The organism is Pseudomonas sp. R3-52-08, from assembly GCF_003851745.1.
Lineage (GTDB): Bacteria > Pseudomonadota > Gammaproteobacteria > Pseudomonadales > Pseudomonadaceae > Aquipseudomonas.
In genome coordinates, this window is sequence record NZ_CP027730.1 from 747,324 (window position 1) to 803,982 (window position 56,659).

General features: G+C 60.1%; 48 protein-coding genes, 2 tRNA genes and 3 rRNA genes (2 of these 53 only partly in view). 26 read left to right on the forward strand and 27 right to left on the reverse strand.

The features are described from left to right. A protein-coding gene (gene cpaB, locus C4J91_RS03195; protein ID WP_124361122.1) for a Flp pilus assembly protein CpaB crosses the window boundary here: on the reverse strand, positions 1–326 show its 5' portion. 604 nt of this gene lie to the left of the window's left edge; 326 of the gene's 930 nt are visible here — the first part of the coding sequence; it begins with the start codon at positions 324–326; the stop codon falls past the left edge of the window. 325 nt (positions 327–651) lie between these two features. Here cpaB and C4J91_RS03200 point away from each other — a divergent pair, with 325 nt between their 5' ends. After that, on the forward strand, positions 652–843 hold the full coding sequence (locus C4J91_RS03200) for a Flp family type IVb pilin (protein WP_124361123.1): 192 nt from the start codon (positions 652–654) through the stop codon (positions 841–843). A 31-nt stretch (positions 844–874) separates the two neighbouring features. Further along, a complete protein-coding gene (locus C4J91_RS03205; protein WP_124361124.1) occupies positions 875–1,288 on the forward strand; it encodes a response regulator in 414 nt (137 codons plus the stop codon). Positions 1,289–1,347: 59 nt separating this feature from the next. On the opposite strand, the gene C4J91_RS03210 is transcribed toward C4J91_RS03205, so the two are convergent. The 4 genes from C4J91_RS03210 to C4J91_RS03225 all read right to left on the reverse strand — a co-directional run bounded on the left by C4J91_RS03210 (position 1,348) and on the right by C4J91_RS03225 (position 7,466). Then, a complete protein-coding gene (locus C4J91_RS03210; RefSeq protein ID WP_124361125.1) occupies positions 1,348–3,030 on the reverse strand; it encodes a ShlB/FhaC/HecB family hemolysin secretion/activation protein in 1,683 nt (560 codons plus the stop codon). Positions 3,031–3,217: 187 nt separating this feature from the next. Further along, entirely contained in the window at positions 3,218–4,963 is a 1,746-nt protein-coding gene (locus C4J91_RS03215; RefSeq protein ID WP_124361126.1) for a collagen-like triple helix repeat-containing protein, read from the reverse strand. A gap of 299 nt (positions 4,964–5,262) precedes the next feature. Next, the gene (locus C4J91_RS03220) at positions 5,263–6,111 is read right to left on the reverse strand and encodes a MaoC family dehydratase (RefSeq protein ID WP_124361127.1); all 849 of its coding nucleotides are present in this window, start codon (positions 6,109–6,111) and stop codon (positions 5,263–5,265) included. 2 nt (positions 6,112–6,113) lie between these two features. Next, positions 6,114–7,466 carry a 3-oxoacyl-ACP reductase gene (locus C4J91_RS03225; RefSeq protein WP_124361128.1) on the reverse strand — a complete coding sequence of 451 codons (1,353 nt, stop codon included), beginning with the start codon at positions 7,464–7,466 and terminating at the stop codon, positions 6,114–6,116. A 105-nt stretch (positions 7,467–7,571) separates the two neighbouring features. Between C4J91_RS03225 and C4J91_RS03230 the strand changes: the two genes are divergently transcribed. Together C4J91_RS03230 and C4J91_RS03235 are read left to right on the forward strand one after the other, a co-directional pair. Continuing rightward, the gene (locus C4J91_RS03230; RefSeq protein WP_124361129.1) at positions 7,572–8,849 is read left to right on the forward strand and encodes an acetyl-CoA C-acetyltransferase; all 1,278 of its coding nucleotides are present in this window, start codon (positions 7,572–7,574) and stop codon (positions 8,847–8,849) included. A gap of 135 nt (positions 8,850–8,984) precedes the next feature. After that, entirely contained in the window at positions 8,985–9,881 is an 897-nt protein-coding gene (locus C4J91_RS03235) for a PA4780 family RIO1-like protein kinase (RefSeq protein WP_124361130.1), read from the forward strand. A 443-nt stretch (positions 9,882–10,324) separates the two neighbouring features. On the opposite strand, the gene cueR is transcribed toward C4J91_RS03235, so the two are convergent. From cueR to C4J91_RS03255, 3 genes are all read right to left on the reverse strand, one after another. After that, positions 10,325–10,726 (reverse strand): Cu(I)-responsive transcriptional regulator, encoded by a 402-nt coding sequence (gene cueR / locus C4J91_RS03240; protein WP_124361131.1) that lies wholly within the window; start codon positions 10,724–10,726, stop codon positions 10,325–10,327. Then, a complete protein-coding gene (locus C4J91_RS03245; protein WP_124361132.1) occupies positions 10,723–12,915 on the reverse strand; it encodes a cation-translocating P-type ATPase in 2,193 nt (730 codons plus the stop codon). The genes cueR and C4J91_RS03245 overlap by 4 nt, the downstream gene beginning before the upstream one ends. Before the next feature lie 202 nt (positions 12,916–13,117). Next, positions 13,118–13,489 carry a hypothetical protein gene (locus C4J91_RS03255; RefSeq protein WP_124361134.1) on the reverse strand — a complete coding sequence of 124 codons (372 nt, stop codon included), beginning with the start codon at positions 13,487–13,489 and terminating at the stop codon, positions 13,118–13,120. A gap of 147 nt (positions 13,490–13,636) precedes the next feature. On the opposite strand from C4J91_RS03255, the gene C4J91_RS03260 reads away from it, so the two are divergent. Then, entirely contained in the window at positions 13,637–13,828 is a 192-nt protein-coding gene (locus tag C4J91_RS03260; RefSeq protein WP_124361135.1) for a heavy-metal-associated domain-containing protein, read from the forward strand. Positions 13,829–13,913: 85 nt separating this feature from the next. Further along, positions 13,914–15,107 (forward strand): multidrug effflux MFS transporter, encoded by a 1,194-nt coding sequence (locus tag C4J91_RS03265; RefSeq protein ID WP_124361136.1) that lies wholly within the window; start codon positions 13,914–13,916, stop codon positions 15,105–15,107. A 13-nt stretch (positions 15,108–15,120) separates the two neighbouring features. Here C4J91_RS03265 and C4J91_RS27485 read toward each other — a convergent pair whose 3' ends face one another. From C4J91_RS27485 to C4J91_RS03275, 3 genes are all read right to left on the reverse strand, one after another. After that, positions 15,121–15,294, reverse strand: coding sequence for a hypothetical protein (locus tag C4J91_RS27485; RefSeq protein ID WP_164484509.1), 174 nt, complete (start codon positions 15,292–15,294; stop codon positions 15,121–15,123). A 144-nt stretch (positions 15,295–15,438) separates the two neighbouring features. Continuing rightward, entirely contained in the window at positions 15,439–16,452 is a 1,014-nt protein-coding gene (locus C4J91_RS03270; protein ID WP_124361137.1) for a zinc-binding alcohol dehydrogenase family protein, read from the reverse strand. A 26-nt stretch (positions 16,453–16,478) separates the two neighbouring features. Further along, positions 16,479–16,772 carry a putative quinol monooxygenase gene (locus C4J91_RS03275; RefSeq protein ID WP_124361138.1) on the reverse strand — a complete coding sequence of 98 codons (294 nt, stop codon included), beginning with the start codon at positions 16,770–16,772 and terminating at the stop codon, positions 16,479–16,481. Positions 16,773–16,890: 118 nt separating this feature from the next. On the opposite strand from C4J91_RS03275, the gene C4J91_RS03280 reads away from it, so the two are divergent. From C4J91_RS03280 to C4J91_RS03290, 3 genes are all read left to right on the forward strand, one after another. Continuing rightward, positions 16,891–17,817, forward strand: a complete 927-nt coding sequence (locus C4J91_RS03280; protein WP_124361139.1) for a LysR family transcriptional regulator — start codon at positions 16,891–16,893, stop codon at positions 17,815–17,817. Between the two features lie 137 nt (positions 17,818–17,954). Beyond that, a complete protein-coding gene (locus tag C4J91_RS03285) occupies positions 17,955–18,641 on the forward strand; it encodes a helix-turn-helix transcriptional regulator (protein ID WP_124361140.1) in 687 nt (228 codons plus the stop codon). A 99-nt stretch (positions 18,642–18,740) separates the two neighbouring features. Beyond that, positions 18,741–20,111 carry an MFS transporter gene (locus C4J91_RS03290; protein ID WP_124361141.1) on the forward strand — a complete coding sequence of 457 codons (1,371 nt, stop codon included), beginning with the start codon at positions 18,741–18,743 and terminating at the stop codon, positions 20,109–20,111. Between the two features lie 128 nt (positions 20,112–20,239). On the opposite strand, the gene C4J91_RS03295 is transcribed toward C4J91_RS03290, so the two are convergent. Continuing rightward, on the reverse strand, positions 20,240–21,193 hold the full coding sequence (locus C4J91_RS03295) for an adenosine deaminase (RefSeq protein WP_043051475.1): 954 nt from the start codon (positions 21,191–21,193) through the stop codon (positions 20,240–20,242). Between the two features lie 194 nt (positions 21,194–21,387). Between C4J91_RS03295 and C4J91_RS03300 the strand changes: the two genes are divergently transcribed. Beyond that, positions 21,388–22,479 (forward strand): calcium:proton antiporter, encoded by a 1,092-nt coding sequence (locus C4J91_RS03300; RefSeq protein WP_124361142.1) that lies wholly within the window; start codon positions 21,388–21,390, stop codon positions 22,477–22,479. A gap of 146 nt (positions 22,480–22,625) precedes the next feature. Here C4J91_RS03300 and C4J91_RS03305 read toward each other — a convergent pair whose 3' ends face one another. From C4J91_RS03305 to C4J91_RS03335, 7 genes are all read right to left on the reverse strand, one after another. Beyond that, positions 22,626–23,774 carry a DDE-type integrase/transposase/recombinase gene (locus tag C4J91_RS03305; RefSeq protein WP_124361143.1) on the reverse strand — a complete coding sequence of 383 codons (1,149 nt, stop codon included), beginning with the start codon at positions 23,772–23,774 and terminating at the stop codon, positions 22,626–22,628. 121 nt (positions 23,775–23,895) lie between these two features. Next, positions 23,896–25,254 carry an 8-oxoguanine deaminase gene (locus C4J91_RS03310; protein ID WP_124361144.1) on the reverse strand — a complete coding sequence of 453 codons (1,359 nt, stop codon included), beginning with the start codon at positions 25,252–25,254 and terminating at the stop codon, positions 23,896–23,898. Between the two features lie 211 nt (positions 25,255–25,465). Beyond that, positions 25,466–26,152 carry an SDR family oxidoreductase gene (locus C4J91_RS03315; RefSeq protein WP_124361145.1) on the reverse strand — a complete coding sequence of 229 codons (687 nt, stop codon included), beginning with the start codon at positions 26,150–26,152 and terminating at the stop codon, positions 25,466–25,468. A 58-nt stretch (positions 26,153–26,210) separates the two neighbouring features. Beyond that, the gene (locus C4J91_RS03320) at positions 26,211–26,792 is read right to left on the reverse strand and encodes a YigZ family protein (RefSeq protein WP_124361146.1); all 582 of its coding nucleotides are present in this window, start codon (positions 26,790–26,792) and stop codon (positions 26,211–26,213) included. Positions 26,793–26,804: 12 nt separating this feature from the next. After that, positions 26,805–27,464 (reverse strand): TetR/AcrR family transcriptional regulator, encoded by a 660-nt coding sequence (locus C4J91_RS03325; RefSeq protein ID WP_124361147.1) that lies wholly within the window; start codon positions 27,462–27,464, stop codon positions 26,805–26,807. Positions 27,465–27,551: 87 nt separating this feature from the next. Continuing rightward, the gene (locus C4J91_RS03330) at positions 27,552–28,946 is read right to left on the reverse strand and encodes a uracil-xanthine permease family protein (protein ID WP_124361148.1); all 1,395 of its coding nucleotides are present in this window, start codon (positions 28,944–28,946) and stop codon (positions 27,552–27,554) included. 87 nt (positions 28,947–29,033) lie between these two features. Then, complete coding sequence (locus C4J91_RS03335; protein WP_124361149.1) at positions 29,034–29,951, reverse strand: LysR family transcriptional regulator; 918 nt, start codon at positions 29,949–29,951, stop codon at positions 29,034–29,036. Between the two features lie 126 nt (positions 29,952–30,077). Between C4J91_RS03335 and C4J91_RS03340 the strand changes: the two genes are divergently transcribed. The 10 genes from C4J91_RS03340 to C4J91_RS03390 all read left to right on the forward strand — a co-directional run bounded on the left by C4J91_RS03340 (position 30,078) and on the right by C4J91_RS03390 (position 42,489). After that, positions 30,078–31,427, forward strand: coding sequence for an aspartate aminotransferase family protein (locus tag C4J91_RS03340; RefSeq protein WP_124361150.1), 1,350 nt, complete (start codon positions 30,078–30,080; stop codon positions 31,425–31,427). A gap of 39 nt (positions 31,428–31,466) precedes the next feature. Next, on the forward strand, positions 31,467–32,960 hold the full coding sequence (locus C4J91_RS03345) for a CoA-acylating methylmalonate-semialdehyde dehydrogenase (protein WP_124361151.1): 1,494 nt from the start codon (positions 31,467–31,469) through the stop codon (positions 32,958–32,960). Between the two features lie 572 nt (positions 32,961–33,532). Continuing rightward, positions 33,533–35,069: ribosomal RNA gene (locus C4J91_RS03355) — 16S ribosomal RNA — on the forward strand. 82 nt (positions 35,070–35,151) lie between these two features. Next, positions 35,152–35,228: transfer RNA gene (locus C4J91_RS03360), tRNA-Ile, on the forward strand. Positions 35,229–35,258: 30 nt separating this feature from the next. Next, a tRNA-Ala gene (locus tag C4J91_RS03365) sits at positions 35,259–35,334 on the forward strand. 249 nt (positions 35,335–35,583) lie between these two features. Then, positions 35,584–38,475, forward strand: a 23S ribosomal RNA gene (locus C4J91_RS03370). 171 nt (positions 38,476–38,646) lie between these two features. Further along, positions 38,647–38,762: ribosomal RNA gene (rrf, locus tag C4J91_RS03375) — 5S ribosomal RNA — on the forward strand. The 16S, 23S and 5S rRNA genes sit together here with 2 tRNA genes alongside, the layout of an rRNA operon. A gap of 161 nt (positions 38,763–38,923) precedes the next feature. Further along, positions 38,924–39,583, forward strand: coding sequence for a paraquat-inducible protein A (locus C4J91_RS03380; protein ID WP_124361152.1), 660 nt, complete (start codon positions 38,924–38,926; stop codon positions 39,581–39,583). Continuing rightward, positions 39,570–40,193: a paraquat-inducible protein A gene (locus C4J91_RS03385; protein WP_124361153.1), complete on the forward strand. Its 624-nt coding sequence runs from the start codon at positions 39,570–39,572 to the stop codon at positions 40,191–40,193. The genes C4J91_RS03380 and C4J91_RS03385 overlap by 14 nt, the downstream gene beginning before the upstream one ends. Beyond that, positions 40,186–42,489, forward strand: coding sequence for a PqiB family protein (locus C4J91_RS03390; RefSeq protein ID WP_124361154.1), 2,304 nt, complete (start codon positions 40,186–40,188; stop codon positions 42,487–42,489). The genes C4J91_RS03385 and C4J91_RS03390 overlap by 8 nt, the downstream gene beginning before the upstream one ends. Before the next feature lie 175 nt (positions 42,490–42,664). On the opposite strand, the gene mksF is transcribed toward C4J91_RS03390, so the two are convergent. The 3 genes from mksF to mksB are packed head-to-tail and all read right to left on the reverse strand — an operon-like array spanning position 42,665 to position 47,476. Beyond that, a complete protein-coding gene (gene mksF / locus C4J91_RS03395; RefSeq protein ID WP_124361155.1) occupies positions 42,665–45,505 on the reverse strand; it encodes an Mks condensin complex protein MksF in 2,841 nt (946 codons plus the stop codon). Next, positions 45,502–46,209, reverse strand: coding sequence for an Mks condensin complex protein MksE (gene mksE, locus C4J91_RS03400; protein ID WP_124361156.1), 708 nt, complete (start codon positions 46,207–46,209; stop codon positions 45,502–45,504). Before mksE ends, mksF begins: the two co-directional genes overlap by 4 nt. Continuing rightward, on the reverse strand, positions 46,199–47,476 hold the full coding sequence (gene mksB / locus C4J91_RS03405; RefSeq protein ID WP_124361157.1) for an Mks condensin complex protein MksB: 1,278 nt from the start codon (positions 47,474–47,476) through the stop codon (positions 46,199–46,201). Before mksB ends, mksE begins: the two co-directional genes overlap by 11 nt. 187 nt (positions 47,477–47,663) lie before the next feature. On the opposite strand from mksB, the gene C4J91_RS03410 reads away from it, so the two are divergent. Together C4J91_RS03410 and rimI are read left to right on the forward strand one after the other, a co-directional pair. Next, positions 47,664–48,407: an energy transducer TonB gene (locus tag C4J91_RS03410; protein WP_124365097.1), complete on the forward strand. Its 744-nt coding sequence runs from the start codon at positions 47,664–47,666 to the stop codon at positions 48,405–48,407. Further along, positions 48,400–48,852 (forward strand): ribosomal protein S18-alanine N-acetyltransferase, encoded by a 453-nt coding sequence (gene rimI / locus C4J91_RS03415; RefSeq protein ID WP_003188286.1) that lies wholly within the window; start codon positions 48,400–48,402, stop codon positions 48,850–48,852. Before C4J91_RS03410 ends, rimI begins: the two co-directional genes overlap by 8 nt. 118 nt (positions 48,853–48,970) lie before the next feature. Here the strand turns inward: rimI and C4J91_RS03420 are convergent, their stop codons facing one another. Then, entirely contained in the window at positions 48,971–49,375 is a 405-nt protein-coding gene (locus C4J91_RS03420) for a serine kinase/phosphatase (protein WP_124361158.1), read from the reverse strand. Between the two features lie 139 nt (positions 49,376–49,514). Between C4J91_RS03420 and can the strand changes: the two genes are divergently transcribed. Then, the gene (gene can, locus C4J91_RS03425; RefSeq protein WP_124361159.1) at positions 49,515–50,159 is read left to right on the forward strand and encodes a carbonate dehydratase; all 645 of its coding nucleotides are present in this window, start codon (positions 49,515–49,517) and stop codon (positions 50,157–50,159) included. On the opposite strand, the gene C4J91_RS03430 is transcribed toward can, so the two are convergent. The 3 genes from C4J91_RS03430 to acpA form a co-directional block, all read right to left on the reverse strand. Further along, entirely contained in the window at positions 50,156–50,680 is a 525-nt protein-coding gene (locus C4J91_RS03430; protein ID WP_124361160.1) for an SET domain-containing protein-lysine N-methyltransferase, read from the reverse strand. The genes can and C4J91_RS03430 overlap by 4 nt on opposite strands. Before the next feature lie 139 nt (positions 50,681–50,819). Beyond that, on the reverse strand, positions 50,820–51,989 hold the full coding sequence (locus tag C4J91_RS03435) for a hypothetical protein (RefSeq protein ID WP_124361161.1): 1,170 nt from the start codon (positions 51,987–51,989) through the stop codon (positions 50,820–50,822). 122 nt (positions 51,990–52,111) lie between these two features. Further along, the gene (acpA, locus tag C4J91_RS03440; RefSeq protein WP_124361162.1) at positions 52,112–53,812 is read right to left on the reverse strand and encodes an acid phosphatase; all 1,701 of its coding nucleotides are present in this window, start codon (positions 53,810–53,812) and stop codon (positions 52,112–52,114) included. A 156-nt stretch (positions 53,813–53,968) separates the two neighbouring features. On the opposite strand from acpA, the gene C4J91_RS03445 reads away from it, so the two are divergent. Both C4J91_RS03445 and C4J91_RS03450 read left to right on the forward strand, forming a co-directional pair. Beyond that, complete coding sequence (locus C4J91_RS03445) at positions 53,969–54,259, forward strand: nucleotidyltransferase family protein (RefSeq protein ID WP_124361163.1); 291 nt, start codon at positions 53,969–53,971, stop codon at positions 54,257–54,259. Continuing rightward, the gene (locus C4J91_RS03450; protein WP_124361164.1) at positions 54,256–54,597 is read left to right on the forward strand and encodes a DUF86 domain-containing protein; all 342 of its coding nucleotides are present in this window, start codon (positions 54,256–54,258) and stop codon (positions 54,595–54,597) included. Before C4J91_RS03445 ends, C4J91_RS03450 begins: the two co-directional genes overlap by 4 nt. A gap of 39 nt (positions 54,598–54,636) precedes the next feature. Here the strand turns inward: C4J91_RS03450 and C4J91_RS03455 are convergent, their stop codons facing one another. Beyond that, on the reverse strand, positions 54,637–56,055 hold the full coding sequence (locus C4J91_RS03455) for a short-chain fatty acid transporter (protein ID WP_124361165.1): 1,419 nt from the start codon (positions 56,053–56,055) through the stop codon (positions 54,637–54,639). A gap of 185 nt (positions 56,056–56,240) precedes the next feature. Between C4J91_RS03455 and C4J91_RS03460 the strand changes: the two genes are divergently transcribed. Beyond that, positions 56,241–56,659 carry the beginning of an MFS transporter gene (locus C4J91_RS03460; RefSeq protein ID WP_124361166.1) on the forward strand. 871 nt of this gene lie beyond the right edge of the window, so the window shows 419 of its 1,290 coding nt (coding positions 1–419); the start codon lies at positions 56,241–56,243; its stop codon lies off the right edge, out of view.

The following is a 56,659-nucleotide window of genomic DNA, read 5'->3' on the forward strand; positions in this document are numbered from 1 at the left end:
GTGCCCGCGCCGAGCGCCCGCAATGGGGTACGGCCAACCGCCTGGTCGATACGGCTCATGCTGCCGGCCGGGACCGTGCGCAGTTTTTCGAGGCTCAGGTCAGCGGCAGTCAGGGCAACGAAGGGAGGCACATCGTGGGCCAGCACGACCACCGATTGGCGGGTCGGGTCTTCCACCACAGCGACGGCTTTTTCGACGGGAGCAGCCTGTGGCGGTGGTGGTGGCGCCGCAGCAGGCTCACGGCTGAGGACCAACCCCCAGTAACCGGCAAACAACGCACCGACCAACAACACAGCGGCCAGTACCATGCTCAGACGCGTGTTCATGACGGCTCTCCTTTTCCCGTTGCAACACAGCCCGTCGGTCCAACAGGCTACTTGCGCAACCCGGCTGAACGGTGACTAACTATTTCGCTATTTGACGGTAGTTGAGCTAGGACAAAATGCCATTACTGAGAGAAAGTTTTCTTCAGGGAGCAGGACGTGTCCTTTAAAAACACACATTTACGGCGTCAGAAGAGCAACTACTACTTTAGGACTAATCAGTTCTTACAGTTGTGAGGCTGGGCTTTGTTGGCAATGCTTTGGATGGCACATCGCAATCACTGTGCGTTACCGGGATACGGCGCTTGGTCGCCTGAGGAGAAGTGTTATGGTCCTTGCTCTGCTGATGAAGCTTCACGTTCAACTCCAATTGCTGTTCCATCGTAAAGATGGCGCGACAGCCATCGAGTACCTCATACTGGTGGCGATTGTGGCGCTGGTGGTACTCGCCGCCGGAACGACGCTGGGGCCTCAGATCACGGCCTTCTTTACCAGGATCGGTACTGCCATTTCCCCATGAGTTGCCGTTGTTGATTGATCAGGTCGTGCTCATGAATGCTGCTGTCTCTCCCCGCCAACAAATCCTGTTGGTGGACGACGAAGAAGATGCCCTCGTTGAACTGGCGGAGTCGCTGGAGAACGAGGGCTTCGTTTGCTTTACCGCCACCTCCGTGATGTTCGCGTTGCAGGAACTCACCTTGCACCCCGATATTGCCCTGGTCATCACCGACCTGCGCATGCCTGAGGAAAGCGGTATCTCCTTGATCAAGCGTCTGCGCGAACACACCTCCCGCTCGCACCTGCCCGTGATCGTCATGTCGGGGCATGCGGAAATGGATGACGTCAGCGACATGCTGCGCCTGCAGGTGCTGGACTTGTTTCGCAAGCCCATCTACCTCGCGCGGCTGCTCGATACGTTGAACAGTTTGTTTCCCCTAAGAGCAGCTACGAGCTTCAAGCCTTAAGCGGCAAATGGTGCACCTTGCCCCTCTTGCAGCTCGAGGCTTGTAACTTGACGCTCTCGTTACAGCTGATAACTGAAACTCAACGTATACCGCGGCCGCCGGTTGAAACTGTCCAGAGCGATGTCCGACATCGGCTTGGCGGCTTCCAGGGCGATGTTGTAGTACTTGTTATCGCCAAAGCGCAGACCCACCGCCGCCGAGGACATGTCGCTGGCCTTGACCGGCAGTTCGTTGAACCAGGCCTTGGCGCGGTCCAGTACCACGTAGGGTTGCAACACCTTCACCCAATCGCCGGCCCGGTTGAAGCTGTAGTTGACCTCATACGCCACGCCCCAGCCCTTGTCGCCCGAGCCTTGGTCATCGGGGTAGCCACGGCCGAAGTTCTGCCCGCCAAACGTGGCGCGCTCGCTGTCGGGCAGGGTGTTGTTGCTCCAGTAGAGCGCACTTGAGAGCACGCCTTGCCAGTTGTCGAAGAACTTGTTGCTTTGCACGCCGGACAGGCGCAGGCGAAAGAAATCGAGATCGGGTTTGGCCACGTCCAGGTCGCTGCGGGCCTTGGCGCCCAGACCGTCGATACCTTGATACAAGCCGCCGCTGAGGATGCGTAACTGCCTGGCGTCGGCCTTGCGCCAGTCACCCTCGAAGGCCAGGGCGCGCAGGTTCGATTCGATATCGAAGCGCAGCGGGTAGCCCACCAGTTTATAGCGGGTGGTCTGGTCTACCGCGTACAGGCGCGTGCCCAGGGTGAGCGACTCGGTGGGTGAGGCAATGAAGGGGTGGCTCAGGCCGATGGAGTAGCGATCGATCGACTGGTGTGGCTTGAGTTCGAAGCCGCCGTCCAATTGCACGCTGCTGCTGGGGTCGGCGCGATAACGCTCGGCGGCGAGGGCCAGTTGGGTGCCCTCGGTATTGATGAACTGGTTGTAGTCCACGCGGTAGTAGTGCTCTTTGTCCTCGCCGGGCGGAAACAACCCGCTGAGGCTGAGCTGTTCGCCCATTGGAGTTTGAGCGTTACTGGTTGTGCTGAGTAACGCCTGGGTGCCGCCACGGCTTTTCTGCGCCAGGCTCATGCTGGTGGTGAAGGGTTTGCGGCTGGCCTGGATCTGCATGTGCGTGGCGCCATCGGTGGTGCCCGGCGGCGGCACTTGCGCCTGCACGGTGAGGCCGGGGATGCGGCTCATCAGCGTGGTGTAGCGTTCGAAGGTCTTGCGCGTGAGTGGGCGTTCGGCGAGGAGTTTTTGCGCGAGTTTGTCGACGTAGGCCGACACCGAGCCGATGTCACCGGTTTGTTGATAGTCCTTGATGTAGCCTTCTACCAGCACCACGCGGACCAAGCCGTTTTCGAAGGTCTGCTGCGGCAGGAACGCGTAGGACAACAGGTAGCCGTCCTGCTGGTAGCGACGAGTGATGCCACGGGTGGCCTCGATCAGTTGCGCGAGGTTGGTCTCATGGCCAATCAACGGCGCGTAGACCTGGGCCGTCTCGGTGAGCGGGTACACCGTGCCGCCTTCGATCTGCAGCTTGCGAATGGTGACCTTGGTGTCCATCAACAACGGCTGGCCCGCAGTGGGTGGCGTTTCTGGCACCTGGGTTTGCGGTGTGGCCGGTCGATAGGCGTCGGCGGGCAGGTTGGGTACCGGCAGGGTGCGGATGGTGTCGTTGCTGTTGAGGAAGCTGGGAAGGGCCTCGGCTTGGGCATAAGCGCTGAGGGTAAGCAATAACAACGGGGTCAACACGCGCATAGGACACTCCATGGTCAATTGCAGCAGCGTTTGGGGCCCGCCGCGCTCTGGGGCGCGGTTCGGGAGGGCGCTGAGTGTCTACATCCAGCAGCGGCCCCTAAAAAAGACGAGAGACTTAGTCAGGGTCTCTCGTCTCAACCAAGCGTAGGCGCTGTAGGGGAGGCCGTCTAATCGGCCAGGTGCATTTCTATTTGCCGCTCAGGCCGTTCAGCAAGCCGCCCAGGCCTCCCGTTGTTGCCGTGCCGCCAGTGGTGGGTGCAGTGCCTGTGGCGGGGGCTGTGGCGCCAATATTCAGACCGCCGAGCAGGCCACCGCTGGTACCGCCGGTGCCGCCGGTGCCGCCGGTGACCAGGCCACCGACCGAGCTTACGGTATTGCCGACGGCGGTTACCGTGGTGCCCAGGGTCGTGGTGACCGGGTTGGCGTTGGCGGTGGTGAGGTTAGTGCCCAGGCTGCTGACGGCGCCGCCGACTTGGGTTACCAGGCCGTTGACCGGAGTATCGACGCCGGTGGTGGTGCCGATGTTTTGCGTCAGTGCGGTGACGCCCGATGTTACTGGGTTCAGCGCAGCGCCTACGTTGGCTGCAACCGTTGCGACCGGTGCAGTAGCGCCCGTGTTGGCAACGCCTGTGCCACCGAGCACGGTACCCACGGAGGCAATGGTGTTGCCCAAGGCGCCGCCGGTCACCCCGGCTGCACTGACCGTGCCGTTGGTGTTGCCGACGTTCAGGCCGGTCCCGACGTTGTTCACCAGGCCGCCGACCAGTTCCGGTATGCCGGGTGCTGCGGCGCCGCCGGTTGGCGCGACATAGCCGCCGGACTTGTCGAGTGTGCCGCCTACGCCTGTCAGCACGCTGCCGACAATCGTGGTCACAGGGTTGCCTGCGCCGCCGGTGCTGGCGACTTGGGTGCCGAGGCCGGTGACGGTGGCGCCCAGTTTATCCACCAGGCCGTTGACGGGCGTGCCCAGGCCGGTTGCGTTGCCGAGGTTGCCGGTGGTGTTTTCCACCAGCGACACCACCGGCACCAGCACTTTGCCGCCCAGGGTGCCGGTCAGGGAACCCAATGGGCCGGTGGTGCTGGCCGTGCTGAGGGTATCGCCGAGCATGGTCACCGTAGTGCCCACTTTATCCACTACACCACCGACTGCACCGCCCACGCCGCCGGTCAAGCCGCCGACGACGGGAACCCCGCCGAGGGTGGTCGACAGCGATTTGCCAGTGACCGACAAGCCGTCGCCCAAATCGGCGACGCCAGTGCCGACACCCGCGACCGTGATGCCCAGGGAGTTGCTGTTGGTGCCCAGGGAGCCCAGGCCCGCCGTCACGCCAGTGCCGATGCTGGTCACGGCGGTGCCGGCCGAGGTGACCAGGCCGCCAGCGGTTGTGCCGACGATGGGAACACCGTTCAAGGTCGAACCGAGGTCACCCACCGCTGCGCCTACATTGCCCACGGTGGTACCGAGGGTACCGGCGATCTGGCCAGTGACGAGTGGGGTGGTTGTCGAACCGGTGCCGCCACCGGTACCGCCGCCGGTTCCGCCACCAGTGCCGCCGCCGGTTCCACCGCCAGTGCCGCCACCAGTGCCCCCGCCAGTGCCACCGCCGGTTCCGCCACCAGTGCCCCCGCCAGTACCTCCACCGGTACCGCCTCCAGTGCCACCGCCAGTACCGCCACCGGTGCCATCGCCAGTACCGCCGCCAGTGTCACCGCCGGTACCGCCACCGGTACCGCCACCGGTTCCACCGCCAGTGCCGTCGCCGCCGCCAGTGCCACCACCCGTACCGCCACCAGCACCTGCACCAGCATCCGGCGAAGACGCCGCCACGTTCGATTTATGCCCGCCACCACCGCTGCTGCAGCCGCCGAGGCTCATGGCCAGAATCAACGCCAGCGCGGTACTTGCTTTCCAAAACACTACTTGAGTTTTCATGATTGAGTTCCTTGCACCTGGTACAACCTTGGTTGTTTCAAACGTTCGCTATTTCTTTGGCTAGCGATACGTTTGTCCGTGTGGTTATCACAGACCCGGGCCGGTTTTCTCGCAATCTCAACTTGGTATTAACGATTTATATACATAAGGTCTTAGTCGTCTTAAGTACTAATGCAAACGTTATAAATTCAAATAACGCTGGCTGCCTGTTAGTTCTAAATCAAAGGGTTAAATAAAGTAGCGGACCCGGTCGGGTCCGCTATAACTTAAGGTGTATATATACAATTAATCAGTGTCTCTCAGGCAATCGGTCGCCACTCTCCAAGCATATGCTGGATGTTACCGGCGCCGTTCAACACCAACTCGCCAGTTAAACCGGCGCCGCTGGTCATCAGAATCACTTCGCTGGGCAGGCGCACGGGTTTCTTGAATTCAACGGCTATTTCGACATTGGCCACCGGCAGTTGCTCGCCCAAGGCCGCCAACGTGCGGGCCTTGTTCCACAACCCGTGGGCAATCGCCTGGGGAAAGCCGAAGAGCTTGGCGGTCATTGCGCTGAGATGAATCGGGTTGTAATCGCCGGATACGCGAGCATAGCGGCGACCGATATCGGCGGGGGCTTTCCAGCGCGTGAGTTCGGTGAGGGCTGCGTCAATTACCAACGTGCGTTCCTCGGTCTCGCCCTCGAGCTTTACGCCCCGGCACAACATTGTGCTTTCAGCTTCCCAGAGCAGCCCAAGGGCATCCTCGACCACGGTCACCACATCGAAGGTCGCGCCTTTGGCATGGGGCTTGAGGTTGCCGGTGTACACCCCAACGCTCAGCTCACTCACACTGCCCAGGGGCCGATGCAGGCGAATGCAGTTGCTCAGGTGGATCAACCCCAGCAACGGAAACGGGAACGCCTGGTCGGTCAGCAGTTGCATCTGCAGGCCGAACGCGAGGATATGCGGATAGGTCGCCGGCAGCATCGGGCTGTCGGCAAAACCGCAGACCTTGCGGTACGCCGCCACAGCCCTGGGGTCGACGCGAACCTGGCAGCGCAGGCCGTGCTCGGGCAGTGCGCTGCCGGTGATCTTGCGCTTGAGCGCCGCACGCCAGTACAGCGGCGGTAGATACGGCGTGCTGTCCAGTGTCTGCCATTGCATATTCACGCTCCCAGAAGACTTTGCCCACACACCCGCAGCGCCTGGCCGCTGACGGCACCCGAACCCGGCTGGCTCAGCCAGGCCACGGCTTCGGCCACGTCCTGCGGCACACCGCCCTGGCCCAGGGAACTCATGCGTCGTCCGGCCTCACGCAGGGCAAACGGAATATGCGCGGTCATCTGGGTTTCGATAAAACCGGGGGCGACGGCATTGATGCTGATCCCGCGCGTTTGCAGCAGCGGTGCCCATGCCTGGGCCAAACCGATCAGCCCGGCCTTGCTTGCCGCATAGTTGGTCTGCCCGCGATTGCCGGCAATGCCGCTGATGGAAGCCAGCAGCACCACGCGGGCATTGTCGCGCAGGGTGCCGCTGTCGAGCAGCGCCTTGGTCAGCACCTGCGGCGCATTGAGATTGACCGCCAGCACCGCGTCCCAGTATTCCGGGGTCATGTTGGCCAGGGTCTTGTCGCGGGTGATGCCGGCGTTGTGCACCAGAATATCGAGGCCATCGGGCAGGTGTTCGATCAACTGGGCGGCGGCGTCTTCGGCGCAGATATCCAGCGTGAGAGTACGCGCATTCAAGCGGGCGGCCAGGGCGTCGAGGTCGGCCTTGGCTTGGGGCACATCCAGCAGGATCACCTCGGCGCCATCGCGGGCCAGGGTCTCGGCGATGGAGGCGCCGATACCACGCGCAGCGCCGGTCACCAGGGCTTTGCGCCCGGCCAACGGGCGTGTCCAGTCTTCGACCGGCGTGGCGCAGGCCTGCAGGCGAATCACCTGCCCTGAGATATAGGCGCTTTTGGGCGACAGGAAAAACCGTAGTGCGCCTTCCAGCTGGTCTTCGACACCTTGGTCCACCTGCAGCAACTGCAGCACGCCGCCGCTGCGCAGTTCCTTGGCCAGCGAGCGGCTGAACCCTTCCAGGGCGCGCTGGGCGCTGGCGGCGAACGGGTCGCTGAGGCTTTCCGGCGTGCGGCCAAGGATCACCAGGTGGGCGCTGTGAGCGAGGTTTTTCAGCAAGGGCTGAAAAAATTCACGTAGCTGCTTGAGTTGATCGGTGTGCTGCAAGGCACTGGCGTCGAAGACCACAGCCTTGAGCTTGGGACCGTGGCCTGGAATCCACGCCGGCGCGTCCAGCGCTTCGGCACCGTAGCTGTAGACGGCATCGGTGAGTTTGTTGGCAAACGGCAACACTTTAGTTGCCAGCGCGCCACCGCCCAGCAGCAGTGCACCTTCCACCGGGCGCAGGCGCCCGGCTTGCCAGCGTTCCAGGCGTACCGGCGACGGCAGGCCAAGGGCGGCGACCAGGCGATGGCCGAGGCTGGAGTTGGCGAAGTCGATATAACGGTCAGACATGGAACGCTCTCCGAAGACTGGGGTTCAAAAGGTGGACCATCCCAGGGTAGCAGTCGTTCGACTAGGCTCACTGATCAAGCCCATAACAGACAGAGGGAGCTTTCCATGACTCAATTGCGCCGTGTGGCGATCATTGGCGGTAATCGCATTCCTTTCGCCCGCTCCAACGGCCCCTACGCCACGGCAAGTAACCAGGCGATGCTCACTGCTGCCCTGGAAGGCCTGATCGAACGTTTCAACCTGCACGGCCTGCGTCTCGGCGAGGTGGCCGCTGGCGCGGTGCTCAAGCATTCCCGTGATTTCAACCTCACCCGCGAATGCGTACTCGGCTCGCGCCTGTCGCCGCAAACCCCGGCCTACGACGTGCAGCAGGCCTGCGGCACCGGGCTTGAGGCGGCATTGCTGGTGGCCAACAAGATTGCCCTGGGCCAGATCGAATGCGGTATCGCCGGCGGGGTGGACACCACCTCCGATGCGCCGATTGGCGTCAATGAAGGCCTGCGCAAGATTTTGCTGCAGGCCAACCGCAGCAAGTCCATGGTGGATAAGCTAAAAGTTTTGTTACAGCTTCGTCCGCAGCACCTCAAGCCAGAACTGCCGCGCAACGGTGAGCCGCGCACCGGCTTGTCCATGGGCCAGCACTGCGAGCTGATGGCGCAGACCTGGCAGATTCCTCGCTCCGAGCAGGACCAGCTTGCCCTGGAGAGTCATGAGAAAATGGCCGCCGCCTACGCCGAGGGCTGGCACAACGATTTGCTGACGCCGTTTCTGGGGCTGACCCGCGACAACAACCTGCGCCCTGACCTGACCCTGGAAAAACTCGCCGCGCTCAAGCCTGCTTTCGAGCGCAGTGAAAAGGGCACGCTCACCGCCGGCAACTCGACGCCGCTGACTGACGGCGCTTCGCTGGTGCTGTTGGGCAGCGAAGCCTGGGCCAACGAGCGCGGCTTGCCGATCCTCGCGTACCTGCGCGATGGCGAAGCGGCGGCGGTGGATTTCGTCCACGGTGCCGAAGGCCTGCTGATGGCGCCGGTGTACGCCGTACCGCGCTTGTTGGCCAGGAACGGTCTGACGCTGCAGGACTTCGATTACTACGAGATCCACGAAGCATTCGCCGCCCAGGTGTTGTGCACGCTCAAGGCCTGGGAAGATGCCGACTATTGCCGCACGCGTCTGGGCCTGGATGCGCCGCTGGGCGCCATCGACCGCAGCCGTCTGAACGTCAAGGGCAGCTCACTGGCCGCCGGGCACCCGTTTGCCGCGACTGGTGGGCGCATTGTCGCCAACCTGGCCAAGTTGCTGGATGCAGCAGGGAAAGGGCGTGGGCTGATTTCGATCTGTGCGGCGGGGGGGCAGGGTGTGACGGCGATTATCGAACGTTGATTGCCGGGTAAAATTGGCATATTGAATGCATTCTTCGTGGGCCAGAGGTCGGTAGCCTCTCCCACCGGCGCGCCGATTGCCGTATAACGAGTGCCACACGCGTGTTTGGTAATACAGGACCCACAATAAAAGCTGATGAAGACTCCTAAACGCATTGAACCCCTGATCGAAGACGGTCTGGTCGACGAAGTGCTGCGCCCACTGATGAGTGGTAAAGAAGCAGCTGTTTATGTGGTGCGCTGCGGCAACGAATTGCGTTGCGCCAAGGTTTACAAGGAGGCGAATAAACGAAGCTTTCGTCAGGCGTCCGAATACCAGGAAGGCCGCAAGGTCCGTAACAGCCGCCAGGCCCGGGCCATGGCCAAGGGCTCCAAGTTCGGCAAGAAAGAAACCGAAGATGCCTGGCAGAACGCCGAAGTAGCGGCGTTGTTCCGCCTGGCCGGTGCGGGCGTTCGCGTGCCCAAGCCGTACGACTTTCTTGAAGGCGTGCTGTTGATGGAACTGGTCGCCGACGAGTATGGCGATGCGGCGCCACGCCTGAATGACGTGACGTTGGAGCCGGACCAGGCGCGTGAATACCACGCCTTCCTGATTTCCCAGATCGTGCTGATGCTGTGTACCGGGCTGGTGCACGGTGACCTGTCCGAGTTCAACGTACTGCTCACGCCAACGGGCCCGGTGATCATCGACCTGCCCCAGGCGGTGGATGCGGCGGGCAACAACCACGCGTTCAGCATGCTGGAGCGGGATGTGGGCAACATGGCTTCCTACTTCGGGCGCTTTGCTCCGGAGCTGAAGAAGACCAAGTACGCCAAGGAAATGTGGGCGCTGTACGAAGCCGGTATCCTGCACCCGGCCAGCATCTTGACCGGTGAGTTCGACGAGCCGGAAGAGCTGGCGGATGTGGGCGGTGTGATCCGCGAGATCGAAGCGGCGCGGCTGGATGAAGAGCGCAAGCAAGCGAATCGCGCGGCAGATGATGCCCCACCCACCAAGACCGCCGAAGAACCGCCGCCGCCTTGGATGCAGTGATTTCCCGGCACATGGAGATCTAAGTGTGGGAGGGGGCTTGCCCCCTCCCACATTTGGTTGTGTGTTGAGTCAGTTGGAACATCAGGTGCGGCGGCTTCCGGACGTCTTGGATGCAGTGATCTCCCGGCACATGGAGATCGAAGTGTGGGAGGGGGCTTGCTCCCGATAGCGGTGGTTCAGTCAACATTTACAGTGACTGATGCACCGCCATCGGGAGCAAGCCCCCTCCCACATTTGGTTGTGTGTTGAGTCAGTTGGAGCATCCGGTGCGGCGGCTTCCGGACGTCTTGGACGCAGTGATCTCCCGGCGGATGGAGATCGAAGTGTGGGAGGGGGCTTGCCCCCGATAGCGGTAGTTCAGTCAATATTTACAGTGACTGATGCACCGCCATCGGGAGCAAGCCCCCTCCCACATTTGGTTGTGTGTTGAGTCAGTTGGAGCATCAGGTGCAGCAACTGCCGGAGGCCAATTCCTTGAGGATCGGGCAATCCGGTCGGTGGTCGCCCTGGCAGTGCTCCACCAGATCTTGCAGCGTGTCGCGCAGTTGCGCCAACTCGCGGATTTTTTGATTCAGTTCATCGATATGCTGGCGCGCCAAGGCTTTCACGTCGGCGCTGGCCCGTTGTCGGTCCTGCCACAAGGTCAGCAGTTTGCCGACCTCTTCCAGTGAAAACCCCAGGTCGCGCGAGCGTTTGATGAACGCCAGGGTGTGCAGGTCGTCGGCGCCATAGATGCGATAACCGCTGTCGGTGCGGTGGGCTGCCTTGAGCAGACCGATGGATTCGTAGTAGCGAATCATCTTCGCGCTCAGCCCGCTCTGGCGAGCGGCTTGGCCGATATTCATGGGCGTTGATCCTCCAAGTCCTTGGGTTTCCAGGTTTTCAACAGCAACGCATTGCTCACCACACTGACGCTGGACAACGCCATCGCCGCACCTGCCAGCACCGGGTTGAGCAGGCCGAAGGCCGCCAGGGGAATGCCGATCACGTTATACACAAAGGCCCAGAACAGGTTCTGGCGGATTTTCGCGTAGGTCTTGCGGCTGATCTCCAGGGCGGCCGGCACCAGGCGCGGGTCGCCGCGCATCAGGGTGATGCCGGCGGCGTGCATGGCCACGTCGGTGCCGCCGCCCATGGCGATGCCGATATCGGCGGCGGCCAGGGCCGGTGCGTCGTTGATGCCGTCGCCGACCATGGCCACCACTCCGGTTTTTTTCAGTGCGGTTACGGTGGCGGCTTTGTCGGCGGGCAGCACTTCGGCGTGTACATCGTCGATGCCCAGCGCCTCTGCAACCGCCCGCGCGCTGCCGCGATTGTCGCCGGTAAGCAGGTGGCTGCTGATGTGCTGCGCCTTGAGTTGCTGCACGGCCTGCTGCGCGCCTGGCTTGAGCGTGTCGCCGAATGCGAATAGCCCCAGCACGCGAGGGCTTGCGCCTTGCTCGATCAGCCAGGACAAGGTACGCCCCTCGGCTTCCCATGCCGTCGCGCGCTGACTCAACTGGCCCGCGCTAAGGCCGGCCTCTTCCAACAGGCGCCGATTGCCCAGGGCCAGTTGCCGGCCGTCAAGGGTACCGGCGATGCCGCGCCCAGTCAGGGACTGGCTGGCGCTGACATCGGCCACGCTCAGCCCGCGTTCGTCGCAGGCGTCCAGCACGGCCTTGGCCAGCGGGTGCTCGCTGCCACGCTGCAAGGCGCCGGCCTGTTGCAGCAGTAGCGATTCGTTACCATCCAGCGCCGCCAAATGGGTGATCTTCGGCGTGCCCGAAGTGAGGGTGCCGGTTTTATCGAAGACTACGGCGCTCACCCCATGGGCATGCTCCAGGACTTCGGCATCCTTGATCAGAATGCCATGGCGCGCGGCGACGCCGGTGCCGGCCATGATCGCCGTCGGCGTCGCCAGGCCCAGGGCACATGGGCAGGCGATCACCAGTACCGCGACCGCATTGATGATTGCGCTCTCCAGCGGGGCGCCGTACAGCCACCAGCCCGCCAGGGTGAGCAATGCCAGTACCAGCACGGTCGGGACGAATACCTGGCTGACTTTATCCACCAGTTTCTGGATCGGTGCCTTGGCGGCCTGGGCGTCTTCGACCAGGCGGATGATCCGTGCCAGCACGCTTTCCGCTCCCAGGGCCCGGGTACGCACCAACAGGCGGCCTTCACCGTTGATCGCGCCGCCAGTAACCGTATCGCCGGGCCGTTTCGGCACCGGCAGGCTTTCGCCGCTGATCAGTGCTTCGTCGGCATGGCTTTGGCCGTCGACCACTTCGCCATCCACCGGAAAACGTTCGCCTGGCTTGACCAGCACCAAGTCACCGAGCGTAAGCGTATTGATGGCGACCTCTTCCTCGCGCCCCTCCAGCACGCGGACCGCCCGCTCGGGGCGCAAGGCTTCGAGGGCGCGTATGGCGCTGGCGGTTTGACGCTTGGCGCGGCTCTCCAGGTATTTGCCCAGCAGCACCAGGGCGATCACCACGGCCGAGGCTTCGAAGTACAAGTGCGGAGCGGGTTGGGTGAGCCATTGATAGACGCTCAAGCCGTAACCGGCGCTGGTGCCGATCGCCACCAACAGGTCCATATTGCCCGCACCGGCGCGCACGGCTTTCCACGCTGCACTGTAGAAACGCGCACCGAGGATCAATTGCACCGGCGTCGCCAGCGCGAACTGAACCCAGGCGGGGAGCATCCAGTGAAAGCCGAAGGGTTCCACCAGCATCGGCAGTATCAGGGGCAACGCCAGCATGATCGCCAGCATCAGCGCCCAGCGCTCGTGGTGCAGGCGTTGGGCTTGATTGGCCTGGGTGGCGGTTTCGCTCTGGGGCAGGGTGGCGGTGTAGCCGGCTTTTTCGACAGCGGCGATCAATACGCCGGGATCCAGTTGGTGGAGTCCTTCAACGTGGGCACGTTCGTTGGCCAGGTTGACGCTGACCCGCTGCACCCCCGGCACCTTGCCCAGCGCACGCTCCACACGGCCGGCGCAACTGGCGCAGGTCATGCCGCTGATGGGCAGGTCAAACGTGGTGGGTCCATTCATGGGGCAGTCCTCCAGAAGACGATGCTCCTAGGATCAACCTTGACCTGTGGGTAAGGTCAAGCGCGATCGTTCCCACGCTCTGCGTGGGAATGCATCCCCATGACGCTCCGCGTCACCCTTGCGCCGAATCAAAGGCTTGTACGCGGGACGCGGAGCGTCCCATGAGGCGTCCCCACGCGGAGCATGGGGACGATCGGCGGCTTCAATATTCCAGCGTGGCGGCTTTGAGGTACATACCGTCCGGGCCTTGGGCGATACGCAGTTTGCGTACATCCCCGGCTTTGAGCGTAATGTTCTGCGCAGGCGGTGCCAGCATGCCCGGCAAGCAGCCCGGTGTCTGGCCCGGCAGCAGCTTGAGGCGCAATGACACATCGCCCGGCGGCAAATTGAAGGAGGTGGCTTGTTCCTGGAACAGGCGCCCGGCCAGTTGGTCCTGAATGTAGAGGCCGATCTCACAGTTGGTCGGCACTTCCAGGCGCTCGCGGGAAATGATCAGCACTGCATAGTCTTCAGCGGCGGGCGCAACGGCAGAAAAACTCATCAGGCCGGCAAGGGCAAAAATCGACCAGCGCATGGCGAATGCTCCGTGGTTCACATCTATTGAAGGTGAAGCTTGGCCGACGTCGCCACCGAATACCAGCCCGGCCGAGTTTTCTGAAACTTGACCTTGCCATCATGGCAAGGTCGAGACTGCGTTCAACCTCATCAAAGGAGACATGTCATGCAAGTATTCAAGGTGCAAGGAATGACCTGCGGCCATTGCGTTCGTGCGGTGACCCAGGCGGTGCGCAGCCAGGATGCAGATGCCGAGGTCACGGTGGACCTTGCGGCCAAGCAAGTCAGTGTCCAAAGCAAACTGGACCGTGAAGCGATCGCGGGCCTGATCAAGGAAGAAGGCTACACAGTCGTCTGATTCTCGATAGTTAGCGAGCTATCTTAATGTTCAAGACGCCCAAGCGCGGCTAGACTATCGGGCTGCCGACTCACTTGGGTGTCTGATGAACCTCCGCATAATTCTGATCCTGGGCGCCTTGAGCGCCTTCGCGCCGTTGGCGATCGATTTTTACCTGCCGGGTTTCCCGGCGATGGCAGCCGCTTTTGCAACCGATGAAAAACACATCCAGCTGACCCTGGCGGTGTATTTCGGTGGGCTGGCCATCGGCCAATTGATCTACGGCCCCTTGGCCGACCGCTTTGGCCGGCGCGTGCCGCTGCTCAGCGGCGTCACGCTGTTTACCCTTGCGTCCTTCGCCTGTGCGTACGCGCCCTCCCTGGAATGGCTGATCGGCGCGCGTTTCGTGCAGGCCCTGGGCGGTTGCGCGGGCATGGTGATCTCACGGGCGGTGGTGAGTGACAAATGCGATGCCGTGGGCTCGGCCAAGGTGTATTCGCAACTGATGTTGGTGACTGGCCTGGCGCCGATTCTCGCACCGCTGGCGGGCGGGATAATGGTGGGTGTGTGGGGCTGGCAGTCGATTTTCCTGGCGCTGTCGCTGTTCAGCGTGATGGCGGCGGTTGCGGTGGCGGTGGGCTTGCCGGAAACCTTTCCGGCGCATCAGCCGCGCCAGCCGTTGTCCGGCTCGCTGCGCCGCTACGGCGCGTTGTTGTCAGACCGGGTTTACCTCGGCTACGCCTTGACCGGCGGCATCTCGATTGCCGGGATGTTTGCCTACATTGCCGGTTCGCCGTTCGTGTTCATCAAGCTGTATGGCGTACCCGCCGAGCATTACGGCTGGCTGTTTGGCTCCAACGCCGCCGGTTTTATCCTGGTGGCGCAGTTGAATGCGCGGTTACTGGCCAAGCGCGGCCCGGCGTTTTTGCTCACGCGTACGGTGTGGGTTTACGTAGCGGCGGCGTTGACCCTGCTGGGCATTGCAGCGCTGCGCACCGAAGCCCTGTGGCCGTTGCTGGTGCCGCTGTTCATCTGCATCGCCAGCCTGGGCTGCATTTTGCCCAACACCTCGGCGTGCGCCATGAACGGGCAAGGCGCCCGGGCCGGCAGCGCGTCGGCATTGCTCGGTTGCATTCAGTTCGGCGTGGCGGCGGGGGCGGCATCGTTGGTGGGCGTGTTGCATGACGGCACGGCGATGCCGATGGCGATGGTCATCAGCCTGTGCGGTGTGCTGGCGGTGACGATTGCGATGTCGACCCAGCGCCTGCAACGGGCCAGGGCCGCGCAGGCGCAGGTCTGACCTGAAGGGCCGATCAGCCGGCGGCGGCGCGTTGCTGGCTGAGTGGGAAACGGTGGGGAGCCTGGATGCGGGCTTGCAAGGTGTCGGCAAAGGCACGGGCCTCGGCTTCGGTGTGGAAAATAATCGACTTCTGGTCCAGGCGGACCTCCCACTGCGATTTTGCTAACGCTTTTATCAGGATCTTCATTGCTGACTTCCTCACGTAAAAGAATCGTGGCAAAGGCGGCCAATATAAACCCGTATGCGCGCACAAATATGACAAACGTCAACTCTCGGACTAATGGTGTCGTCCTTACCTACATCAGTGACAGACGACACTGATAGCCGTTTTTTAGAACCCTTCTAAAACGATCTTGCCCTTGGCCTTGCCGCTTTCCAGCAGCGCGTGCGCACGTCGCAGGTTCGCCGCATTGATCACGCCGAAGTGCTCGCCTACCGTGGTTTTCAGGGTGCCAGCGTCGATCAGCGTGGCCACGCGGTTGAGCAGGTGATGCTGCTCGATCATGTCCGGTGTCTCGAACATCGAGCGGGTGTACATGAACTCCCAATGCAACGACAAACTCTTGCGCTTGAGCTTGCTGACGTCCAGCGCCTTGGGGTCGTCGATCAGCGCCAGCTTGCCTTGGGGCTGCAGGGCTTCCACCAGTTGATCCAGGTGATGGTCGGTCTGGGTCAGGCTGGCGACGTAGGTCACGTGCGGGTGGCCGGCGTGTTTCAACGCTTCGCTCAGCGGCTGGCTATGGTCGATCACCAAGTCGGCGCCGAGGTTCTTGGCCCATTCTTGAGTCTCCGGGCGCGAGGCGGTGCCGATCACCTTCAGTGCAGTGAGCTGGCTGGCCAGCTGGGTCAGGATCGAACCCACGCCGCCCGCTGCGCCGACGATCAGCAGGCTCTGGCCCAGGTCCGCTTTGCCCTCGGGGACCTGCAGGCGTTCGAACAGCAGCTCCCAGGCCGTGATGGCGGTCAACGGCAGCGCGGCGGCTTCGGCAAAACCCAGGGTCTGTGGCATATGGCCAACGATGCGTTCATCCACAGTGTGCAATTGACTGTTACCGCCAGGGCGCACCAGGGAGCCGGCGTAGAACACCTTGTCACCGGCCTTGAACAGCGTGACTTCGCTGCCGACCGCCTTGACCACACCGGCCACGTCCCAGCCGAGCACCTTGGCCGCACCGTGTTCCGGGGCGACGTTCTGGCGCACCTTGGTGTCCACCGGGTTGACCGAGATGGCTTTGACTTCCACCAACAGGTCGCGCGGCCCGGCCACGGGTTCGGGCAGTTCGATGTCTTGCAGGGCGTTCGTGGCGGTGATGGGCAGGCAGCTGTAGTAGGCGATGGCTTTCATGTTTTCTCCGGGTAAAGGGTTGGTGGTCAGGCGAGAAACTTCAGGCGCTTGAGGTCGAAGTGTTCAATCACCTCGGAGGCCTGGGCCCGGAAGCTCTGGATATGCGCGCTCTGATCGTGGTCGGCCAGGGCCGCCTCATCGCTCCAGCGCTCGAGCATGTAGAACGTCTCGGGATGTTGCAGGTCCTGATGCAGGTCGTACTGCTCACAGCCAGGTTCCAGGCGGGTCGGTTCGAGCAGGCCGCGCAGCAGGGTTTCCAGAGTGGCTTGTTGGCCAGGCTTGGCGATCAGTGTGGCGATGACGTTAAAAGCAGTGGACATACTCGACTCCTGGTCGAAAAGGAACGGCGTGGGCAGATGATTGGCTATTTCCAATGCAGATAAAAGCCGATAAAACAGCGTTCTGTTTCAATAAAAAATTGATAATTGGCGGGAATGCATGCTTCGCTTTGATGATTTGCAGTTATTTTTGCGGGCGGCAGACCTGGGCAGTTTGTCCGCAGCCGCGCGGGTGATGGACCTTTCCCCCGCAGTGGCCAGTGCCGCGTTGAAGCGTATAGAGCAGCAACTGGGCGCGCGCTTGCTGGCCCGCTCCACCCGCAGTTTGCGCTTGACCGCCGAGGGCGAAGGTTTTCTCACCTACGCCCGCGCCGCGTTGAGTTCACTGGATGAAGGGCGGCGCTTGTTGGCCAGTGGGCAGGACCACGTGAGCGGCCTGCTGCAACTGTCGGCGCCTTCGGATTTCGGACGCAATCAGCTGTTGCCCTGGCTGGATGATTTCCAGCGTGAATACCCGCAACTGAGCGTGCGCCTGTTGCTGGGTGATCGCATAGCCGACCTGTTCCGGCAACCGGTGGACATCGCTTTGCGCTATGGCGAACCCGAGGATTCAAGCCTGGTGGCGCTGCCCATCGCCCCGGAGAATGTACGGGTGCTGTGCGCAGCACCCAGTTATCTGGCCCGTTATGGCGAGCCGCGACACCTTGAACAACTGGCCCAGCATAATTGCTTGCTCTATATGCTCGCCGGTCGCGTGCATGATCACTGGCGTTTTTTTGATGGCAAGCGCGAGGTCGGCCTGACCGTCTCGGGGGATCGGGTCAGCGACGACGCCGATGTGGTGCGCCGCTGGGCGGTAGCGGGTGTGGGCATTGCCTATAAATCCTGGCTGGATGTGAGTACCGACGTCGTGGCTGGGCGTTTGCGCTTGATCCTGCCGGAGCTGCGCGGTGAGCGCACGCCGCTTAACCTGCTGTGCGCGCATCGTGCGCAGTTGAGCAAACCCGTCAACTTGCTGCGGGAGATGCTCGTGTCCCGTTGTGCGACATTGACGGCGCAACGGTCGGAGCGATTCGCGGCTAAGTAACGGCCGGCAGAAAAGCAGGAAATTTCGCTCAAGTGCTGTCCCTGTCCAGGCTGTAAGACGCCATGGAACCAGCTGTTTTGGCCCCTATACTTTGGCGCCAACCGCAGCAGAAAAACGCGTCAACAGGGAGTCGAGAGATGGAACAGGCACCATGCATCAGTCATATCGCCAGCTTGCTTGCCGAGCCCAAGCGCACCGCAATGCTGTGGGCATTGATGGACGGTTCGGCAAAATCTTCAGAGGAGTTGGCGACGTGCGCCGGGTTGTCTACGGCGTCGGCCAATGCCCATTTAGCCCGGCTGACCGGCAGCGGCCTGCTGCGGGTCGAGGCGCGACGGGGCAAGCGGCTGTTTCGTGTGGCGGCTGCGGACGTCAGCGCCGCCATCGATGCGCTGGCGACGACCACCATGGCCAGTGTCGGGCGCAGCACGCCGGATACTCAGCCAGCGGCGTTGCGGGTACCGTCGCTGCTGCGTCGCGCCCGCGTGTGCCAGGACCACCTCGGCGGTGAACTGGCGGCCGGCCTGTACCAGCGGATGATGGAGGCAGGGTGGATCCAGCGCTACGAACAACGTACCGAAGTCACGGTCAAGGGCACCCAGCATTTGGCGAGCCTGGGTATCTTTATCCAGGCATTCTCGTCGCCGTTGGTGTGTGACTGTTTCGACTGGAGCCAACAGCAACCGCATGTGGGCGGTGCGCTCGGCGCGGGGTTGTTGCAACTGTTCCTGCAGTCGAACTGGGTCAATGCGATCGATGAATCCCGGGCCTTGGCGGTCAGCGACGCCGGGCTTGCGGAGATCAACCGGCTGGCCACAGCGTAGGCGCGTCGCTCCTGGTTTCGGTCAGGTCGCATCCAGCAATCGCCAGGGCAGACGATGCCGCACACTCTTTGGGGGACTTTTCAGACAGGGGGCGGCGGCATGGGTATGCAAGGCTATAGCGCAGCAGAGCGGCTGGAACGGTTGCCCATCAGTGGTTACCACCGAATCATTTTCATCATTATTGCCCTGGCGTTTTTCTTCGACTCCATGGACCTGGCAATGATGACGTTTCTATTGGGCTCGATCAAAGCCGAGTTCGGCCTGAGTACGGCCCAGGCCGGCTTACTCGCCAGTTCGAGCTTTTTCGGCATGGTGATCGGTGCGTCGCTCTCGGGGATGCTCGCGGACCGCTTCGGGCGCAAGCCGGTGTTTCAGTGGAGCATCGTGTTGTGGGGCGTCGCCAGCTACCTGTGCTCCACGGCGCAGACGGTCGAGACGCTGACGCTGTTTCGCATCTTGCTGGGCATTGGCATGGGCATGGAATTTCCCATTGCACAGTCGATGTTGTCGGAGCTGATTCCGGCAAAGCGACGTGGGCGGTATATCGCGTTGATGGATGGTTTCTGGCCGCTCGGGTTTGTCGCCGCCGGAGTGCTGTCGTATTTCCTGCTGCCGGTGGTGGGCTGGCGCGACATCTTTCTGGTGCTGGCGGTGCCGGCGGTATTTGTGCTGGCCATCCGGTTTTTTATTCCGGAATCGCCGCGTTGGCTGGAACAGGCCGGGCGCCACGAGGCGGCGGACAAGGTATTGCTTGGCATCGAACACAAGGTGCGCGACTCCCTGGGATGCGCCGACTTGCCCGAACCGGTGGCCTTGCCGCGAGTGGCGAGTACGCCAGGCACGTTCTTCTCGGCCTTCCAGCAATTGTGGTCGGCGCAGTACCGTCAACGCACCCTGATGATCTGGAGCGTGTGGTTCTTTGCCCTGCTCGGGTTCTACGGGCTGACCTCGTGGTTGAGTGCGTTGTTGCAGCAGTCAGGCTTTGCGGTGACGCAATCGGTGTATTACACGGTGATCATTTCCCTGGGCGGAATACCGGGTTTCCTCATGGCCGCGTGGCTGGTCGAGCGTTGGGGGCGTAAGCCGGTGTGCGTGGTGACGTTGCTCGGTGGCGGGGTGATGGCGTTTCTGTATGGGCAGAGTGCAGTGTTTGGCGGCAACGTCGGGCTGCTGATTACGTCCGGCTTGTTGATGCAGTTCTTTCTATTTGGCATGTGGGCGGTGTTGTACACCTATACGCCCGAGCTATATCCCACCTCGGCGCGCGCAACCGGGTCCGGCTTCGCTTCGGCGATTGGGCGGGTGGGGTCGTTGCTGGGGCCACTGGTGACCGGGCTGGTGTTTCCGATTACCGGGCAGGGCGGGGTGTTTGCCTTGGGCGCGCTGTGTTTTGCGGTGGCGGCGCTGGTGGTGTGGGTGTTCGGGATGGAGACCAAGGGCAAGACGTTGGAAGAACTCACCGAAATCTAGGGTTACCGCAAAAACCATGTGGGAGGGGGCTTGCCCCCGATGGCGATGGGTCAGCTACAAATAAGCTGGCTGACATACCGCAATCGGGGGCAAGCCCCCTCCCATATGTCTGGACTGCGTTTATTCAGTTATGGCTTTACCAGTCGCGCATCCAGGCTGTTCTGCGCCAGGCGTTTGGCCTGGTCTTGGGTCATGCCCAGGGAGGTGTACAGCGCGTGGAAGTTCTCGGTGACATAACCGCCGAAATAGGCCGGATCGTCCGAGTTCACGGTGACTTTCACGCCACGCTCGAGCATGTCGAGGATGTTGTGCTGGGCCATGTCGTCGAATACGCACAGCTTGGTGTTGGACAGTGGGCAAACGGTCAGCGGGATCTGCTCGTCGATGATGCGCTGCATCAGGCGCTCGTCTTCGATGGCGCGCACGCCATGGTCGATACGCTGGATTTTCAGCAGGTCGATGGCTTCCCAGATGTACTCGGGCGGGCCTTCTTCGCCGGCGTGGGCCACGGTGAGGAAGCCTTCGTGACGGGCGCGGTCGAACACACGCTGGAACTTGCTCGGCGGGTGACCCATTTCTGAACTGTCCAGGCCCACGGCGACGAACGCGTCACGGAACGGCAGCGCCTGGTCGAGGGTTTTCTCGGCTTCGGCTTCGCTCAGGTGGCGCAGGAAGCTTAAGATCAGGCCGCTGGTGATGCCCAGTTGCTGCTCGCCGTCTTTGAGGGCGGCAGCGATGCCGTTGAGCACCACTTCGAACGGCACACCACGGTCGGTGTGGGTTTGCGGGTCGAAGAAGGGTTCGGTGTGGATCACATTCTGGGCTTTGCAGCGCAGCAGGTAGGCCCAGGTCAGGTCGTAGAAATCCTGGGACGTGCGCAGCACATCGGCGCCTTTGTAGTACAGGTCGAGAAACTCTTGCAGGTTATTGAACGCGTAAGCCTTGCGCAGGGTTTCGACGTCGTTCCACGGCAGGGCAATCTTGTTGCGTTCGGCCAGGGCGAACAGCAGCTCGGGCTCCAGCGAGCCCTCCAGGTGCAGGTGCAGTTCAGCCTTGGGCAGGGCGTTGAGCCAATCGTACATGTCTAAAAATCTCATCAGGTGCAATGGCGGCATTCTACAGGCCATGGCCGAAATAATCGGCATAACCTGACCAGCAGGAGAGTATTTGATTTTTTCGCGCAAGAGCGGCGTGAACTAAGGTGTAACGAAACGTTAGCGGCTGGGCGCAGTCTGTACCCCAACGATGACTGATTTGCTGCACATAAAGGCCTCCCATGCTCACTTCCCTCAAGCAAGAAAAATTCATGCTGCTGGCGCTGATTGCCGCCATTGCCGCCTACCCGCTGGAACACTGGATGCTCCACAGCGGGCAGATTGTGGCGTTGCTCGCGGGTCTCGGTTTGATCGCGTTTATCGTGATGGCATCGATGCGTGTGGCCCATCATGCCGAACAACTGGCGGAAAAGGTCGGCGACCCCTACGGCACCATGATCCTGACCTTGGCGGCCGTGTTGGTGGAGGTGGTGATCCTGGCCATCATGATGAGCAACGAGCCTTCACCCACACTGGTGCGCGACACCATCTATTCGGCGGTGATGCTCGATATCAACGGCATCCTCGGCCTGGCCGCGCTGATGGGCGGCATCAAGCATGGCGAGCAGTCCTACAACGATGATTCAGCGCGCACCTACAGCGTGATGATCCTCACCGCCATGGGCGTGTCGATGGTGGTGCCGGAATTTATCCCCGAGGCCGACTGGAAAATTTACTCGGCCTTCACCATCGGCGCCATGGTAGTGCTCTACACCTTGTTTCTGAGAATGCAGGTCGGCCCACACAGTTATTTCTTCAGCTACAGCTACCCGGAAAAGCGCCGCAAGAAATTGCCTGAAGACGAGCAAGCGCCGCCCGTGAACCTCGCGTTCTCGATTGGCACCCTGGTGTTTGGCGTGATTGTGATTGGCGCGTTGGCCGAGGTCATGTCCAAGACCCTCGACCTGGGCCTGGAAGGCACGGGCGCCCCACCGGTGATCACCGCGATTGTGGTGGCGGCTATTTCCGCCGCGCCGGAAATCCTTACCGCATTGCGCGCTGCCTTGGCCAACCGCATGCAGTCGGTGGTGAACATCGCACTGGGTGCCTCGTTGTCAACGGTGATTCTGACGGTGCCGGTCATGGAAGCGATGGCGCTCTACAGCGGCCAGCCGTTCCAGATGGCAATGACGCCGGTACAGACGGTGATGGTGTTTATTACGCTGATCGTCAGCGCGATCAACCTCAATGATGGTGAAACCAATGCCATTGAAGGGATGACGCATTTTGTGTTGTTTGCGACGTTTATCATGTTGTCGCTGTTGGGGTTGTAACCCGATTTCAAGCACACCATAAAGCCAAATGTGGGAGGGGGCTTGCCCCCGATAGTGGTGGGTCAGCCAGCTTATATAGGACTGACACACCGCCATCGGGGTGTAGAACCGTAGACATCGTTTACATCTGAAACCGGGGACATCGTTTACACATTTGAGGCTTGGACGCGGGTCATACCTCGCCCAAGCCTTCCCAGGGGATAATCACACAAGTACAAATCCCAAACATCATCCTCAGCCTCTTTAAGCCCTATCTGCTCCCCTGACAGCGCCTCGCTGATAAATACCAACTTGCCGTTCCACTTGATCGACCCGTCCTGTCTGACGCTTCGAACCTTCATTTCGGACGGATACTCCACATCCGGCAAGCATCCTGGGTAAATCCGCGTAGACGGCACATACACGTCCCCTGGACGCTTCATACCGAGCGCTTCATGAGGGCGCACGTAATTGAACTCATGCCTGAAATGCTCCAGCAAAAGCTGCTGCTCGATTAAGTTTTCTCCTAAGGGCAGCTCCAGTTTCAAGCTACGGTGCATCCGCTCATGGCGACCATTTTGGGCCGGTCTTCCTGGCATGGTGCGCTCCGGATAGATGCCCAGACGTATCCACCAAACTGCCAGCGTGGATATTCTTGCCAGGCCAGGAGAGGCAAACGGAACACCGTTGTCCGACCGAATAACTTCGGGCATGCCGTACTCCTGAAACAGTCTCTCAAAGGCTTGTTTAACAGGTTCAGTCTTGATCTTTGAATGAGCCCTGCACGCCAAAATCATCCGGGAAGCGTGGTCTGTGATGGTCAAAGGGAAGCACATCTGCGCGTTATGCATTTTGAATTGCCCTTTGTAGTCGGCGCACCACGTCTGGTTAGGTTCGTTGGCCTCGCGCATTACTACAGGGGAATTACCGTGTCTGCGCTTGAAGCGCCGCTTTTGGACGAGCCCAAGTCGATCAAGCCATTGGCCTGCTGTACTTGGGGAAGGCCAGGCGATGGAGGGATCTTCAAGTCGCAATAGCTCGAGAAGCTTCTTCGGACCCCATTTATCGTGCGCCTCCTTCATCGCCACCACACGGGCCAGGATTTCATCGTCGGTTTTATTGGGGCTGTTGTGAGGGCGTCGGGACAGTTCGGCTAACGACTTTAAATCGCCATTGTGCCGGCCGATCCATTTGTCGACGGTAGGCCGACTTACGTTAAAGCGGCGCGCCAGCTGGCTTTTGGTGTAATTACCAGAAAGCCAGTCAGCGACCAGTCTGATTCGTTGATTCATCGGAGACTCTTGGTTCCAGGGCATGATCAGTTACCTCCTGATCATGCGTATTAACCTGTAAACCATGTCCCCGGTTAGAAATGTAAACGATGTCCCCGGTTTGTACCGGGGCAAGCCCCCTCCCACATTTTTAACTGTGTTGGGCTCAGGTTCCGGCGATCAACTGCCGGGCTGCCTGAGTGTGATCGGCGATCAGGCCTTTCAGGTCGAGGCCCTCCACTTGGCCGTCGATTACCCGCCATTGACCTGCAATCATCACCCGGTCCGCTCGATCGGCACCGCACAGCAACAGTGCGGAAATGGGATCGTGGCTGCCGGAGAAGCGCAGTTCATCCAGCTTGAACAGTGCCAGATCAGCCTGTTTGCCCACAGCCAATTCTCCAATATCCGTACGGCCCAACAACTGCGCCGAGCCTTTGGTCGCCCAGCCCAACACACCTTCGGGCGTGATTTTTTCTGCCCCGTAACGCAGACGCTGGATGTACAGCGCCTGGCGGGTTTCGAGGATCATGTTCGAGGCGTCGTTGGAAGCCGAGCCGTCCACGCCCAGGCCGATGGGAGCACCAGCGGCGAGCAGGTCGAGGGTCGGGCAGATGCCGGAAGCCAGGCGCATATTCGAGCTCGGGCAGTGGCAGATGCCCGTGCCGGCGGCGCCCAGGCGGGCGATTTCATCCGGATTGAAGTGAATGCCGTGGGCCAGCCAGGTGCGCGGGCCGAGCCAGCCGACGCTGTCGAGATAATCCACGGTGCGCAGGCCGAAACGTTGCAGGCAGAAGTCTTCCTCGTCGAGGGTTTCCGCCAGGTGCGTGTGCAGGCGCACGTCGAGCGAGGTGGCCAGTTCGGCACTGGCGCGCATGATTTCGGGGGTGACGGAAAACGGCGAGCAGGGTGCGAGGGCAATCTGGATGTGCGCACCGTCGCCGCGCTCGTGGTATTCGCGGATCAGGCGCTGGCTGTCGTCGAGGATCACTTGGCCTTGTTGCACGGTCTGCTGCGGTGGCAGGCCACCATCGGCTTCGCCCAGGCTCATGGAACCACGGGTGAGCATGGCGCGCATGCCCAGCTCGCGTACGCTGTCGACCTGCACATCAATGGCGTTTTCCAGGCCGTCGGGGAACAGGTAGTGGTGGTCTGCCGCTGTGGTGCAGCCGGAGAGCAGCAATTCGGCGAGTGCCACCTTCGACGCCAGGGCGAGTTTTTCCGGGGTCAGTCGGGCCCAGACCGGATACAGGGTTTTCAGCCAGGGAAACAGCGGCTGGTTGACCACCGGCGCCCAGGCGCGGGTCAGGGTTTGGTAGAAGTGATGGTGGGTGTTGATCAGCCCGGGCAGGACCACATGCTCGTGGGCATCGAACACCTGCGCACAGGGTTGTGCAGGTGCTTGCCCTTGGGCCAGCAATTCGGTGATGACGCCGTCTTGCAGCACCAGGCCGCCACGGGCATCGAGGCCATTGGCGGTGAAGATCGCGAGGGGATTTTTTAACCAGATACGGGTCGCAGGCATTGGCCGGCTCCTCTGAATGATGGGTTCAGGTTTGCCAGCTCAGTGTTGCCCTGTCTGCTGATCCAGGGTCGCCGGGGAAGGCGAGGTGGCAGTCTAACGCTGTAGGAGCGAGCTTGCTCGCGAAAATCGTCAACGATAACGCGGGCAGTCTGGTTTAAAGCGGTGCCTGGGCGTTCTTCGCGAGCAAGCTCGCTCCTACAGTTGGGGGTACTTACCAGGCGATGGTGTCGCCTTTGTAATCCACAAAATGATGACCGCCTTTGCCGGTGTAGGCATTCACTTGATCCACCAGGCCGCGCACGCTGGTTTCGACGTCGATGTGCGCATTCTCGCCGCCCATGTCGGTTTTCACCCAGCCTGGGTGCAGCGATAACACCGTCGGCTTGTGTTCGCCCAGTTGGGTGACAAAGCTGTTGGTCATGGAGTTGAGCGCCGCCTTGCTGGCTTTGTACAACGCCATGTCCGAACCATCAGGAATGGTGACGCTGCCCAGCACCGAACTCATGAAGGCCAGCACGCCGGTGTCCTTACGGATCTGCCCGACGAAACGCTGGGCCAGGTTGATCGGGGCCACAGCGTTAGTGAAAAACAGTTGGCCGACTTCCGCCAGGGTCGCGTGGCCAGGTTCCTGGTTCGCCGGGCCCTTGACGCCGGCGTTGACGAACAGCAGGTCGAAGGTGCGGTCTTTCAGGCGCTGGGCCAGGGCGATCACGGCTTGCTGATCGTCCATGTCGAGTTTCTCGATCTGCACCGGGCCCACGGCTTTCAGGGCGTCAGCCTTGTTCGGGTCGCGCACGGTGGCGGTCACGTCCCAGCCGTCCTGTAGCAGTTGCTTGACCAGGCCAAGGCCCAGCCCGCGCGAGGCGCCGATGATCAGTGCGGTTTTTGGCGTAGGCATGAAAAGCTTCCTTTTAGAGTCGCGGTTCAGGGAGTTCAGCAAATAACAGTAACAGTTTTCAGCGTTGCAGCAGGATACGTCCACGGCTCAGGTCGGCCAGTTGGGCCTGCAGGGTATCGACCTGCTCTTCGCCCAAAGCCAGTTGCAGTTCGACACCGTTGGCGGTGAAGGTTTCCTCCACCACCAACCCGCCGAGGTCGGCAACACGCAGTTTTACCAGGTTCAGCTCGGCGAATGCGCAGGCGCAGCGCAAGGGTATGCGGCTGATCAGCTCGATGCGCTCGGCATTCTGCAGGCACTTGTTGGCGCCGCCGCCATAGGCCCGGGCCAGCCCACCGGTGCCCAGTTGAATGCCGCCGTACCAGCGAATCACCAGCACCGCGACCTGATCGAAACCCTGGGCTTCGATGGCCGCGAGGATCGGCCGCCCGGCGGTGCCACCGGGTTCACCGTCGTCGTTGCTGCGGTATTGGTCGGCGAGTTTCCAGGCCCAGCAGTTGTGTGTTGCGTTGAGGTCGCTGTGCTGCTCGAAAAACGCCTGGGCGTCGTGCGGGCTGGTAATGGGCGCCGCCAGGGTGATAAAGCGGCTTTTGCGGATTTCTTCACGAAATTCGCAAAGGCCTGTAAGCGTGAATGGCATAAGTCGCTTCGTTTATTGGGCCGGCTTGATGCCACAGCCTTTGAGAATGATGTGGATCAGGTTGGTGCCGGCGTCTTCCATATCCTGCTTGGTCAGCTTGGTGCGCCCCGTGACGCGGCAGATCTGGGTGGCGAAGTCGGCGTAGTGCTGGGTGCTGCCCCACAGCAGGAAGATCAGGTGTACCGGGTCGATGGGGTCCATCTTGCCGGCATCGATCCAGGCCTGGAACACGGCCGCACGGCCGCTGAACCAGGCGCGGTAGTCCTGGCTGAAATATTCGGTAAGGCATTCGCCGCCGCTGATGATCTCCATGGCGAAGATTCGCGAGGCCTGTGGCTGGCGTCGTGAGAATTCCATCTTGGTGCGGATATAACGGGAAAGGGCCACGGCCGGGTCGTCCTCGGCGGTCAGCGCGTTGAACGTGCTGTCCCACAATTCCAGGATATTGCTCAGTACGGCAATGTACAGGCCAAGCTTATTGGTGAAGTAATAATGCAAGTTGGCTTTGGGCAACCCGGCACTGGCAGCGATGGTGTTCATGCTGGTGCCCTTGTAGCCGTGGCGCGCGAACTCATCTTCAGCAGCCTGGAGAATCGCTTGTTCGTTCTTTTGCCGAATGCGGCTGGCGGGTTTACCGGCGTGGTTGCTGTGGGCAGGAACTTCGAGGCTCATGGAGGTTTCCGTGCTGATCGATAGAGGCGACGTGTGCACAGATAACCCACCCTCAAGCCTCAGACAAGTGTTGATGCAATAAAACCGTCAAAGCGATTCCAGGGAGTCACTTTCGGGCGTGTGGTTTGCAACGGCATCGGTGGTTTTGGCCTCGGGCAATAGCAGGCACAACACAATGGCAGTCAGGCCGCCGCTGGTGATGGCGGAGTCGAACAGGTTCTGCACCAGGGCCGGCATCAAGTGCAGCAAGTTGGGTTGGGCGGCGATGCCCAAGCCAACCCCGAACGAGGTGGCGATGATCAACATGCTGCGTCGATCCAGCGGCGCCTGCGCCAGGATGCGCACACCGGCTGCAGCGACGCTACCGAACATCACCAGGGTCGCGCCGCCCAGCACCGGTTTGGGGATTTGCTGCAATACCGCGCCGATCATGGGAAACAACCCGAGACAAATCAACACGGCGCCGATGTACAGGCCGACGTAACGGCTGGCCACGCCGGTGAGTTGGATCACCCCGTTGTTTTGCGCAAAGGTGGTATTGGGGAAGGCGCTGAACGTCGCGGCGATCATGCAACTGACCCCATCACCCAGCACGCCGCCTTTGAGTCGGCTTATATAAGACGCACCGCTGATGGGCTGGCGGGCGATCATGCAGTTGGCCGTAAGGTCACCAACGGTTTCGATACTGCTGATCAGATAAATCAGCGCGATTGGCAGGAAGGCGCTCCAGTCGAAGTTGAAACCAAAGCGAAACGGCGTAGGCAGGCTGATCAGCGGCAGGTCGGGCAAGGCGTGGGGCACCAGCTTACCGCTGAACCAGGCAGCCAGGCTGCCGAGAGCCAGGCCGATGATGATGGCCGAGAGGCGTACCCAGGGTGTGTTCGAGCGGTTGAGCAGGATGATCGTCAATACCACGAACAGGCCCAGGGCCAGGTTGGTGGGGGCGCCAAAGTCGGGGGCGTTGAAGCCGCCGCCGAGATCGGTGATGCCTACTTTTATCAGGCTGATGCCGATCAGCGTAATCACGATCCCGGTCACCAGAGGCGTGATGACCCGGCGCAGTTGGCCGATACAGCGGCTCAGCACGATTTGCACCAAGGCGCCGAAAAAGCACACGCCGAAGATCATCGCCAGGATGTCCTCAGGGCTGCCGCCACGTTGCTTGACCAGAAAACCGGCGGACAACACCGCACCCAGGAAGGCAAAGCTGATGCCTTGCAGGCAAATCATCCCGGCGCCGATACCGAACGGTCTACGCGCCTGGATGAACGTGCCGACGCCGGAGACCATCAGCGCCATACTGATCAAGTAGGGCAGGTGTGCGGTGAGGCCCAGGGTGGAGCCGATGATCAGTGGCGGGGTGATAATGCCGACGAACGCCGCCAGCACATGTTGCAGGGTAGCCAGCAGGGCGGGCAGTGGTTTCGGACGGTCATCGAGGCCGTAGATCAGGTCGTTGGGGCTGGAGGATTGTGCTGGCATGGCGAGTCAACTCAGGGCGGACGGTTCAAGGTTCTTGTGCCTTGCAAAAAACTGTCCACCTGCTCAGCTTTTTTTGCGGGGCCCGAACTAGCGCGTTGCTGCCAGGCTTTCCAGGAAGCTTTCCAGCACCAAATGGGGGCGGCGGCCCTTGCGCGTGACCGATGCCAGGCTTAAATCGTAAAACCGTGTAGCCGGTTTCAGCGCGCGGAGTCGGCCTTGTTGTACCCAAAGGCTGGCGTAATGGTCGGGCAGGTAGCCGATATAACGGCCGGTGAGGATCAGGAACGCCATGCCTTCGCGGTCCGAGGCACTGGCCGTGCAATTGAGCGCCTGGTAGTGGGCCTGGATCTCGGCGGGCAGGCGGAAGGTCGGGGCGATGGCGTCCTGGTCGTCAAGGCGCGCGTCGTCCAGTTGCTTGTCGTCGGCGTAAAACAGCGGGTGGCCGACCGCGCAATAAAGCAGCGAGCGCTCGCTGTACAGCGGTTGGTACTCCAGGCCGGACAATGCGCTGGCCTGGGGTACCACGCCGACATGCAGACGGCCGTCGAGCACACCTTGCTCCACTTCATTGGGGGCGATCATGCGGATCTGGATCTGCACGTCCGGGCCGCGCTCCTTCAACTGCGCCAGGGCGTGGGTTATGCGCATATGGGGCAGGGTGACGAGGTTGTCGGTGAGGCCGATGATCAGCTCTCCGCGCAAGTGCTGGTGCAGGCCATTGACCTCGGTGCGAAAACTTTCCAGGGCACTCAACAGTTGCAACGCCGACTGATAGACCTCGCGGCCTTCTTCAGTCAGTGAGAAGCCGGCGCGGCCGCGTTGACAGAGCCTCAGCCCGAGGCGCTGCTCCAAGTCGCTCATTTGCTGGCTGATGGCCGAACGCCCAATCCCCAGTGCGGTTTCCGCTGCGGAAAACCCGCCGCACTCCACCACGCTGCGAAAGATGCGCAGCAGGCGGATATCAAAGTCGCTGACCTGGGCCAGGGGGTCGGGACGACGGCTCATAGTTTAGTGAAGTCCTGACTGAAGGTTAGAAGAGTTGAATTTCACCGACTTTATCCCCGTGTCAATTTAGCTGCAACAACGCTTTTTCAATCCCGACGCTGCCTTTTGCCTTGCGAGGTTTTGCTGATGAACATGCCGGAAAACGCCCCATCGTCCCTGGCCAGCCAACTCAAGCTGGATGCTCACTGGATGCCTTATACCGCCAACCGTAACTTTCAGCGCGATCCGCGCCTGATCGTGGCCGCCGAAGGCAGCTGGTTGACCGATGACAAGGGGCGCAAGGTCTACGACTCGCTGTCGGGCCTTTGGACCTGCGGCGCCGGGCATACGCGCAAGGAAATCCAGGAAGCGGTGGCCCGGCAGTTGGGCACCCTGGACTACTCTCCGGGCTTCCAATACGGTCATCCGCTGTCCTTTCAACTGGCGGAAAAGATTACCGACCTGACCCCTGGCAACCTCAACCATGTGTTCTTCACCGACTCCGGCTCCGAGTGCGCCGATACCGCCGTGAAGATGGTGCGTGCCTACTGGCGCCTGAAGGGCCAGGCCACCAAGACCAAGATGATCGGCCGCGCCCGTGGGTACCACGGTGTGAACATTGCCGGTACCAGCCTTGGTGGCGTCAACGGTAACCGTAAGCTGTTTGGCCAGGCGATGATGGACGTTGACCATCTGCCGCATACCTTGCTGGCGAGCAATGCGTTCTCCCGTGGCATGCCGGAGTTGGGCGGCATCGCGTTGGCCGATGAGTTGCTCAAGCTGATTGAGTTGCATGATGCTTCGAACATTGCTGCGGTGTTCGTCGAGCCAATGGCCGGTTCTGCGGGAGTGCTGGTGCCGCCACAGGGGTACCTCAAGCGCCTGCGTGAAATCTGCGATCAGCACAACATCCTGTTGGTGTTCGACGAAGTGATCACCGGTTTCGGCCGCACAGGTTCGATGTTCGGCGCCGACAGTTTTGGCGTGACCCCGGACCTGATGTGCATCGCAAAGCAAGTCACCAACGGCGCGATTCCCATGGGCGCGGTGATTGCCAGCAGTGAGATCTACCAGACCTTCATGAACCAGGCGACGCCTGAGTACGCGGTGGAATTCCCCCACGGCTACACCTATTCGGCGCACCCGGTAGCCTGCGCGGCCGGCCTTGCGGCACTCGACCTGCTGCAGAAGGAAAATCTCGTACAGAGCGTAGCCGAAGTCGCACCGCATTTTGAGAATGCGCTGCATGGCTTGAAGGGCAGCAAGAATGTGGTTGATATTCGTAACTACGGCCTGGCCGGAGCCATCCAGATTGCCCCGCGAGACGGAGATGCGATCGTGCGTCCGTTCGAGGCCGGCATGGCGCTGTGGAAAGCCGGTTTCTATGTGCGCTTCGGCGGTGACACCCTGCAGTTCGGGCCAACCTTCAACAGCAAACCGCAGGACTTGGATCGCCTGTTCGATGCGGTCGGTGAAGTGTTGAACAAGATCGACTGATTTCTCCTTCTATATAGAACAACTTTTCAGGAGCCCTGCATGAGCCTTATCCAGCATTTGATCAACGGTGAACTGGTCAACGACAGCGGTCGCAGTGGCGACGTGTACAACCCGTCTACTGGCCAGGTGATTCACCAAGTGCCGTTGGCCAGTCGTGAAACCATTCAACAGGCGATCGACGCGGCCAAGGCGGCGTTCCCGGCCTGGCGTAATACGCCGCCGGCCAAACGTGCGCAGGTGATGTTTCGTTTCAAGCAGTTGCTGGAGCAGAACGAAGCGCGTATTTCGCAGTTGATCAGCGAAGAGCACGGCAAGACGTTGGAGGATGCCGCCGGTGAGTTGAAGCGTGGCATCGAGAATGTGGAGTACGCGTGCTCGGCGCCGGAAATTCTCAAGGGTGAATATAGCCGTAACGTGGGGCCGAACATTGATGCCTGGTCGGATTTTCAGCCGCTGGGCGTGGTGGCGGGGATTACGCCGTTCAACTTCCCGGCGATGGTGCCGTTGTGGATGTATCCGCTGGCGATTGTGTGCGGTAACTGTTTCATCCTCAAACCGTCGGAGCGTGACCCGAGTTCGACGTTGTTGATCGCGCAATTGTTGCAGGAAGCGGGTCTGCCTAAAGGCGTGCTGAGCGTGGTGCACGGTGACAAGGGGGCAGTGGACGCTTTGATCGAGGCGCCCGAGGTAAAGGCGCTTAGCTTTGTAGGATCGACGCCGATTGCCGAATACATCTATGCCGAAGCGACCAAACGCGGTAAGCGTGTGCAGGCACTGGGCGGGGCGAAGAACCACGCGGTGCTGATGCCGGACGCGGATCTGGATAACGCCGTCAGTGCCTTGATGGGCGCGGCATATGGTTCCTGCGGCGAGCGTTGCATGGCGATCTCGGTGGCGGTGTGTGTGGGTGACCAGGTGGCGGATGCGTTGATCGCCAAGCTGGTGCCGCAGGTCAAGGCATTGAAGATCGGCGCGGGCACCACCTGTGGCTTGGACATGGGGCCGCTGGTGACTGGGCAGGCGCGGGACAAGGTCAGTGGCTATATAGAAGACGGTGTGTCGGCGGGGGCCGAGTTAGTCGTCGATGGTCGCGGCTTGAGCGTTGCCGGGCATGAACATGGGTTCTTCCTCGGTGGCAGCCTGTTTGATCGCGTGACCCCCGAGATGCGTATCTATAAAGAAGAGATCTTCGGGCCGGTGTTGTGCGTGGTGCGGGTGGAGAGCCTGGAAGCGGCGATGCAACTGATCAACGATCATGAATACGGCAACGGCACCTGCATCTTCACCCGTGACGGTGAGGCGGCGCGTCTGTTCTGTGATGAAATTGAAGTGGGCATGGTGGGAGTCAACGTTCCGCTGCCGGTGCCGGTGGCTTATCACAGCTTCGGGGGCTGGAAGCGTTCGCTGTTTGGCGACTTGCACGCCTATGGGCCGGATGGGGTGCGGTTCTATACCCGCCGCAAGGCGATCACTCAGCGTTGGCCGCAGCGGGCCAGTCATGAGGCATCGCAGTTCGCTTTCCCGAGCCTGTAAGGCTGGGTGAATAGAAGGCCGGCCCCTTGGGGCCGACCTTCGCGTTTGCTGGGTTTTTTGACCTATATGACAGAAATGTGAAAAAGAAGGTTGACGGCAGATTCTGTGCGCCTATAATTCGCCCCACTTCCGGCGCAGTCGAAACGGAAAACTCCTTGGTAAACAATGGGTTAAGTAGGTTTCGACGGTAAGTTGCTTCAGTTCATCGAAGCCAAAAGGAAGTTGAAAAAGAGGTGTTGACAGCAGCGTGTAACGCTGTAGAATTCGCCTCCCGCTTACGAGAGATCGCAAGCGCAAGTGGTTGAAGTTGTTGAAGAATTCTTCGAAAACTTCTGAAAATAACCGCTTGACAGCAAATGAGGCTGCTGTAGAATGCGCGCCTCGGTTGAGACGAATAGCTCTTAACCAACCGCTCTTTAACAACTGAATCAAGCAATTCGTGTGGGTGCTTGTGGAGTCAGACTGATAGTCAACAAGATTATCAGCATCACAAGTTACTCCGCGAGAAATCAAAGATGTAACCAACGATTGCTGAGCCAAGTTTAGGGTTTCTTAAAAACCCAAAGATGTTTGAACTGAAGAGTTTGATCATGGCTCAGATTGAACGCTGGCGGCAGGCCTAACACATGCAAGTCGAGCGGTAGAGAGAAGCTTGCTTCTCTTGAGAGCGGCGGACGGGTGAGTAATGCCTAGGAATCTGCCTGGTAGTGGGGGATAACGTTCGGAAACGGACGCTAATACCGCATACGTCCTACGGGAGAAAGCAGGGGACCTTCGGGCCTTGCGCTATCAGATGAGCCTAGGTCGGATTAGCTAGTTGGTGAGGTAATGGCTCACCAAGGCGACGATCCGTAACTGGTCTGAGAGGATGATCAGTCACACTGGAACTGAGACACGGTCCAGACTCCTACGGGAGGCAGCAGTGGGGAATATTGGACAATGGGCGAAAGCCTGATCCAGCCATGCCGCGTGTGTGAAGAAGGTCTTCGGATTGTAAAGCACTTTAAGTTGGGAGGAAGGGCAGTTACCTAATACGTGATTGTTTTGACGTTACCGACAGAATAAGCACCGGCTAACTCTGTGCCAGCAGCCGCGGTAATACAGAGGGTGCAAGCGTTAATCGGAATTACTGGGCGTAAAGCGCGCGTAGGTGGTTTGTTAAGTTGGATGTGAAATCCCCGGGCTCAACCTGGGAACTGCATTCAAAACTGACTGACTAGAGTGTGGTAGAGGGTGGTGGAATTTCCTGTGTAGCGGTGAAATGCGTAGATATAGGAAGGAACACCAGTGGCGAAGGCGACCACCTGGACCAACACTGACACTGAGGTGCGAAAGCGTGGGGAGCAAACAGGATTAGATACCCTGGTAGTCCACGCCGTAAACGATGTCAACTAGCCGTTGGGAGCCTTGAGCTCTTAGTGGCGCAGCTAACGCATTAAGTTGACCGCCTGGGGAGTACGGCCGCAAGGTTAAAACTCAAATGAATTGACGGGGGCCCGCACAAGCGGTGGAGCATGTGGTTTAATTCGAAGCAACGCGAAGAACCTTACCAGGCCTTGACATCCAATGAACTTTCCAGAGATGGATTGGTGCCTTCGGGAACATTGAGACAGGTGCTGCATGGCTGTCGTCAGCTCGTGTCGTGAGATGTTGGGTTAAGTCCCGTAACGAGCGCAACCCTTGTCCTTAGTTACCAGCACGTTATGGTGGGCACTCTAAGGAGACTGCCGGTGACAAACCGGAGGAAGGTGGGGATGACGTCAAGTCATCATGGCCCTTACGGCCTGGGCTACACACGTGCTACAATGGTCGGTACAGAGGGTTGCCAAGCCGCGAGGTGGAGCTAATCCCAGAAAACCGATCGTAGTCCGGATCGCAGTCTGCAACTCGACTGCGTGAAGTCGGAATCGCTAGTAATCGCGAATCAGAATGTCGCGGTGAATACGTTCCCGGGCCTTGTACACACCGCCCGTCACACCATGGGAGTGGGTTGCACCAGAAGTAGCTAGTCTAACCTTCGGGAGGACGGTTACCACGGTGTGATTCATGACTGGGGTGAAGTCGTAACAAGGTAGCCGTAGGGGAACCTGCGGCTGGATCACCTCCTTAATCGACGACATCAGCTGCTCCATGAGCTCCCACACGAATTGCTTGATTCATTGAAGAAGACGAAAAGAAGCAGCCCGAAATTGGGTCTGTAGCTCAGTTGGTTAGAGCGCACCCCTGATAAGGGTGAGGTCGGCAGTTCGAATCTGCCCAGACCCACCAATTTTGTGTGGGAAACGCCTGTAGAAATACGGGGCCATAGCTCAGCTGGGAGAGCGCCTGCCTTGCACGCAGGAGGTCAACGGTTCGATCCCGTTTGGCTCCACCAGTACTGCTTCTGTTTGTAGAAAGCTTAGAAATGAGCATTCCATCGTTGTGATGGTGAATGTTGATTTCTAGTCTTTGACTAGTTCGTTCTTTAAAAATTTGGGTATGTGATAGAAAGATAGACTGAACGTTACTTTCACTGGTAACGGCTCAGGCTAAGGTAAAATTTGTGAGTCGCTCTTAATTGAGTATGATCGAATTTTCGGCGAATGTTGTCTTCACAGTATAACCAGATTGCTTGGGGTTATATGGTCAAGTGAAGAAGCGCATACGGTGGATGCCTTGGCAGTCAGAGGCGATGAAAGACGTGGTAGCCTGCGAAAAGCTTCGGGGAGTCGGCAAACAGACTTTGATCCGGAGATGTCTGAATGGGGGAACCCAGCCATCATAAGATGGTTACCTTACACTGAATACATAGGTGTATGGAGCGAACCAGGGGAACTGAAACATCTAAGTACCCTGAGGAAAAGAAATCAACCGAGATTCCCTTAGTAGTGGCGAGCGAACGGGGACTAGCCCTTAAGTGGCTTTGAGATTAGCGGAACGCTCTGGAAAGTGCGGCCATAGTGGGTGATAGCCCTGTACGCGAAAATCTCTTAGTCATGAAATCGAGTAGGACGGAGCACGAGAAACTTTGTCTGAATATGGGGGGACCATCCTCCAAGGCTAAATACTACTGACTGACCGATAGTGAACTAGTACCGTGAGGGAAAGGCGAAAAGAACCCCGGAGAGGGGAGTGAAATAGATCCTGAAACCGTATGCGTACAAGCAGTGGGAGCCTACTTTGTTGGGTGACTGCGTACCTTTTGTATAATGGGTCAGCGACTTATTTTCAGTGGCGAGCTTAACCGAATAGGGGAGGCGTAGCGAAAGCGAGTCTTAATAGGGCGTCTAGTCGCTGGGAATAGACCCGAAACCGGGCGATCTATCCATGGGCAGGTTGAAGGTTGGGTAACACTAACTGGAGGACCGAACCGACTACCGTTGAAAAGTTAGCGGATGACCTGTGGATCGGAGTGAAAGGCTAATCAAGCTCGGAGATAGCTGGTTCTCCTCGAAAGCTATTTAGGTAGCGCCTCATGTATCACTGTAGGGGGTAGAGCACTGTTTCGGCTAGGGGGTCATCCCGACTTACCAAACCGATGCAAACTCCGAATACCTACAAGTGCCGAGCATGGGAGACACACGGCGGGTGCTAACGTCCGTCGTGAAAAGGGAAACAACCCAGACCGTCAGCTAAGGTCCCAAAGTTATGGTTAAGTGGGAAACGATGTGGGAAGGCTTAGACAGCTAGGAGGTTGGCTTAGAAGCAGCCACCCTTTAAAGAAAGCGTAATAGCTCACTAGTCGAGTCGGCCTGCGCGGAAGATGTAACGGGGCTCAAACCATACACCGAAGCTACGGGTATCACGTAAGTGATGCGGTAGAGGAGCGTTCTGTAAGCCTGTGAAGGTGAGTTGAGAAGCTTGCTGGAGGTATCAGAAGTGCGAATGCTGACATGAGTAACGACAATGGGTGTGAAAAACACCCACGCCGAAAGACCAAGGTTTCCTGCGCAACGTTAATCGACGCAGGGTTAGTCGGTCCCTAAGGCGAGGCTGAAAAGCGTAGTCGATGGAAAACAGGTTAATATTCCTGTACTTCTGGTTATTGCGATGGAGGGACGGAGAAGGCTAGGCCAGCTTGGCGTTGGTTGTCCAAGTTTAAGGTGGTAGGCTGAGATCTTAGGTAAATCCGGGATCTTAAGGCCGAGAGCTGATGACGAGTTGTCTTTTAGACGACGAAGTGGTTGATGCCATGCTTCCAAGAAAAGCTTCTAAGCTTCAGGTAACCAGGAACCGTACCCCAAACCGACACAGGTGGTTGGGTAGAGAATACCAAGGCGCTTGAGAGAACTCGGGTGAAGGAACTAGGCAAAATGGCACCGTAACTTCGGGAGAAGGTGCGCCGGTGAGGGTGAAGGACTTGCTCCGTAAGCTCATGCCGGTCGAAGATACCAGGCCGCTGCGACTGTTTATTAAAAACACAGCACTCTGCAAACACGAAAGTGGACGTATAGGGTGTGACGCCTGCCCGGTGCCGGAAGGTTAATTGATGGGGTTAGCTAACGCGAAGCTCTTGATCGAAGCCCCGGTAAACGGCGGCCGTAACTATAACGGTCCTAAGGTAGCGAAATTCCTTGTCGGGTAAGTTCCGACCTGCACGAATGGCGTAACGATGGCGGCGCTGTCTCCACCCGAGACTCAGTGAAATTGAAATCGCTGTGAAGATGCAGTGTATCCGCGGCTAGACGGAAAGACCCCGTGAACCTTTACTATAGCTTTGCACTGGACTTTGAATTTGCTTGTGTAGGATAGGTGGGAGGCTTTGAAGCGTGGACGCCAGTTCGCGTGGAGCCAACCTTGAAATACCACCCTGGCAACTTTGAGGTTCTAACTCAGGTCCGTTATCCGGATCGAGGACAGTGTATGGTGGGTAGTTTGACTGGGGCGGTCTCCTCCTAAAGAGTAACGGAGGAGTACGAAGGTGCGCTCAGACCGGTCGGAAATCGGTCGTAGAGTATAAAGGCAAAAGCGCGCTTGACTGCGAGACAGACACGTCGAGCAGGTACGAAAGTAGGTCTTAGTGATCCGGTGGTTCTGTATGGAAGGGCCATCGCTCAACGGATAAAAGGTACTCCGGGGATAACAGGCTGATACCGCCCAAGAGTTCATATCGACGGCGGTGTTTGGCACCTCGATGTCGGCTCATCACATCCTGGGGCTGAAGCCGGTCCCAAGGGTATGGCTGTTCGCCATTTAAAGTGGTACGCGAGCTGGGTTTAGAACGTCGTGAGACAGTTCGGTCCCTATCTGCCGTGGACGTTTGAGATTTGAGAGGGGCTGCTCCTAGTACGAGAGGACCGGAGTGGACGAACCTCTGGTGTTCCGGTTGTCACGCCAGTGGCATTGCCGGGTAGCTATGTTCGGAATAGATAACCGCTGAAAGCATCTAAGCGGGAAACTAGCCTCAAGATGAGATCTCACTGGGACCTTGAGTCCCCTGAAGGGCCGTCGAAGACTACGACGTTGATAGGTTGGGTGTGTAAGCGCTGTGAGGCGTTGAGCTAACCAATACTAATTGCCCGTGAGGCTTGACCATATAACACCCAAGCAATTTGACTACTCCTGACTTTAAAAAAGCAGAAGCAACAGATTGCGGTGTGTGAAGACGCAATGAACCGAAAGTTCGAGGCTCACAAAACACCGACTTCTATCCCATACCCAATTTGCTGAAGCGAGGTCACATGGCCACGATTCAGTACCCGAATTTCTTGACGACCATAGAGCATTGGAACCACCTGATCCCATCCCGAACTCAGTAGTGAAACGATGCATCGCCGATGGTAGTGTGGGGTTTCCCCATGTGAGAGTAGGTCATCGTCAAGATTAAATTCCGAAACCCCATTTGCGAAAGCAGATGGGGTTTTGTTTTGGGCGGTCGAAAAGTGCCAATACTCCCCCAACACCTCTGACAAATTTGCACAGTTATTTCTGAACCAGACCACTAGAATAGGCACCTAACCTTTTTTAGAGCCCGAGCCCTATTTATGCCCGATCCGGTTGATGCCCTTGAGGTGTCGGACTTGCCCCTGGACGACTTGGTGGCATGCCATGAGTGCGACCTGCTGATGCGCAAACCCTCGCTCGCCCTCGGTGAGAAGGCTGAATGCCCGCGTTGCGGTTACGAGCTCTACGCTCATCGTCACAATGTCGTCGAGCGCAGCCTGGCCTTGGTGCTGGCAGCACTGCTGCTGTATATCCCCGCGAATTTTTTACCCATCATGCAGCTCAATCTACTCGGGCAGTCCTCGGAGGACACCGTGTGGACCGGCGTAGTTGGCCTGTTCAACACCGGTATGCAGGGCGTTGCTGCTGTGGTTTTCTTGTGCAGCATGGGCATTCCCCTGCTCAAATTGTTGTGCCAACTGGCTGTGCTGCTCAGTATCCGCTGGAGCATCGGTCGCAGTTATGGACTGCTGTTCTACCGCATCTACCACCATATGAAAGATTGGGGAATGCTGGAGGTCTACTTGATGGGCGTACTGGTGGCACTTGTGAAGCTGGCTGACATGGCCTCCATTACGCTTGGCTTGGGTCTGGTCTGCTTTGTAAGTCTGTTAATGGTTCAGATTCTGCTCGAGGTGGTGATGTCACCCCACCAGATCTGGCAAGCGCTGTCAGGAGAGGATGACCATGCGGGCAATTGATGCAGGCATTCTGATTTGTACCGAATGCCATGAGTTGAACAAGCAGCAAGCCGATGCCGATGAGCAGCTCTGCACCCGTTGCGGCGCGCTGATTCACCCACGTCGTCCCAATAGCCTCATACGCACCTGGGCACTGCTGGTGACTGCGGCGATCCTGTACATCCCGGCCAACCTGCTGCCGATCATGACCGTCAACTCTCTCGGCCAAGGCGACCCGAGCACCATCATGTCCGGCGTGATCCAACTGGTACAGCACGGCATGTTTCCGATTGCCGCCGTGGTGTTCATCGCCAGTATCCTGGTACCGACGTTCAAGCTTGTGGGCATCGGCCTGCTGCTGTTTTCGGTGCAGCGCCGGCAACCGCTGTCTGCGCAACAACGCATTATCATGTACCGCTTTATCGAATTCATCGGTCGCTGGTCCATGCTGGATATCTTCGTGATCGCCATCCTGGTGGCGGTCGTAAACTTTGGGCGACTTGCCAGTGTCGAAGCCAATCTCGGCGCTGCAGCGTTTGCCAGTGTGGTGATCTTGACGATGTTTGCCGCAGTAACCTTCGATCCCCGACTGATTTGGGATAACACGGAGTCGGATGACGACCATGAGTGATTTGCCTAAAGCTAAAACCCGCCCTGCGTCCAACTGGTCGGCCATCTGGGTGTTGCCCCTCATCGCCCTGATCATCGGTGGCTGGCTGGGGTGGCGTGCCTACTCCCAGCAAGGTATCGAGATCCAGGTCCGCTTTGAAAGCGGCGAAGGCATTCAAGTCAACAAGACCGAAGTGGTCTACAAAGGCATGACGGTGGGCAAGGTCAAGGCCTTGGCGCTGGATGACGAAGGCAGCAATCGCGGGGTGATTGCCACCATCGAGATGAACAAGGACGTCGAACAATACCTCAAGACCAACACCCGCTTCTGGCTGGTCAAACCCAGCGTCAGCCTCGCCGGCATCACTGGCCTGGAAACCCTGGTTTCGGGCAACTACATCGCCGCAAGCCCGGGGGATGGTGAGCCCACCCGCAAATTCAAGGCGCTTTCCGAGGAGCCGCCATTATCCGACGCCAAGCCCGGCCTGCACCTGACCCTCAAGGCTGATCGCCTGGGTTCGCTGAACCGTGGCAGCCCGGTGTTCTACAAGCAGATCCAGGTGGGTCAGGTCAAAAGTTACTTGTTGTCTGAAGACCAGAGCACCGTCGAGATCAAGGTTTATATCGAACCGACCTACGCCAACCTGGTGCGCAAACACACGCGTTTCTGGAACGCCAGCGGCATCAGCATCGACGCCAATCTGTCCGGTGTGAAGGTGCGCAGTGAATCCCTCTCCAGTATCGTCGCCGGTGGTATTGCCTTCGCCACACCGGAAAACCGCAAAGACAGCCCGCCAACCGACCCGAGCCTGCCTTTTCGCTTGTACGAGGATTTCGACGCCGCCGCCGCGGGCATCAAGGTCAAGGTCAAGCTCACCGATTTCGAAGGCCTGCAGGCTGGACGCACTCCAGTGATGTACAAAGGTATCCAGGTCGGCAGCCTGAAAACCCTGAAGATCGACCCGGACCTGACCAGCGCCAGCGCTGAATTGACCCTCGACCCATTGGCCGAAGACTACCTGGTTCAGGACACGCAATTCTGGGTGGTCAAGCCATCCATCTCCCTGGCCGGCATTACCGGGCTGGAGGCCCTGGTCAAAGGTAACTACATCGCCATCCGCCCCGGCGACAAAGGCACCCCGCCACAACGTGAATACGTAGCGCGCGCCAAGGCGCCACCGTTGGATCTGCGCTCCCCAGGCCTGCACATGGTGTTGCTCACCGACAACCTCGGCTCGCTGGATGTCGGCAGCCCGATTCTGTACAAGCAGGTCAAGGTCGGTTCGGTACAGAGCTACCAGTTTTCACGCAAGAAAAAGCAATTGGTGATCGGTGTTCATATCGAGAAAGAATATGAGAGCCTGGTCAACGGTTCGACACGTTTCTGGAATGCCAGCGGTGTCACCCTCACTGGTGGGCTTACCGGCGGTATCCAGGTAAAAAGTGAATCCCTGGCCAGTTTGATGGCCGGCGGTATCGCCTTCGAAACGCCGGAACCGAATGTGCCGCTGAAACGACGCATCCCCCGTTTCCGCTTGTTTGCTGATCGGGACGCTGCCAATCAGCATGGCACCCTGGTCACCATCAAGGTCGATCGCGCCGACGGCTTGAGCCCAGGCACGCCGGTGCGCTTCAAAGGCCTGGAAGTGGGCAAGCTCGAGAGCGTGGACCTGAGTGTCGACATGCAATCGGTGCTGCTCAAGGCGCGTATCACCCAGGTTGCGGACCGCATTGCGCGGGTTGGCAGCCAGTTCTGGGTGGTCAAGCCTGAATTGGGCTTGATGAAGACGGCAAATCTGGAAACCCTGGTCACCGGTCAATACATCGAAGTGCAACCGGCCGCGAAAAACGCCGGCCCGCAAAAGAGCTTTGTCGCCCTTGCCCAACCGCCTGAAACCGCCCGCCAGGAGGCCGGCCTGAGCCTGACACTCAGCGCCGCACGCCGTGGTTCGCTCAAGGAAGGCGTGCCCGTCACCTACCGTGAAGTCACCGTGGGCAAAGTTACCGGCTATGAGTTGGGACAGACCGCCGACCGTGTCCTGGTGCACATCCTGATCGAGCCCAAATACGCGCCGTTGGTACGCAGTGGCAGTCGCTTCTGGAACACCAGCGGCTTCGGGCTCGACTTCGGCTTGTTCAAGGGCGCGACGGTGCGTACCGAGTCCCTGGAGACGTTGGTTGCCGGCGGTATCGCCTTTGCCACGCCTGAAGGCGAGCGCATGGGCAACCCGGCACGGCCGCAGCAGACCTTTGCACTGTTCGACAAGTTTGAGGATGAGTGGCTGACCTGGGCGCCGAAGATTCCACTCGGCAAGTAGACCGAGGCGCGGCTATCGGGAGCAAGCCCCCTCCCACATTCCGATGTGTGAATACATTCAAGTGTGGGAGGGGGCTTGCCCCCGATGAGGCCCTCAAATTCAATACAAAACTCCAGCCCACAAAAAAGGCCGCGATCCAAACGATCGCGGCCTTTCTGCCTTTCAGCGCTACACGTCAGACGGCATCCAACTCCGGCTCGTCCGCCTGCATGTTCAGGGTGGCCTTCACCGCATCGTGACGACGGATATATTTCCAGTCGGCCTCATCAATGTAGATCCCGTTCGGCCCGCTGCCGCCTTCCAGGTCGATCGCTACCTGGGCAGACACCTGCGGCTTCACGCTGGCCAGGATCGGCACGAAGCCCAACTGCAGGCTGGTTTCCAGCAGCGCTGCCTGGTTCTTCTCATCGATGTCCGCCGCCTCGTCGAGGTAGTACGGCAAGCGCACGCGACCGGCCTGGTCGCGGTCCATCAGGTGCAGCAACAAGTACATGTTGGTCAGCGCCTTGATGGTCATGGTGGTGCCGTTGGACGCGGCGCCGTCGATGTCGGTATGAATCACCGGTTGGCCGTTCACCTTGGTGATTTCGAACGCCAGCTCGAACAGGTCCTTGAGGCCCAGTTGGTTATGGTTGGCCGCCACGAGGCGGGCCAGGTATTCCTTGGCTTCTTCGTTCTTGTTGTCCTGCTCGGCGCTCTGGCTGAGGTCGAACACCGACAACGTTTCGCCTTCCTCATACTGACCGGCACTGTGGATGATCTGGTCGATATGCTTGAGGGCTTCCTTGTTCGGCGCCAGCACGATGCGAAAGCTCTGCAGGTTGGAGACCTGGCGCTTGTTGATCTCGCGGTTGAACAACGCCAGTTGGTGTTCCAGGCTGTCGTAGTCGCTACGGATATTGCGCAAGGTCCGCGCAATATCGGTGACGGCCGCGCGGCGCGCCTTGCCCAGGGTCAATGCCTCATCGGTACGGTGCGCATAGGCGTTGATCAGCAGTTGCAGACGCCGCTCCATGTCGTCCTCGCTGTCGAACTTGGCTACGCCCTTGAGGCGCACCTGCGCATACAACGCTTCGATCTGCCCGTCGGCGCGCAGCAAGCCTTGCCAACTGTCCTGATAGTCGTTGAGCAGCGGCAGCAGGTTGTCCATGGAGTCGTCGACCGGGTCCATGAACGGCGTGCCGAACGGCAGGTCCGCCGGCAATAGCTGGCGACGGCGCAACGCGTCGTCCAGCGTACGTTGCTTGGCTTCCATATCGCCGATTTGGCGGCCGACCAGTTGCAGCTTGGCCGACAGCTGCTGGACGCGCTCGGTGAACGCATCGCTGGAGCGCTTCAGTTCGTCCTGGGCCGCTTCCATCTGCGCGAGGTGTTCCAGCTTCTCGCCTTCCTCCGCGCTCAGGGTCTGGGTGCGGCGGAAATCTTCCAGCGCCTTCTGCGCGTCCAATACCTGCTGGTACAGCGCTTCGGTCTGGGTCTTGCTCGCCGCTCGGTCGGAAGCGACCGCATGTTGGGTTTTCAGTTGCTTGAGTTCTTTTTCCAGGCGTTCTTTCTGGTCGCGCAACGCCGCGCGATCCGCCAGGGCCTGCAAAGCCGGTGGTTCGATGTGCGAGAGGTCGATGGACAGCCCCGGCACTTCGAAACGCTCGCCCTTGAAACCATCGAGGATCTGTTCCAGGGATTTGACCCACTGGCCTTGCTCATCCAGCGTGATGCCATGTTCACCCAGGGGCAGGCTGAACAACGCGCTGTTGAACAGGCGCATCAAGCGCTCGACATCCTGTTGCGAGAATTCTTCGCGCAGCTTGGCGTAGCTGTTGTTGTCCGCGTGATCAAGCTGCTGCTTGACCGACTTCAAGCGTTTTTCCAGGTCGCGCAGACGCTCGTCCAGGTCCTCGGCGCTGAACTGACGCGACTGCGCCAGTGCACCCGCCAATTCGTCGTGAGCGTCCTTGGCCGCGAGCAGTTGCTGCTCCAGCACCCGCACATCATCGACCAGCGCGAAGCGATGCTTGAGCACCGACAACTCGCCCAACCAGCGTTGGATGCCACTGATCTCGCGCTCCAGGCGCATCAGCTCCTGGGTGCCGCCACGCTGGTCGTTCTGCAGCGCATCCTGCTCGTTGCGATAGTGTTCGGCCTGGATCGTCAGCTCTTCCTTGCGCGCACTGGCGTAATCCGACCAGGTGCCCAACAGCGAATCGAGCAACGGCGACAGGCGATGCAATTTGCCGCGCAAAATGTCGCGCTGTTTCACGCCATTGGCGAGTGCTTCGACCAACGGCCCGGCGGCCACCAGGGAGTTGTAGTCCTGCTCCATGCGCCGTACATCGCGGAAGGCTTCTTCGCATGCGGCGATGTAATCGACGCTGCCGGAGCGCAGGCTGTGTTCAAACGCATCGAGGAACAATTGCTTGAGCTTGGCGGCGGTGATTTCGCGCATGTGCAGCAGGTTGATGAACAACGCACGGAATGTCTTCAGGCTCTGTTCGCTGGTAGAGCGCAGCGGAATCAGCGTCAGATCCAGCGGGATCGAGGTGTGGCCGCCCACCAACAGGCGCCGCAGTTCGTCGGGCTTGAGCTCATAGGCCTTCAGGCCTTCGCGCTCAAGGTTGGTGAACAGCTCTTTCTGGCGCAGGCAGGTGTCGTTTTTCTGATAGTGGGCCAGGTCCAGCTTGCCGGCATAGGCGAAGAACTGATGACCGAAACCACCGCCCGGGCCGCGCCCGACCACGCCAATCACATGCGGCCCATGGGGCAGCGAGACTTCCACGAGGATGTAGCTGGTGTCGGTGGCAAAGTAGAAGCGCCGCGATTGCTCCAGGGTGTACTTGCCGAAACTCATGTCCGACATGCGCGCCAGGATCGGGAACTGCAAGGCGTTGATCGACGCGGATTTACCCAGGTTGTTCGCGCCATACACCGACAACGGTTCTTCCAGCGGGAACAAACCCAGGCTGTAGCCGGCGGTATTCAACAGGGCGAAGCGGCGTATGCCGTAGCGTTCCTTACTCATGCGTCGGTCTCCTGTTCTTCGGCAATGGCGCGGGCGAGGGCGTCTTCTTCGCTGTCTTCAGCGAAGTCACTCAAGTCCAGTGGGTCATCGGTCTTCAGCAGTTTTTCATCGCTGTCTTCGTCGATGATCACCGGCGCCGGCAACGGCAAGACGCTGTGCACACTGGCGGCGAGGTCGCGGTCCTGCTGGACCGACAGGCACACATCAAGGAAACGATGCATCGGCGGCAGGAAGCGATAGATACCGTTGTCTTCGCTGGCAAAACCCAGCTGGGTCATGCGGCGCATGATTTTCTCTTCGAGTTCTTCCTGGGTCTGCACTTCGGCCTGGATAAACAGGTCGCGGTATTTCTCCAGCAACGACGGCAGTTCATCGCGGCCCAGGCTGCCGCCATCGAGCACGGCAACCGGGTCGCGGCCCTGGTCGGCCAGGTGTTCGACGATGATGAAGGTGAACAACGCCAGGCGCTGGGCGGTCTTGTTCACCTGCGCGGCAGCCACGGCGGTGTCCGGCACGAAGTAGTAGAAACCCCGCGTATCGCAGACCAGCTCAAAGCCCAGGGCCTTGAACAGCGTGCGGTACTGGTCCTGGAAATTCGACAGTTGTGCGTACAGCTCCGGGTCGCGGCGGCTGACGTGGTAGCCCTTGAACAGCTCGCGAAAGATCGGCGCCAGCTGGGACAGTTCGGATAGATCAAGATGCATTTGGGATGCTCGCAGAGTGCTCGGCCGCGTCAGAGCTGGCCGGGAGCAGGGCGAAGGAGCGCAGGCTGACCTGGTGCTCGTGGGTGTGGTAATCGCGGCGTTCCAGGCGCTCGCGCTTGAAGCGTTTTTCCCGCGAGAGCCGCGAGAACCAGTACAACAATTCGTCGGTCGCGCCGTCCGGCTCCTGCTCGAGCAGCCAGGTCATCAGGTCCGGCATCGGCAGCGCGTCTTCGCAGCGTTCGAGCATTTCCTTGACCGTTCGCGGTGCGCGCGGGGCTTCGCCCTTGTGGGTTTTGTGCGCCTTGGGAAAACGCGCCGGTTTCGGCTCGAAATTCGCCAGGGCGTACACATATGCCTCGACCTGGCTGGCACTGCCGAGGAAGGTGCTTTGCGGCCGGCTGAACATTGGCATGGCAGCCTGCGGCACCGCGTCCAGGCCTTTGCGGCGGATGGCCGACAGGGCCAGCGCCGCGCCACGGGTCACGGCGTTGTGCCGGCGTGCTTCTTCGCGCAGCGGCAACAGCAGCTCGCGCGCATGGCGCAGGGTCAGCTGGGCGCTGGTCTGCATCTCGAGGATGCGCGCGTGGGTGCGCAGCAGCATGTCGTCGTCCACCAGGTGGCCGAGACGCTGCTGCTCGGTGAGCATGCGCAGCAGCACGTTTTCCACCTTGCGCACGCCTTGCTCGAACGCGCCGTCGGCGTTCACCAGTTGGATCATCGGTTCAACGTATTCGTCCCAGGTGGCCAACACCTCGGCGTAACGCTGGCGCAACGGGATCTGCCGGTCGCTGGTCTTGGCGCGGTCGGCCACGGCCGCGAGGGCCTGTTCGTCGTTGGCGAGTTTTTTCAGCACATCCCGAACGCGCATATCCAGCAGGCGCAGTTGGCGGGCCAGGTCGTGGCCATCGCGGATGTCAAAAGCGTCCTGGATATAACCGGCCAGGCGCTCGAGGTGACGCAGGTAAGCTTCGATTTCCAGGCACAGGCCAAGCCGGTGCTCCTTGCGAAGATACGCCAGGAAATCGTGAATCTGCGCGTTGAGCTCGAACCGGTTCGGGCTCTTGGCCACCGGCACCAGGATATCCAGGCGGATCCACACGTCCAGCAGGCTGGTGATGTCCTGGGGCGTGCTGTCCAATTGTTGGGCGGCGAGTTGCGCGCGCAGTTCGCCCAGGCTCAGGGTGCCTTGGTCGAAGTGTTCGCACAGTGGCTCAAGTAAGGCCCAGTGTTCGGCGAGGGCGCGCAGGACGCGCTTGGGTTCGATCATGGGAAAGGCCGGCTGGTTGGCGATTAAAAGTCGCGATTGTACTGCATCGGGCGCGGGATTTATCCACAGCCGGTCAGTGTGCAGTGGGCGATTGTTGCCGAACAGCGGTAGAATCCCCGCTCTTTAGTTATCCACAAGTGGCTGAGCTGTGCTTACCGAGTCCCGACGTCGCGCTTACTTGAGCGCCATGCAGGTGGTCAACTGGCTGCCCCGCACCGAACTGCCGTTTGCCGCGCCGTCGCGGCCCGAGCTGTTGCAGGCGCCGCAGCCCTATGAGGCGTTCGCACCTTCAGGCGAGGAAGCCGCCGCGCCGGTGGCGGTCATCAAGCCTGTGCCCGAAACGCGGCCGACGCTGGAGCGCACGAAGATCGAGGTGCCGCGCCCGTCACCGGTGGTCAAGGCAGTGGTCGCCGAAGACGCTGCCCCGGTGGCCAAGGCCCCGGTCGTGCCGCCGCCACGCTTTGCCCTGCAACTGCTGCGCGCCGGGCGTTGCCTGCTGCTGGTGGAATTGCCCACCGGCGAACGTTTCCAGTCGCGCGACCCGGCCTATCTGCTGCTCAAAGACATGCTGCGCGCCGCCGGCCTGCCCGACAGCCCGCAAATTGTCGGCGACCCGGTGCGCTGGCCACTGCTGGTGCGCGGCACCATGGACCAGGGCCCGGACGCCGCGCGGGATTTTGTACAGAGTTTTGTTGCGGCACGCCTGGAAGACGAGCCTTGCGTCTGCCTGTGGCTGATTGGCCTGCCCGCCGTGCGCTTTGCCGGTGAGGCGGACGCCGAAGCCTGGTACCGCGAACTGCGGGTTGAAGGCCTGGGTTCGGTATGGGCCCTGCCGGGCCTGGAATTATTAATGGAAGAGCCACAGCGTAAGGCTGATATCTGGCAAGCCATGCGCCGGCTGATGGCGCGCTGGAAAACAACCGATGAGTGAGGCTTTATCCTTCCGCCCGATGACCGAGGCTGACCTCGATGCCGTGCTGAAGATCGAATACGCGGCGTTCAGCCACCCCTGGACCCGTGGCATCTTTCTCGACGGGCTGGGCAAGTACCAGATCTGGCTGATGTTCGAAGGTGAGCAGCAGGTGGGCCATGGCGTGGTGCAGATCATCCTCGATGAGGCGCATCTGCTCAATATCACCGTAAAGCCGGAGAACCAGGGCCGAGGTTTGGGGTTGGCGCTGCTGGAGCATCTGATGTCCCGCGCGTATGCGGCCAATGCGCGGGAATGCTTTCTGGAGGTGCGTGACAGCAATACCGGGGCGTTCCGCCTGTATGAGCGCTATGGCTTCAACGAGATTGGCCGTCGTCGCGATTACTACCCAGCCGTGGGCGGCCGCGAAGACGCAGTCGTGATGGCCTGCACCCTGGTCGACTAAACACCGAAATCCATGTGGGAGGGGGCTTGCCCCCGATGGCAGTGGTTCAGCCAATACATGAGTTGACTGACACACCGCTATCGGGGGCAAGCCCCCTCCCACATTTTGAACTGCGTCGTCAGCGTTTGCCGTTGAGCGGATCCAGATCGGCCAGTTCGGCCTCATCCAACCCGTTCCCACCGCCAATTTCATCTTCATCGACGATGCTCAAGTCATAATCCGCCGCACTGTCTTCACCTTCCTCCCGTGCATCCCGCGCGCCGTCCTCATGGATCAGCGTTTCGGGGCTCATGTCATCATCGGTCGACTCATGGTCATCCGTCGAAGCCCCCGTCAGCCCGGCCTCGCGTACCCGTTCGTCGGGCATCAGGTGCTCACGTTCGCCGCGGGGTATTTCGTCGCCGATTTCCGCGGTCTGGTCTTCTTCATCAAAATCCAGCTCGCGCATCGAACCCATGCGGTCTTCGTTATCATCAATGGGTTCGGGCTGCGTAGCGCCGTAGGGACGTCGTGATTCAGTCATGGCCAATCCTCATACTGTGGGGCTTATAGTGTGTGGACAGGCTTTGCGCCGCAAAGATTCAAGCTAATTTGCGCAAGGCGTGACCTGGACGAAGGCTTGTCAGTCACAAAACTGCGCATCATTCCTGAGGCTTTCCCTGATGAACGAACTACAAGACCTGCTAGACAACAACGAACGCTGGGCGGATGCGATCAAACAGGAAGATCCCGAATTCTTCGCCAAGCTCGCCCGCCAGCAAACCCCGGAATACCTGTGGATCGGCTGCTCCGATGCGCGTGTACCGGCCAACGAGATCGTCGGCATGTTGCCCGGTGATCTGTTCGTGCACCGCAACGTGGCCAACGTGGTGCTGCACACCGACCTCAATTGCCTGTCGGTGATCCAGTACGCGGTCGATGTGCTCAAGGTCAAACATATCCTCGTCACCGGCCACTATGGCTGCGGCGGTGTGCGCGCCGCGATGCAGGACCGTCAGTTCGGCCTGATCGACGGCTGGCTGCGCACCATTCGTGATCTCTACTACGAAAACCGCGACGTGTTGGCCCAGTTGCCCACCGAAGAAGAGCGCGTCGACCGCATGTGCGAGTTGAACGTGATTCAGCAAGTGGCCAACGTCGGCCATACCAGCATAGTGCAAAACGCCTGGCACCGCGGGCAAAGCCTGTCGATCCATGGCTGCATCTACGGCATCAAGGATGGCCGCTGGAAGAGCTTGAACACCACCATCAGTGGCTTCGAGCAATTGCCGCCGCAGTACCGCCTGCGGCCGTTGGGCGAAGTCTAAGTCCGTTTACGCCCGCGCCACCGGGCCATGAAGGCCTGGCCTTCGGCATTCAACGGCTCCTTGCTGCCGGTGATCCAGCCCCGACAGTTCAGCTCGCCGCAATGGCAAGCGAACTGCCGGAACAGCGTGTCTTCGGTGGTGGCATAGTCGAGGGTCAACCGGGTGTCGACGGCGATGGGCTGGACCGTCCAGAGTTCCAGGTAAGTGGTGTCGAGGAACACATTCGGGTTGCAGGAATGCTGCAACAGGCCGCAGAACCAGGCGTCGTACAAGTGTATGCGTGGCGATAGCTGCAGCGTATGCGGGCGTTGTTCGCTGACGGCGTAGCCGGAAATCCTGGCGATGCGCGTGCGACTGTCGAACGTGACGCGGGCCTTTATTCCGGTTGTCCTCCCACCCGTGCCTTGCACGATCTGGAAGTGACCGGTCGAGGGGTAACCCTGATCGACGAGCAGCGTCTTGAATGGGTAAAAGCATTCGGTCACAGCCGCTTTGGCCTTATCCATGGCTCGGGTTTTCATGACTCTCCTGGGAGCGCTGCATGGACCTGCGGGGGTGGATCGACGGCCAGTCTTGCAGCAAATGGGCGCTGCTCAAGACTCGCCGAAGTCAGAGCCGATTTCTACTGTCAAATCTGACAGTAGAAATCCTGGGTGCTCCTCACAGCGCGGGCGGTGCGAGGGTTGGGGCAGGGGCTGCATTGCGCAGCTGCTTCAGCTGGTCTTTGATAGCGGGCGTGGCGCATTTGGCGTTGGCCTGCTCCGGGGTCAGGTTGCGCACCGAGGTGTAGAACAGTTCGCAGGTCTGCTCCTTGCGCGTGACCTGCCAGGTGTTCATGCACGCCTTGAGCAATACATTCGCGTCGCTGGCGGGTTTCTGGCCCATGCCGGCTTGCCAACAGGCTGCGCTCAGATCCTGACCCATCACTTTCAAGCCGGCCTCATCGGCCTTCTGCTCATTGCCGTCATACGTGTCCGGGCTGGCGGCGTACCAGATGTAGCTTGGGTGGTTGGCGCCGAGCACCGAGACCGGCCTGCCCGGCTCCGGGTTGATCTGCGCCAGGCCCAGCACTGCCACCGTTTGCCCGTATTGTTGCTTGATCCAACTGCGCACCGGCGCGCCGAAGGCCACCATCGGCAGCGAATCGCTGGGGCGCAGGCTCAGCTCCTTGACCATGCGGGTCTGGTAGTCGGTGAAGTAGCCGTAGACGGCTTCCAGGTCTTTCCCTGCATTGGATGGCGCGGCGATGGGGGCGATATCGATGATGGTCTGGTAGGCCGGGGTTTCGCTGGCAGGAATGCCATTGCTGGTGAGCAAGGTCGCCCAGCGGTCGGTGGTAGCCGATTCCAGATAATCCTGGGCCTGGGTCAGCGAATAATCTGGCGGAAAGTGCAGCAGCTCGATGCTTTTGCGGTTTTCCAGGGCCATGCCCAGCGGCAGGAACAAGTACCAGTTATAGGCCCACTTGCCGTCTCTGTTGAGCTGGCTGGCACCTTGGTAAGCCAGGTCTGCGGTATCGAGCAGCGTGGTCAGGGGCTGGCCGTAACCGTCCGGCACGCCGCTGAAGGTTGCCGCGACCTGGCCGTCATGCACCTTGACGCTGACCTTGGCGCGGCTGTAGCCGTCACGTTGCAGGCTCTGGTTCAAATAGTGCTCGGCGGTCTGTTCCAGCGTCCAGGGCCGAAAACAGATCACGTTGCAGTTGTTGGGAAACGCGAACAACTGGGTGACACGCTGTGTACTGCCCAACGGCACTTCGATGTCGGCCTGTACGACCGCACTGGCCAGCAGCGCAGCCAGGGTCAAGCACAGCCTGGTCGGTTTGAACATAATTGGTTCCTTGTCAGCGAAAGCCCGTCTGCGCGGGATGAAAGCCCACCCTCACACAGTAGCGGCTGACCAGGAAAACCGCGTGCTAAATCGCCGTGTGTGTCGCGATTGGATAAGTGAACCTACACGCTGAACTGCAAGGTATTGCTCAAATCCCCCATGGGTTTCTGGCCGCGCGCGATCATCGCGGCATCCCTTTGCTTGAGGCCGTCCAGGGTCTCCAGCTGAAACACGCGGGTGATCAAGCGCAGGATCGACGCGGTGTCGTAGAGCGTGTGGTCAACCGTGCCTTTGCGTGCGAACGGCGACACCACCAGGGCCGGAACCCGTGTGCCCGGGCCCCAGCGGTCGCCCTTGGGCGGTGCCACGTGGTCCCACCAGCCGCCGTTCTCATCGACGGTCACGACCACCACCATGTTGTTCCACTGCGGGCTTTCCTGCAGCAGCTTCAAGGCGCGGACGATATGGCGGTCGCCCGAGGCCACATCGGCATAGCCGGCGTGCATGTTCAGGTTGCCCTGGGGCTTGTAGAAGGTCACGGCGGGCAGCTTGCCGGCTTGGGCGTCGGCGAAGAACCTGTTGGTGCTCGACTCATCGCCCAACCCGCCGTCGCGCAGGCGTTTGTCGCGCTCGGCACGGTTCTCGGGGCCCTGCTGCTTGAAGTAATTGAACGGCTGATGGTGGTACTGGAAGTTCGGAATCTTGGGAATACCGCCCGAGTCCTTGAATTGCTCCAGGGTGGCTTGCCAGGCGCCAGCGTACCAGGCCCAGTCGATGTTCTTTTTCGAGAGCTTGTCGCCAATGTGTTCATGGGTTTGCGGCACCAGCACATTGGGCAGGTCCGGTTTGGCGTAGTCCGGGTTCTGCGGGTCGCGGATCCAGGTCGGCCAGTAGGGCGGAGCCAGCGTGTTGACGGCATAACCGTCCGGCGTCAAGGCGCTGGGGCCGAACTGCGGCGGGCCAGTCATGGCGCTGGCCGGCGAGGTGTCCAAGGGTTCGAGGCGCGTGTCTGTAGGGTCGTCGCTTTGCAGCGTGGCGATCTGCGCCTTGGCCACCGATTGCGCGGCATTCGGATAGATCGGTGCCGTGGCGCTGATCAGGTACTGATGGTTGAGGAACGAGCCACCAAACGCACCCTGGAAAAAGTTATCGCACAGCACAAACTCCTTGGCCACGTCCCACAGGCGCAGGGAATAGCGGCTCTGGGCGTAATGGCCCATCACCAGGCCACCGGAATCGCCCCAGGCAACGAAGCCGTCATTCTTGCCGCCGTTGATCTGCATCTGGTTCTGGTAGAACACATGCCACAGGTCGCGGGTCACCAGGCTCAGCGGCAAGTCCTGCGCATCCGGGCCCTTGAGGGCGAACGGGGCGTTGGGCAGGTTCTCCTGGAATTGCACGGCGCTCGGGTAGGTCACGCCATCCACGCTTTGCGGGCCCACCTGCAACACGCCGCCCCAGGTCGGGGGGAGGGTAGCCAATACGCTGCCATCGCGGTCGCGTTGTTGAACGTCAGCCGCCGAAAGCGCCGAGAGAGGTTTCTCCAGCCCGGGGAAGTCTGCAAACAGATTGTTGAAGCTGCGGTTCTCGGCGTAGATCACCACCACGGTTTTCACCGTGTCACGTAAGGCTTTATCCAGCTCCTGCGAGGTGAGTGGGCGCGGCGCGGGCTTTTCCGGTGCTTCGCCGGTATTGCCGCACGCACTCAGGGTCGCGCCCACGCCCAGTACCGCAGCGCCCCCCAGGAAGCGCCGGCGACTGCTGTCGACCGGCGGTTGGCCGACGGAATCCGTGGAAGGGCGGTCTACGTGCTCGTCACTCATTGCGCGGGAGTCCTTGGCGAGATGTTGCAAGATGTTTCGCAGGACGGTAGCAATGGAATGTGACGGAACAAAGACAGACCTATGATGAGTGGGCCGTGTCTACACCGCATAAGCGCTGCTAGACTGGCTTCCTGACACAGGCCGCCGAGGTGAACCGTGAAACCATCAATTGCACTTGATCTACAAAGAGCCGCTGTTAGAGAAGTGGTCGGGCGTTTTCGTATATCAAATCCGAGAGTGTTTGGGTCTGTATTACTGGGGACCGATCACGAAGGCAGTGACCTGGACCTGCTGGTCGACGCGCCGCCGGGGACGACACTTTTTGATCTCGGTGGGTTGCAGGTAGAGCTTGAAAGCTTGCTGGGCGTCAATGTGGATCTGCTGACCCCCGGTGATTTGCCTTTGAAGTTTCGCGCGAAGGTGTTGGCTGAGGCTCGTCCGGTATGACGGAAAATCGCCTTGGGGATTATCTGGAACACATCAAGCAAGCTTGCACTGACGCGATTACCTTTGTTGAGGGGTTAAGCAAAGAAGAGTTCTTGGAGGACAGGCGAACGCAACAAGCAGTGGTCATGAGCCTGATCATCATTGGTGAGGCGTCGACGAAAATCATGGACCGGCACCCCGACTTCGCTACAGAACATTCATACATTCCCTGGCGCAATATGCGCGCGATGCGCAATCGAATTGCTCACGGTTACTTCGATATCAACTTCGATGTCGTTTGGGACACGATACAAAGCGCATTCCCCGATTTGCTGGAGCGCCTTCCCCTCACTGAATGACCGTACCTACTGTAATAGCAGGTACCGTCGGTCGCTATTTTATGGCATCACCGGCGGCAAATACGTCAACGTCGTCCCCAACGCCCACAGCAGGAACAACACCAACGGCGTGTGCACCAGTAGCTGCACGAACGAAAACCCGATCAAGTCCCGCGCCTTCAACCCCAATACCCCAAGCAACGGCAGCATATAGAACGGGTTGATCAAGTTCGGCAACGCTTCGGCCGCGTTGTAGATCTGCACCGCCCAGCCCAGGTGATACTGCAAGTCATTGGCTACTTGCATAACGTAAGGCGCTTCGATGATCCACTTGCCGCCGCCGGAGGGGATGAAGAAGCCCAGCACCGCCGAGTACACGCCCATCAGCAGCGCGTAGGTGTCGTGGGACGCGATGGAGGTGAAGAATAGTGAGATATGGTGCGCCAGGGTCTGGCCGTCGCCGCCCTTGACCACGGTCATCAGCGCCGCAATCGAGCCGTACAGCGGGAACTGGATCAGCACGCCCGTGGTGGTCGGCACGGCGCGGGCCACGGCATCGAGGAAGCTGCGCGGGCGCCAGTGCAGGAGCGCGCCGACCATGATGAACAGGAAGTTATAGGTGTTGAGCCCCGAGATGGCGCTGATCGCCGGTTTGGTCGAGAACTCGTGGAACAGCCAACCGGCCGCCAGCAGCGCCAGCAGAATAGTCAGCAAGGGGCTGTGCTCCAGCCATTCGCCGGGTCGGGTCGGCGCCTGCGGCTTGGGCAGGTTGAATGCCGGGTCGACACCGCAGGCCTTGGCATCCCGCGCACTGTTCGGGCCCGGCGCGGTGGCGTAGGCGATGATCAGCGACACGATGATCAGCGCCAGCAACAGCACGCCGGATTGCCACAGGAAGATGGTCTCGGTAAACGGGATCATCCCGGTGATCGCCAGGATCGACGGCGGCAAGCTGGCCGGGTTGGCCTGCAACTGCGCGGCCGATGAAGACAACCCCAGCGCCCATACGGCACCCAGGCCCAGGTAGGCCGCAGCGCCAGCGGCGCGGTAGTCCATGCGCAAGTCCGTGCGACGGGCCAATGCACGCACCAGCAAACCGCCGAACACCAGGGACAGGCCCCAGTTGAGCAAGGAGGCCACCATGGAAATCAACGCGACCCAGGCCACCGCCGAACGGCCGTTCTTCGGGATGCGCGCCAGGCGGTCAATCAGCTTTACCGCAGGCGGCGAACTGGCGACCACATAACCACCAATCACTACAAAGGCCATCTGCATGGTGAACGGGATCAGGCTCCAGAACCCGTCACCAAAGGCTTTGGCGGCTTCGCTGGGCGCAGCGCCCATGCCCAGGGTCGCCACGGCAACGATGATCACGGCGAGGGCGGCGAACACCCAGGAGTCGGGGAACCAGCGCTCGGCGAAGTTGGAGCAACGCAAGGCAAATCGGGCATAGCGGCTTTCTTCGATAGCATCGGCCACGAGTCTTTCCTCTTGTATTTATTATGGGGATGGCAGTTTTTCGGCATGTTCCTCCAAGGTCATTGATTTGGGAATGTAGTTATCTTCATTGATCAATGAGTAAAACAAATATATCCGTCGCGATTGCCATCATCCGGTTCAACTCATAACCTGCACGCCATTTTGTTTGTCTGCCGAGCCCGTACATGACTGCCACCTTTTCGTCACAGGCGCAGCGTTTTTCCCGCTCCGACTACAAAACCCTGGGCCTGGCCGCCCTCGGTGGCGCCTTGGAAATCTACGATTTCATTATCTTCGTGTTCTTCGCGCTGACCCTCAGCCAACTGTTTTTCCCCCCGGAAATGCCCGAGTGGCTACGCCTGCTGCAGAGCTTTGGCATCTTCGTCACCGGCTATCTCGCGCGCCCGTTGGGTGGCATTCTGATGGCGCACTTTGCCGATCACCTGGGACGCAAGCGCGTGTTCAGCCTGAGCATCCTGATGATGGCCTTGCCCTGCCTGCTGATCGGCATCATGCCGACCTACGCGCAAATCGGCTATTTCGCACCGCTGATCCTGCTAGCGCTGCGCGTGTTGCAAGGCGCTGCGGTGGGCGGTGAAGTGCC

Excerpts from the sequence above, each read along its gene's own strand:
- C4J91_RS03255 (WP_124361134.1), bottom strand. The coding sequence starts at position 13,489 with ATGCGCTGGTCGATTTTTGCCCTTGCCGGCCTGATGAGTTTTTCTGCC.
- mksF (WP_124361155.1), bottom strand. The coding sequence starts at position 45,505 with ATGAGTAAGGAACGCTACGGCATACGCCGCTTCGCCCTGTTGAATACC.
- C4J91_RS03200 (WP_124361123.1), top strand. The coding sequence starts at position 652 with ATGGTCCTTGCTCTGCTGATGAAGCTTCACGTTCAACTCCAATTGCTG.
- C4J91_RS03275 (WP_124361138.1), bottom strand. The coding sequence starts at position 16,772 with ATGTCCACTGCTTTTAACGTCATCGCCACACTGATCGCCAAGCCTGGC.
- C4J91_RS03430 (WP_124361160.1), bottom strand. The coding sequence starts at position 50,680 with ATGAAAACCCGAGCCATGGATAAGGCCAAAGCGGCTGTGACCGAATGC.
- C4J91_RS03210 (WP_124361125.1), bottom strand. The coding sequence starts at position 3,030 with ATGCGCGTGTTGACCCCGTTGTTATTGCTTACCCTCAGCGCTTATGCC.
- C4J91_RS03420 (WP_124361158.1), bottom strand. The coding sequence starts at position 49,375 with ATGACTGAATCACGACGTCCCTACGGCGCTACGCAGCCCGAACCCATT.
- mksB (WP_124361157.1), bottom strand. The coding sequence starts at position 47,476 with ATGATCGAACCCAAGCGCGTCCTGCGCGCCCTCGCCGAACACTGGGCC.
- can (WP_124361159.1), top strand. The coding sequence starts at position 49,515 with ATGAACGAACTACAAGACCTGCTAGACAACAACGAACGCTGGGCGGAT.
- C4J91_RS03270 (WP_124361137.1), bottom strand. The coding sequence starts at position 16,452 with ATGAAAGCCATCGCCTACTACAGCTGCCTGCCCATCACCGCCACGAAC.
- C4J91_RS03215 (WP_124361126.1), bottom strand. The coding sequence starts at position 4,963 with ATGAAAACTCAAGTAGTGTTTTGGAAAGCAAGTACCGCGCTGGCGTTG.
- C4J91_RS03390 (WP_124361154.1), top strand. The coding sequence starts at position 40,186 with ATGAGTGATTTGCCTAAAGCTAAAACCCGCCCTGCGTCCAACTGGTCG.
- C4J91_RS03315 (WP_124361145.1), bottom strand. The coding sequence starts at position 26,152 with ATGCCTACGCCAAAAACCGCACTGATCATCGGCGCCTCGCGCGGGCTG.
- C4J91_RS03295 (WP_043051475.1), bottom strand. The coding sequence starts at position 21,193 with ATGTACGATTGGCTCAACGCCCTGCCCAAGGCTGAACTGCACCTGCAC.
- C4J91_RS03330 (WP_124361148.1), bottom strand. The coding sequence starts at position 28,946 with ATGCCAGCACAATCCTCCAGCCCCAACGACCTGATCTACGGCCTCGAT.
- C4J91_RS03340 (WP_124361150.1), top strand. The coding sequence starts at position 30,078 with ATGAACATGCCGGAAAACGCCCCATCGTCCCTGGCCAGCCAACTCAAG.
- rimI (WP_003188286.1), top strand. The coding sequence starts at position 48,400 with ATGAGTGAGGCTTTATCCTTCCGCCCGATGACCGAGGCTGACCTCGAT.
- C4J91_RS03335 (WP_124361149.1), bottom strand. The coding sequence starts at position 29,951 with ATGAGCCGTCGTCCCGACCCCCTGGCCCAGGTCAGCGACTTTGATATC.
- C4J91_RS03320 (WP_124361146.1), bottom strand. The coding sequence starts at position 26,792 with ATGCCATTCACGCTTACAGGCCTTTGCGAATTTCGTGAAGAAATCCGC.
- C4J91_RS03230 (WP_124361129.1), top strand. The coding sequence starts at position 7,572 with ATGACTCAATTGCGCCGTGTGGCGATCATTGGCGGTAATCGCATTCCT.
- C4J91_RS03205 (WP_124361124.1), top strand. The coding sequence starts at position 875 with ATGAATGCTGCTGTCTCTCCCCGCCAACAAATCCTGTTGGTGGACGAC.
- C4J91_RS03235 (WP_124361130.1), top strand. The coding sequence starts at position 8,985 with ATGAAGACTCCTAAACGCATTGAACCCCTGATCGAAGACGGTCTGGTC.
- C4J91_RS03345 (WP_124361151.1), top strand. The coding sequence starts at position 31,467 with ATGAGCCTTATCCAGCATTTGATCAACGGTGAACTGGTCAACGACAGC.
- C4J91_RS03325 (WP_124361147.1), bottom strand. The coding sequence starts at position 27,464 with ATGAGCCTCGAAGTTCCTGCCCACAGCAACCACGCCGGTAAACCCGCC.
- C4J91_RS03410 (WP_124365097.1), top strand. The coding sequence starts at position 47,664 with ATGCAGGTGGTCAACTGGCTGCCCCGCACCGAACTGCCGTTTGCCGCG.
- C4J91_RS03220 (WP_124361127.1), bottom strand. The coding sequence starts at position 6,111 with ATGCAATGGCAGACACTGGACAGCACGCCGTATCTACCGCCGCTGTAC.
- C4J91_RS03280 (WP_124361139.1), top strand. The coding sequence starts at position 16,891 with ATGCTTCGCTTTGATGATTTGCAGTTATTTTTGCGGGCGGCAGACCTG.
- C4J91_RS03245 (WP_124361132.1), bottom strand. The coding sequence starts at position 12,915 with ATGAATGGACCCACCACGTTTGACCTGCCCATCAGCGGCATGACCTGC.
- C4J91_RS03285 (WP_124361140.1), top strand. The coding sequence starts at position 17,955 with ATGGAACAGGCACCATGCATCAGTCATATCGCCAGCTTGCTTGCCGAG.
- C4J91_RS03225 (WP_124361128.1), bottom strand. The coding sequence starts at position 7,466 with ATGTCTGACCGTTATATCGACTTCGCCAACTCCAGCCTCGGCCATCGC.
- C4J91_RS03435 (WP_124361161.1), bottom strand. The coding sequence starts at position 51,989 with ATGTTCAAACCGACCAGGCTGTGCTTGACCCTGGCTGCGCTGCTGGCC.
- C4J91_RS03380 (WP_124361152.1), top strand. The coding sequence starts at position 38,924 with ATGCCCGATCCGGTTGATGCCCTTGAGGTGTCGGACTTGCCCCTGGAC.
- C4J91_RS03450 (WP_124361164.1), top strand. The coding sequence starts at position 54,256 with ATGACGGAAAATCGCCTTGGGGATTATCTGGAACACATCAAGCAAGCT.
- C4J91_RS03290 (WP_124361141.1), top strand. The coding sequence starts at position 18,741 with ATGGGTATGCAAGGCTATAGCGCAGCAGAGCGGCTGGAACGGTTGCCC.
- C4J91_RS27485 (WP_164484509.1), bottom strand. The coding sequence starts at position 15,294 with ATGAAGATCCTGATAAAAGCGTTAGCAAAATCGCAGTGGGAGGTCCGC.
- C4J91_RS03310 (WP_124361144.1), bottom strand. The coding sequence starts at position 25,254 with ATGCCTGCGACCCGTATCTGGTTAAAAAATCCCCTCGCGATCTTCACC.
- C4J91_RS03265 (WP_124361136.1), top strand. The coding sequence starts at position 13,914 with ATGAACCTCCGCATAATTCTGATCCTGGGCGCCTTGAGCGCCTTCGCG.
- C4J91_RS03300 (WP_124361142.1), top strand. The coding sequence starts at position 21,388 with ATGCTCACTTCCCTCAAGCAAGAAAAATTCATGCTGCTGGCGCTGATT.
- C4J91_RS03260 (WP_124361135.1), top strand. The coding sequence starts at position 13,637 with ATGCAAGTATTCAAGGTGCAAGGAATGACCTGCGGCCATTGCGTTCGT.
- C4J91_RS03305 (WP_124361143.1), bottom strand. The coding sequence starts at position 23,774 with ATGCCCTGGAACCAAGAGTCTCCGATGAATCAACGAATCAGACTGGTC.
- C4J91_RS03385 (WP_124361153.1), top strand. The coding sequence starts at position 39,570 with ATGCGGGCAATTGATGCAGGCATTCTGATTTGTACCGAATGCCATGAG.
- cueR (WP_124361131.1), bottom strand. The coding sequence starts at position 10,726 with ATGAATATCGGCCAAGCCGCTCGCCAGAGCGGGCTGAGCGCGAAGATG.
- mksE (WP_124361156.1), bottom strand. The coding sequence starts at position 46,209 with ATGCATCTTGATCTATCCGAACTGTCCCAGCTGGCGCCGATCTTTCGC.
- acpA (WP_124361162.1), bottom strand. The coding sequence starts at position 53,812 with ATGAGTGACGAGCACGTAGACCGCCCTTCCACGGATTCCGTCGGCCAA.